At 64.6% G+C, this 53,149-nt stretch carries 62 protein-coding genes and 1 pseudogene; 41 read left to right on the top strand and 22 right to left on the bottom strand.

Going from position 1 to position 53,149, the window contains the following annotated elements; genetic code table 11:
• Nucleotides 1–218: 218 nt before the first annotated feature.
• Entirely contained in the window at nt 219–1,049 is an 831-nt protein-coding gene (locus tag HPO_RS16515; RefSeq protein WP_035601278.1) for an alpha/beta fold hydrolase, read from the top strand.
• A 70-nt stretch (nt 1,050–1,119) separates the two neighbouring features.
• Here HPO_RS16515 and HPO_RS16510 read toward each other — a convergent pair whose 3' ends face one another.
• Nucleotides 1,120–1,317, bottom strand: a complete 198-nt coding sequence (locus tag HPO_RS16510) for a DUF1674 domain-containing protein (protein WP_035601241.1) — start codon at nt 1,315–1,317, stop codon at nt 1,120–1,122.
• Between the two features lie 103 nt (nt 1,318–1,420).
• On the opposite strand from HPO_RS16510, the gene htpX reads away from it, so the two are divergent.
• The 6 genes from htpX to purH all read left to right on the top strand — a co-directional run bounded on the left by htpX (nt 1,421) and on the right by purH (nt 8,531).
• On the top strand, nt 1,421–2,314 hold the full coding sequence (gene htpX / locus HPO_RS16505; protein WP_035601238.1) for a zinc metalloprotease HtpX: 894 nt from the start codon (nt 1,421–1,423) through the stop codon (nt 2,312–2,314).
• An 80-nt stretch (nt 2,315–2,394) separates the two neighbouring features.
• Nucleotides 2,395–3,666, top strand: a complete 1,272-nt coding sequence (locus HPO_RS16500; RefSeq protein WP_051612709.1) for an RsmB/NOP family class I SAM-dependent RNA methyltransferase — start codon at nt 2,395–2,397, stop codon at nt 3,664–3,666.
• A 170-nt stretch (nt 3,667–3,836) separates the two neighbouring features.
• The gene (locus HPO_RS16495) at nt 3,837–4,286 is read left to right on the top strand and encodes an outer membrane lipoprotein (RefSeq protein ID WP_233349211.1); all 450 of its coding nucleotides are present in this window, start codon (nt 3,837–3,839) and stop codon (nt 4,284–4,286) included.
• 148 nt (nt 4,287–4,434) lie between these two features.
• On the top strand, nt 4,435–5,103 hold the full coding sequence (rpe, locus tag HPO_RS16490) for a ribulose-phosphate 3-epimerase (protein ID WP_035601232.1): 669 nt from the start codon (nt 4,435–4,437) through the stop codon (nt 5,101–5,103).
• Nucleotides 5,104–5,132: 29 nt separating this feature from the next.
• The gene (locus tag HPO_RS16485; protein ID WP_035601230.1) at nt 5,133–6,881 is read left to right on the top strand and encodes a heparinase II/III family protein; all 1,749 of its coding nucleotides are present in this window, start codon (nt 5,133–5,135) and stop codon (nt 6,879–6,881) included.
• Between the two features lie 63 nt (nt 6,882–6,944).
• The gene (purH, locus tag HPO_RS16480) at nt 6,945–8,531 is read left to right on the top strand and encodes a bifunctional phosphoribosylaminoimidazolecarboxamide formyltransferase/IMP cyclohydrolase (protein ID WP_035601229.1); all 1,587 of its coding nucleotides are present in this window, start codon (nt 6,945–6,947) and stop codon (nt 8,529–8,531) included.
• Between the two features lie 186 nt (nt 8,532–8,717).
• Here the strand turns inward: purH and HPO_RS16475 are convergent, their stop codons facing one another.
• From HPO_RS16475 to HPO_RS16465, 3 genes are read right to left on the bottom strand one after another with little or no spacing between them, the layout of a single operon-like run.
• A complete protein-coding gene (locus tag HPO_RS16475) occupies nt 8,718–9,251 on the bottom strand; it encodes a phosphoribosyltransferase (protein WP_035601227.1) in 534 nt (177 codons plus the stop codon).
• Nucleotides 9,251–9,706, bottom strand: coding sequence for an FxLYD domain-containing protein (locus HPO_RS16470; protein WP_035601225.1), 456 nt, complete (start codon nt 9,704–9,706; stop codon nt 9,251–9,253). Before HPO_RS16470 ends, HPO_RS16475 begins: the two co-directional genes overlap by 1 nt.
• Before the next feature lies 1 nt (nt 9,707).
• Nucleotides 9,708–9,995, bottom strand: a complete 288-nt coding sequence (locus tag HPO_RS16465) for an MJ0042-type zinc finger domain-containing protein (protein ID WP_035601222.1) — start codon at nt 9,993–9,995, stop codon at nt 9,708–9,710.
• A 66-nt stretch (nt 9,996–10,061) separates the two neighbouring features.
• On the opposite strand from HPO_RS16465, the gene ftsE reads away from it, so the two are divergent.
• From ftsE to HPO_RS16440, 5 genes are all read left to right on the top strand, one after another.
• Nucleotides 10,062–10,823, top strand: coding sequence for a cell division ATP-binding protein FtsE (gene ftsE, locus HPO_RS16460; protein ID WP_051612707.1), 762 nt, complete (start codon nt 10,062–10,064; stop codon nt 10,821–10,823).
• Nucleotides 10,820–11,692, top strand: a complete 873-nt coding sequence (locus HPO_RS16455) for a cell division protein FtsX (protein WP_035601220.1) — start codon at nt 10,820–10,822, stop codon at nt 11,690–11,692. The genes ftsE and HPO_RS16455 overlap by 4 nt, the downstream gene beginning before the upstream one ends.
• A 45-nt stretch (nt 11,693–11,737) precedes the next feature.
• On the top strand, nt 11,738–12,478 hold the full coding sequence (locus tag HPO_RS16450) for a lysophospholipid acyltransferase family protein (RefSeq protein ID WP_035601217.1): 741 nt from the start codon (nt 11,738–11,740) through the stop codon (nt 12,476–12,478).
• Nucleotides 12,475–13,116, top strand: a complete 642-nt coding sequence (locus HPO_RS16445; protein ID WP_035601215.1) for a DNA-3-methyladenine glycosylase family protein — start codon at nt 12,475–12,477, stop codon at nt 13,114–13,116. The genes HPO_RS16450 and HPO_RS16445 overlap by 4 nt, the downstream gene beginning before the upstream one ends.
• Nucleotides 13,117–13,271: 155 nt before the next feature.
• A complete protein-coding gene (locus HPO_RS16440) occupies nt 13,272–13,835 on the top strand; it encodes an HNH endonuclease (RefSeq protein ID WP_035601212.1) in 564 nt (187 codons plus the stop codon).
• Here HPO_RS16440 and HPO_RS16435 read toward each other — a convergent pair.
• On the bottom strand, nt 13,808–15,658 hold the full coding sequence (locus HPO_RS16435) for an ArnT family glycosyltransferase (RefSeq protein ID WP_035601209.1): 1,851 nt from the start codon (nt 15,656–15,658) through the stop codon (nt 13,808–13,810). The genes HPO_RS16440 and HPO_RS16435 overlap by 28 nt on opposite strands.
• A 161-nt stretch (nt 15,659–15,819) precedes the next feature.
• Here HPO_RS16435 and HPO_RS16430 point away from each other — a divergent pair, with 161 nt between their 5' ends.
• Nucleotides 15,820–16,566 (top strand): glycosyltransferase family 2 protein, encoded by a 747-nt coding sequence (locus HPO_RS16430; RefSeq protein ID WP_035601206.1) that lies wholly within the window; start codon nt 15,820–15,822, stop codon nt 16,564–16,566.
• A 7-nt stretch (nt 16,567–16,573) separates the two neighbouring features.
• On the opposite strand, the gene HPO_RS16425 is transcribed toward HPO_RS16430, so the two are convergent.
• The gene (locus HPO_RS16425; protein ID WP_241767947.1) at nt 16,574–17,197 is read right to left on the bottom strand and encodes an SCO family protein; all 624 of its coding nucleotides are present in this window, start codon (nt 17,195–17,197) and stop codon (nt 16,574–16,576) included.
• A gap of 61 nt (nt 17,198–17,258) precedes the next feature.
• Here HPO_RS16425 and HPO_RS16420 point away from each other — a divergent pair, with 61 nt between their 5' ends.
• Nucleotides 17,259–18,626 carry an ActS/PrrB/RegB family redox-sensitive histidine kinase gene (locus HPO_RS16420; RefSeq protein ID WP_035601201.1) on the top strand — a complete coding sequence of 456 codons (1,368 nt, stop codon included), beginning with the start codon at nt 17,259–17,261 and terminating at the stop codon, nt 18,624–18,626.
• Nucleotides 18,627–18,685: 59 nt separating this feature from the next.
• Complete coding sequence (locus HPO_RS16415) at nt 18,686–19,258, top strand: ActR/PrrA/RegA family redox response regulator transcription factor (RefSeq protein ID WP_051612705.1); 573 nt, start codon at nt 18,686–18,688, stop codon at nt 19,256–19,258.
• Between the two features lie 4 nt (nt 19,259–19,262).
• Here HPO_RS16415 and HPO_RS16410 read toward each other — a convergent pair whose 3' ends face one another.
• Nucleotides 19,263–20,204 carry a prephenate/arogenate dehydrogenase family protein gene (locus HPO_RS16410; RefSeq protein ID WP_035601198.1) on the bottom strand — a complete coding sequence of 314 codons (942 nt, stop codon included), beginning with the start codon at nt 20,202–20,204 and terminating at the stop codon, nt 19,263–19,265.
• A 123-nt stretch (nt 20,205–20,327) separates the two neighbouring features.
• Between HPO_RS16410 and HPO_RS16405 the strand changes: the two genes are divergently transcribed.
• Nucleotides 20,328–20,711: a DUF983 domain-containing protein gene (locus HPO_RS16405; protein ID WP_035601195.1), complete on the top strand. Its 384-nt coding sequence runs from the start codon at nt 20,328–20,330 to the stop codon at nt 20,709–20,711.
• 219 nt (nt 20,712–20,930) lie between these two features.
• Entirely contained in the window at nt 20,931–21,401 is a 471-nt protein-coding gene (locus tag HPO_RS16400) for a hypothetical protein (protein ID WP_035601268.1), read from the top strand.
• A gap of 22 nt (nt 21,402–21,423) precedes the next feature.
• On the opposite strand, the gene phaR is transcribed toward HPO_RS16400, so the two are convergent.
• The gene (gene phaR, locus HPO_RS16395; protein WP_035601193.1) at nt 21,424–22,023 is read right to left on the bottom strand and encodes a polyhydroxyalkanoate synthesis repressor PhaR; all 600 of its coding nucleotides are present in this window, start codon (nt 22,021–22,023) and stop codon (nt 21,424–21,426) included.
• A 157-nt stretch (nt 22,024–22,180) separates the two neighbouring features.
• On the opposite strand from phaR, the gene phbB reads away from it, so the two are divergent.
• Entirely contained in the window at nt 22,181–22,906 is a 726-nt protein-coding gene (gene phbB / locus HPO_RS16390) for an acetoacetyl-CoA reductase (RefSeq protein WP_035601191.1), read from the top strand.
• A 112-nt stretch (nt 22,907–23,018) separates the two neighbouring features.
• On the opposite strand, the gene HPO_RS16385 is transcribed toward phbB, so the two are convergent.
• Entirely contained in the window at nt 23,019–23,468 is a 450-nt protein-coding gene (locus tag HPO_RS16385) for a cupin domain-containing protein (RefSeq protein WP_035601188.1), read from the bottom strand.
• Nucleotides 23,468–24,238, bottom strand: a complete 771-nt coding sequence (gloB, locus tag HPO_RS16380) for a hydroxyacylglutathione hydrolase (RefSeq protein WP_035601185.1) — start codon at nt 24,236–24,238, stop codon at nt 23,468–23,470. The genes HPO_RS16385 and gloB overlap by 1 nt, the downstream gene beginning before the upstream one ends.
• Before the next feature lie 56 nt (nt 24,239–24,294).
• Here gloB and HPO_RS16375 point away from each other — a divergent pair, with 56 nt between their 5' ends.
• Together HPO_RS16375 and HPO_RS16370 are read left to right on the top strand one after the other, a co-directional pair.
• Nucleotides 24,295–25,038: a class I SAM-dependent methyltransferase gene (locus HPO_RS16375; RefSeq protein WP_035601183.1), complete on the top strand. Its 744-nt coding sequence runs from the start codon at nt 24,295–24,297 to the stop codon at nt 25,036–25,038.
• A gap of 63 nt (nt 25,039–25,101) precedes the next feature.
• On the top strand, nt 25,102–25,446 hold the full coding sequence (locus tag HPO_RS16370; RefSeq protein ID WP_035601180.1) for a P-II family nitrogen regulator: 345 nt from the start codon (nt 25,102–25,104) through the stop codon (nt 25,444–25,446).
• Nucleotides 25,447–25,508: 62 nt separating this feature from the next.
• Here the strand turns inward: HPO_RS16370 and HPO_RS20890 are convergent, their stop codons facing one another.
• The 5 genes from HPO_RS20890 to HPO_RS16345 form a co-directional block, all read right to left on the bottom strand.
• Entirely contained in the window at nt 25,509–26,687 is a 1,179-nt protein-coding gene (locus HPO_RS20890) for a M23 family metallopeptidase (protein WP_206742177.1), read from the bottom strand.
• Nucleotides 26,687–27,352: a hypothetical protein gene (locus HPO_RS19955; protein WP_051612703.1), complete on the bottom strand. Its 666-nt coding sequence runs from the start codon at nt 27,350–27,352 to the stop codon at nt 26,687–26,689. Before HPO_RS19955 ends, HPO_RS20890 begins: the two co-directional genes overlap by 1 nt.
• The gene (locus HPO_RS16355; RefSeq protein ID WP_035601178.1) at nt 27,349–28,014 is read right to left on the bottom strand and encodes a hypothetical protein; all 666 of its coding nucleotides are present in this window, start codon (nt 28,012–28,014) and stop codon (nt 27,349–27,351) included. Before HPO_RS16355 ends, HPO_RS19955 begins: the two co-directional genes overlap by 4 nt.
• On the bottom strand, nt 28,015–30,318 hold the full coding sequence (locus tag HPO_RS19950; protein WP_162174059.1) for a S8 family serine peptidase: 2,304 nt from the start codon (nt 30,316–30,318) through the stop codon (nt 28,015–28,017).
• A gap of 113 nt (nt 30,319–30,431) precedes the next feature.
• Nucleotides 30,432–30,887 (bottom strand): SAM-dependent methyltransferase, encoded by a 456-nt coding sequence (locus tag HPO_RS16345; RefSeq protein WP_035601175.1) that lies wholly within the window; start codon nt 30,885–30,887, stop codon nt 30,432–30,434.
• An 89-nt stretch (nt 30,888–30,976) separates the two neighbouring features.
• On the opposite strand from HPO_RS16345, the gene HPO_RS16340 reads away from it, so the two are divergent.
• From HPO_RS16340 to HPO_RS16305, 8 genes are all read left to right on the top strand, one after another.
• Nucleotides 30,977–31,492, top strand: coding sequence for a pentapeptide repeat-containing protein (locus HPO_RS16340; protein ID WP_084324386.1), 516 nt, complete (start codon nt 30,977–30,979; stop codon nt 31,490–31,492).
• Nucleotides 31,493–31,528: 36 nt separating this feature from the next.
• Complete coding sequence (locus HPO_RS16335) at nt 31,529–34,345, top strand: helicase-related protein (RefSeq protein ID WP_035601172.1); 2,817 nt, start codon at nt 31,529–31,531, stop codon at nt 34,343–34,345.
• Between the two features lie 12 nt (nt 34,346–34,357).
• Nucleotides 34,358–34,645, top strand: coding sequence for an RNA-binding S4 domain-containing protein (locus tag HPO_RS16330; RefSeq protein ID WP_035601170.1), 288 nt, complete (start codon nt 34,358–34,360; stop codon nt 34,643–34,645).
• Nucleotides 34,642–35,088 (top strand): tellurite resistance TerB family protein, encoded by a 447-nt coding sequence (locus tag HPO_RS16325; RefSeq protein ID WP_035601168.1) that lies wholly within the window; start codon nt 34,642–34,644, stop codon nt 35,086–35,088. The genes HPO_RS16330 and HPO_RS16325 overlap by 4 nt, the downstream gene beginning before the upstream one ends.
• A 98-nt stretch (nt 35,089–35,186) precedes the next feature.
• On the top strand, nt 35,187–35,528 hold the full coding sequence (gene fdxA, locus HPO_RS16320; protein WP_035601166.1) for a ferredoxin FdxA: 342 nt from the start codon (nt 35,187–35,189) through the stop codon (nt 35,526–35,528).
• 283 nt (nt 35,529–35,811) lie between these two features.
• Nucleotides 35,812–36,336 (top strand): CarD family transcriptional regulator, encoded by a 525-nt coding sequence (locus HPO_RS16315; RefSeq protein WP_011648387.1) that lies wholly within the window; start codon nt 35,812–35,814, stop codon nt 36,334–36,336.
• A gap of 130 nt (nt 36,337–36,466) precedes the next feature.
• Nucleotides 36,467–36,871, top strand: a complete 405-nt coding sequence (locus tag HPO_RS16310; RefSeq protein WP_035601164.1) for a GFA family protein — start codon at nt 36,467–36,469, stop codon at nt 36,869–36,871.
• A 220-nt stretch (nt 36,872–37,091) separates the two neighbouring features.
• Nucleotides 37,092–37,361 carry an SEL1-like repeat protein gene (locus HPO_RS16305; RefSeq protein WP_035601161.1) on the top strand — a complete coding sequence of 90 codons (270 nt, stop codon included), beginning with the start codon at nt 37,092–37,094 and terminating at the stop codon, nt 37,359–37,361.
• Nucleotides 37,362–37,367: 6 nt separating this feature from the next.
• On the opposite strand, the gene HPO_RS16300 is transcribed toward HPO_RS16305, so the two are convergent.
• Entirely contained in the window at nt 37,368–38,534 is a 1,167-nt protein-coding gene (locus tag HPO_RS16300) for an alpha/beta fold hydrolase (protein ID WP_051612700.1), read from the bottom strand.
• A gap of 95 nt (nt 38,535–38,629) precedes the next feature.
• A complete protein-coding gene (locus tag HPO_RS16295; RefSeq protein WP_035601159.1) occupies nt 38,630–39,046 on the bottom strand; it encodes a VOC family protein in 417 nt (138 codons plus the stop codon).
• Nucleotides 39,047–39,128: 82 nt separating this feature from the next.
• Here HPO_RS16295 and soxR point away from each other — a divergent pair, with 82 nt between their 5' ends.
• Nucleotides 39,129–39,581, top strand: coding sequence for a redox-sensitive transcriptional activator SoxR (soxR, locus tag HPO_RS16290; RefSeq protein ID WP_035601156.1), 453 nt, complete (start codon nt 39,129–39,131; stop codon nt 39,579–39,581).
• Between the two features lie 10 nt (nt 39,582–39,591).
• Here soxR and HPO_RS16285 read toward each other — a convergent pair whose 3' ends face one another.
• Nucleotides 39,592–40,053 (bottom strand): GNAT family N-acetyltransferase, encoded by a 462-nt coding sequence (locus tag HPO_RS16285; RefSeq protein WP_035601153.1) that lies wholly within the window; start codon nt 40,051–40,053, stop codon nt 39,592–39,594.
• An 11-nt stretch (nt 40,054–40,064) separates the two neighbouring features.
• The gene (locus tag HPO_RS16280) at nt 40,065–41,633 is read right to left on the bottom strand and encodes a long-chain-fatty-acid--CoA ligase (RefSeq protein ID WP_035601151.1); all 1,569 of its coding nucleotides are present in this window, start codon (nt 41,631–41,633) and stop codon (nt 40,065–40,067) included.
• 114 nt (nt 41,634–41,747) lie between these two features.
• Here HPO_RS16280 and HPO_RS16275 point away from each other — a divergent pair, with 114 nt between their 5' ends.
• From HPO_RS16275 to HPO_RS16255, 5 genes are all read left to right on the top strand, one after another.
• On the top strand, nt 41,748–42,674 hold the full coding sequence (locus HPO_RS16275; RefSeq protein ID WP_051612699.1) for a DUF2785 domain-containing protein: 927 nt from the start codon (nt 41,748–41,750) through the stop codon (nt 42,672–42,674).
• A 44-nt stretch (nt 42,675–42,718) separates the two neighbouring features.
• On the top strand, nt 42,719–44,005 hold the full coding sequence (locus HPO_RS16270; RefSeq protein ID WP_035601149.1) for a glutamate-5-semialdehyde dehydrogenase: 1,287 nt from the start codon (nt 42,719–42,721) through the stop codon (nt 44,003–44,005).
• A complete protein-coding gene (locus HPO_RS16265) occupies nt 44,002–44,589 on the top strand; it encodes a nicotinate-nucleotide adenylyltransferase (protein ID WP_084324385.1) in 588 nt (195 codons plus the stop codon). Before HPO_RS16270 ends, HPO_RS16265 begins: the two co-directional genes overlap by 4 nt.
• Nucleotides 44,586–45,326, top strand: a complete 741-nt coding sequence (locus HPO_RS16260) for a HesA/MoeB/ThiF family protein (RefSeq protein WP_035601147.1) — start codon at nt 44,586–44,588, stop codon at nt 45,324–45,326. The genes HPO_RS16265 and HPO_RS16260 overlap by 4 nt, the downstream gene beginning before the upstream one ends.
• Before the next feature lie 75 nt (nt 45,327–45,401).
• Entirely contained in the window at nt 45,402–46,400 is a 999-nt protein-coding gene (locus tag HPO_RS16255) for an alpha/beta fold hydrolase (RefSeq protein ID WP_035601144.1), read from the top strand.
• Between the two features lie 12 nt (nt 46,401–46,412).
• Here HPO_RS16255 and HPO_RS16250 read toward each other — a convergent pair whose 3' ends face one another.
• On the bottom strand, nt 46,413–47,399 hold the full coding sequence (locus HPO_RS16250) for a 2-hydroxyacid dehydrogenase (protein ID WP_035601142.1): 987 nt from the start codon (nt 47,397–47,399) through the stop codon (nt 46,413–46,415).
• 137 nt (nt 47,400–47,536) lie between these two features.
• On the opposite strand from HPO_RS16250, the gene HPO_RS16245 reads away from it, so the two are divergent.
• The 7 genes from HPO_RS16245 to HPO_RS16215 all read left to right on the top strand — a co-directional run bounded on the left by HPO_RS16245 (nt 47,537) and on the right by HPO_RS16215 (nt 52,051).
• Nucleotides 47,537–48,055 carry an SH3 domain-containing protein gene (locus tag HPO_RS16245; protein WP_035601139.1) on the top strand — a complete coding sequence of 173 codons (519 nt, stop codon included), beginning with the start codon at nt 47,537–47,539 and terminating at the stop codon, nt 48,053–48,055.
• Nucleotides 48,056–48,111: 56 nt separating this feature from the next.
• The gene (fabA, locus tag HPO_RS16240) at nt 48,112–48,648 is read left to right on the top strand and encodes a bifunctional 3-hydroxydecanoyl-ACP dehydratase/trans-2-decenoyl-ACP isomerase (RefSeq protein ID WP_035601136.1); all 537 of its coding nucleotides are present in this window, start codon (nt 48,112–48,114) and stop codon (nt 48,646–48,648) included.
• 132 nt (nt 48,649–48,780) lie between these two features.
• Complete coding sequence (locus HPO_RS16235; protein WP_084324383.1) at nt 48,781–49,599, top strand: enoyl-ACP reductase FabI; 819 nt, start codon at nt 48,781–48,783, stop codon at nt 49,597–49,599.
• 249 nt (nt 49,600–49,848) lie between these two features.
• Nucleotides 49,849–50,106, top strand: coding sequence for a YjhX family toxin (locus HPO_RS16230; RefSeq protein WP_035601130.1), 258 nt, complete (start codon nt 49,849–49,851; stop codon nt 50,104–50,106).
• 54 nt (nt 50,107–50,160) lie between these two features.
• Complete coding sequence (locus HPO_RS16225; RefSeq protein ID WP_035601128.1) at nt 50,161–50,610, top strand: GFA family protein; 450 nt, start codon at nt 50,161–50,163, stop codon at nt 50,608–50,610.
• Between the two features lie 65 nt (nt 50,611–50,675).
• Nucleotides 50,676–51,461, top strand: a complete 786-nt coding sequence (locus HPO_RS20750) for a hypothetical protein (protein WP_035601125.1) — start codon at nt 50,676–50,678, stop codon at nt 51,459–51,461.
• On the top strand, nt 51,458–52,051 hold the full coding sequence (locus HPO_RS16215) for an NAD(P)H-dependent oxidoreductase (protein ID WP_035601123.1): 594 nt from the start codon (nt 51,458–51,460) through the stop codon (nt 52,049–52,051). The genes HPO_RS20750 and HPO_RS16215 overlap by 4 nt, the downstream gene beginning before the upstream one ends.
• Here the strand turns inward: HPO_RS16215 and HPO_RS19945 are convergent.
• Together HPO_RS19945 and HPO_RS20745 are read right to left on the bottom strand one after the other, a co-directional pair.
• Nucleotides 52,048–52,875, bottom strand: coding sequence for a CAP domain-containing protein (locus tag HPO_RS19945; protein WP_051612698.1), 828 nt, complete (start codon nt 52,873–52,875; stop codon nt 52,048–52,050). The genes HPO_RS16215 and HPO_RS19945 overlap by 4 nt on opposite strands.
• A 55-nt stretch (nt 52,876–52,930) precedes the next feature.
• Nucleotides 52,931–53,149: pseudogene (locus HPO_RS20745) on the bottom strand (uridine kinase); the annotation flags it as partial.

Here is a 53,149-nt window from a genome sequence, read left to right as displayed (position 1 = left end):
CTTATCGCGAAATTACCTATCGCGATAAAAATAATGCTTGACGCCGAAATGGCAATCTCCTACCTGATGTTTATCGCGATAAGGGTTATCGCAAAAACCAATCGGAGCTCCCCATGATCAAGTCCCTGCTGTCTGCCGTTGCCCTTTCTGCCCTGGCCGCTGGCCAGGTTTCTGCCGCCGACCCTGCCCCCAAACCCCCTGCCCAAGGAGAAATTCAGATGTCCATGATCACCGCCAAAGATGGTACCCAGCTGTTCTACAAAGACTGGGGCCCGAAAGACGCCCAACCCATCGTGTTCCACCATGGCTGGCCGCTGACCGCCGATGACTGGGACGCCCAGATGCTGTTCTTCCTGTCGGAAGGCTACCGCGTTGTGGCGTTTGACCGCCGCGGCCAGGGCCGCTCCACCCAGACCGACATTGGCCATGACATGGACACGTTCGCGTCTGACACGGCCGATCTGGTTGCCGCGCTCGACCTGAAAAACGCCGTGCATATCGGCCACTCCACCGGCGGGGGCGTTGTTGCCCGCTATGTGGCGCAGGCTGAGCCGGGGCGCGTGTCCAAGGCCGTCCTGATCGGCGCGATCACGCCGGTTCTTGGCCAGATCGAGAGCAACCCGGCCGGCGTGCCGCTGGAAGTGTTTGAAGGCTTCAAGGTCGCCCTCACCAAGAACCGTGCCGAGTTCTACCGTGAGATTCCCTCGGGGCCGTTCTACGGCTTCAACCGGGAAGGCGCTGAGGTCAGTGAAGGCCTGATCCAGAACTGGTGGCGCCAGGGCATGATCGGCAGCGCCAAGGCCCAGCTCGATACGATCACCGCCTTTGCCGAGACCGACTTCACGCAAGACCTGAAGGCAATCACCCTGCCGGTCCTGGTGATGCATGGCGGGGACGACCAGATCGTTCCGGTGGACGAAACTGCCCGCCGCGCTGCCGCCCTGCTGCCGAACGGCACGCTGAAGGTCTATGACGGCCTCTCGCACGGCCTGTTTGCGACGCACCCTGACGTTATCAACGCCGACCTGCTGGCCTTCATCAAAGGCTAAGGCGCGCGCCCGAAATAAGGCCCAGGCCGCCCGTCAAAGGTGGCCTGGGCTTTTTTCGCCGCATTAAACTTCAGAAATCGTAGGCGATGCCCTTGCGTTCCCAGTCTCCGAAGCGGGTGGGCTCGATGTTTTTCGGGCCGCCGATTTCGTCGCTGGGCAGCGCTGCCTCGGCCCGTTTGCGGGCGTCGGCCTCTTCCAGCGCGCGGCGGGCCGGCTCTGGCAAGGCGGCGCGGCGGGCGATCTCTTCGTCTGACAGTTTACCGGTCATTAAAATCTTTCCGTGTCATTCACCCTTTCCCATATAGTGCTGCAGACACGAATTGCGCAAAGGCGCGCAGGCTTCGTTCTTGTTGATGAGGAGACCCCCACCGATGGGCACGGCCAAGACCTTTATCCTTCTCGCCGCCATGACGGCCATTTTCATGGCGATTGGCTTTCTCGTGGGCGGCACGGGCGGCATGATTGTCGCGTTCGTGGTGGCCGCTGCGATGAACGTGTTTGCCTGGTGGAACTCCGACAAGATGGTGCTGCGGATGCAGGGCGCCCAGGAAGTGCTGCCCGATACACGCAACCCCATGCTGCGCGCCTTTGGCGAGGATGTGGCGCGCCTCGCGGAGAATGCCGGCCTGCCCGCCCCGCGCATCTACATCATCGATACACCCCAGCCCAACGCCTTTGCCACGGGCCGCAACCCGAAAAACGCCGCCGTGGCAGCCACGACCGGCCTCCTCAACATGCTCAACCGCGAGGAAGTGGCCGGCGTGATGGCGCATGAGCTGGCTCACGTTCAAAACCGCGACACGCTGACAATGACGGTGACGGCAACGCTGGCCGGTGCCATCGGCATGCTGGCAAACTTTGCCCTCTTCTTCGGGCGGGAACGCACCGGGCTGATCGGCGCCATTGCCATCATGATCTTTGCACCGATGGCCGCCGCGCTCGTGCAGATGGCGATCAGCCGGTCTCGCGAATATGAGGCCGACGCGCGCGGCGCAGAAATCTGCGGCAACCCGCTCTGGCTTGCTTCAGCGCTGGAGAAAATCGAGCGCGGCGCGCGCGCCCAGGTCAATCCCTATGCGGAACGTAACCCCGCCATGGCGCACATGTATATCTCCAACCCCCTGAACGGGCGCGGGGCAGACAACCTCTTCTCCACCCACCCGGCGACCGCCAACCGCGTGGAAGCCCTCCGCCGCATGGCGGGCGACATGGGCCTCTCCGCCGCCCCCGCCCCGGCAGCGCGTTCGAGCGGGCCCTGGGGGTAAGTGAAAGCAGGCAATGGCTGGCGCTGCCCGCCTCCCCCGGTTACGGGGGAGGATGACAACCTCTATCGGAGAGCCCTGATTTGAGCGGCGCGCATATCCGGCTGGCGGCGGGCCGGCTTCTCAATCTTGTGCTCGACAAGCGGCGCACGCTGGATGACGCGATGGCGGCGGACGATGCGTTCAATGCGCTCGACGGGTCAGACAGGGCCTTCGCGCGCGCCATTGCCTCCAGCGCGCTGCGGCATCTCGGCTGGATCGACCGGGGCGTCTCCCCATTCCTCTCCCGGCCCCTGAGCGCAACCGGCGCCGAGGTCCGCGCGCTCATCCGCGCGGGCGCGGCGCAGATCTGGTTCATGGATGTGCCGCCCCATGCGGCGGTGTCCGAGACGGTTGAGGCCGCCCGGCTCTGGTCTCCGGCGCGCTCGGGCGGAGGGTTTGTCAACGCCGCCCTGCGCCGGGTCAGCGAAAGCGAAAGCCCTGCCCGCAGCCTCAGCCCCCTCGCCCTCTGGCCGGACTGGCTGGCGAGCCGGCTTGGCTCTGCCTATGGCCGCCAGACGGCGGAAGCGCTCGCCCTCGCCCAGCTGGAAGAACCCGGCCTCCATCTCTCCCCCAAAGCGGACGGCGCCCGCGTGGCGGCGGCGACCGGCGGCACGCTGCGGCCCGATGGCGCCATCGACATCACCAGCGGCACGGTGGAAACCTTGCCGGGCTATGCCGCAGGCGAATGGTGGGTGCAGGACGCCGCCGCGCGCATTCCGGCAAGGCTGCTCTCCCCCCAGCCGGGCGAGCGTATCCTCGACCTTTGCGCTGCGCCGGGCGGCAAGACGCTGCAGCTCGCCGCAGCCGGGGCGGAGGTCACCGCGCTCGACCGCTCCCGTCCCCGGCTTGAGCGGCTGAAGGAAAACCTCGCCCGGACGGGCCTTCACGCGGAAGTGATCGTCGGCGATGGGGAGGCCTGGAAGGCGCCCACCCCCTTCCCGAAAATCCTGCTGGACGCGCCCTGCTCGGCGCTGGGCACGCTGCGCCGCCACCCCGAAGGCGCCTGGATCAAGACCGAAGCCGATGTGACCCGTTTTCCCGCCGTCCAGGCCCGTCTGCTGGCCGCAGCCACCGATATGCTCGCCCCTGGCGGCACGCTGGTTTACTGCGTCTGCACGCCAGTTCCGGCCGAAGGGGTGGAGATTGTTGAAGCCGCGATTGCCACCGGGCCGCTGAAACGCGCGCCCGTACTGGCCAGCGAGATTCCAGGCTTTGAGCCCTCCCTCACGCCCGCCGGGGACGTGCTGACGTTGCCGGCGGCGGGGCGCCAGCATGACGCCTTCTACATTGCCCGGTTGACGCGGCCCGCCTGAGGCAGCCCGGAACCTTTCCTATCTGTAATCGTTTCCTGAACGGAAATCTGAAACACAGTTCATATCTCATTCAGCAGCAACTGCGGTATAACCAGCCCATCGCAGGTATGCAGTGCGAAAGGATTAAACACATGACTATGGCGATTACCCAACGGGCGAAGCCCATCAAAATGGCTGCAGGCGCTCTTGCGGCTCTGACCATGGCGCTTGCCGGTTGCGCCAGCTCCTACAATTCTAGCGCCGTGACCCCCGGCTCGGTCGGCCAGGCCTCGACGGTCTACACCGGCTATGTCCAGTCGGTCCGCGAAGTGACCATCCGGTCCGAGCGTTCGCTGATCGGTACCGCCACCGGCGCCGTTCTCGGCGGCCTGGCAGGCTCTGAGCTCGGCGGCGGCGACAAGGCCCAGACGGCTGGCGCCATCGGCGGCGCAGTTGTCGGCGGCATCGCCGGTAACGAAGCCGGCAAGGCCATGGGCACGAAGCGCGGCTATGCCTACACCGTCCGCTTCGACAATGGCGAAGTGCGCGAAATCACCCAGGGCGCGGATATCTATATCCAGCCCGGCACGCCGGTGAACGCGATTGCCGGCGCTGATGGCTGGCGGATCGTTCCGCGCTAAGCCCGCGCGGGTCCTGATTGCCCCTCCCCTGACAACCGGCTGCCTCGCGCAGCCGGTTGTTTTCATTTTGAGGCACAGGGCGCGACAAAACAGGGACTTTGCGCGAAAGGCCGTTTCACAAAGCCGTAATTCGCTCTAGGGAGGGGGTATGAAACCCGTCCTGATTTCCCCTTCGATCCTTTCTGCGGACTTTGCCAAGCTGGGCGAGGAGATCCGCGCCATTGATGCGGCCGGCGCCGACATGATCCATGTCGATGTCATGGATGGCCATTTCGTGCCCAATCTCACCTTCGGCCCGCCGATCATCGAGAAGCTGCGCCCGCATACGAAGAAGCTGTTCGATGTGCACCTGATGATCGCGCCGGTAGACCCGTTCATCGAAGACTTTGCCAAGGCGGGCGCCGACATTCTCACCGTCCATCCCGAGGCCGGACCGCACCTGCACCGCACGCTCCAGTCGATCCGCGCCGCTGGCATGCGCCCCGGGTTGGCGCTGAACCCCGGCACCCCGGCCAGCGTGATCGAACCGGTGATCGGCGATATTGATCTGGTCCTGGTCATGTCGGTGAACCCCGGCTTTGGCGGGCAGAGCTTCATTGAAAGCCAATTGAAGAAGGTCGAACAGCTGCGCCGCATGATCGATGCGTCGGGCCGGGACATCATTCTGGAGATCGACGGCGGCCTCAACGCCGAAACCGCACCGCGCGCCATTGCTGCGGGTGTCACAGCCATTGTCGCCGGATCCGCCGTATTCAAGGGCGGGCCGGAGGCATATGCTGCAAACATCCGGGCACTGAGGCCGCAGGTAAACGCCTGATCGCATAGTCCGGGGACGGGTCTGAAGTCTTGGCCGAGAGCGATTCTGATTTTCACGCCGACCGCACGCGCACCAGCAGCGATGACGCCGCGCTCTGGCGCCGTTTCCGCGGCGTGGTCGGCGATGATGCCAAGGTTTCCACGCTGCAGAAGCTGAAGCTGACGGGGCACGGGCCGGACGCTTTCTCGATGCACATCTCAAACCTTCTGCCCCCGGACGACCGGCGGGGCGAAGCGCTCATGGCAGGAATCTGGCGCATCGGCCAGCAGCGCATGGTGATGACCGGCGGCGAGGCCCCCTGGAGCCTTGAGATGCCCTCGCGCCATTTCGCAGACCGGGTGCACCGGTTCGGCTGGTTGCCTGATCTCTTCGCGCGCGGGGAGGAGGGCGCCGCCCTCGCCCGCCGCCTGACCGATGACTGGATCGAGCGGTTCGGCAAGTTCAACGGCTTTGCCTGGCGCATCGAGCCGACGGCCAGCCGCGTATGGAACTGGATGCGCTGCGGGCCAGAGCTGTTCGAAATGGGCAGCGCCGAGGACCGCAGCCAGCGGATCGACGCCCTCTCCCGCCAGCTGCGCTATCTGGCCGAAGTGATCGAAACGGCGCATGATCCCAAATCCCGCTGGATGGCGGCCGTCAGCCTCGTGGCCCATTCCCTCTGCCTACGGAAGGGCGCAGGCCTCAGCGAAGCGCTCGCGCGGCTGGAAGGCGAAGTTACCGCGCAGATCCTGCCTGATGGCGGTCATGTGACCCGCAGCCCGGCCCACACCCTCTCTTCCCTCCTACACCTCCAGACCATCGAGGAAGCGCTGATCCGCGCTCAGCGCCCGGTGCCGGACTGGATCACCAAATGGACGCCGCGCATGGGCGCCATGCTCGGCTTCTTCCGCGCAGGCGATGGCGCGCTCGACACCTTCAATGATGGCGACGAGAGCCGCGCCGAAGTGGTGGAAGCTGCCCTTTCCCGTTTCGAGACGCCGCCGCGCCGGTTCCTCTTTGCGCCCAAATCCGGCTTCCAGAAGATCGAGCGCGGCACGCTGCGCTTCGTTCTGGATTGCGGCGAAGCCCCGCCCCGTCCGTTTGCGGAACATGCCCGCGCCGGCGCGCTCGGCTTTGAATTCTCCGACGGCCCGGCCCGTATCGTCACCTCCTGCGGCTATTCCTCCGAAGTGAACGTCGACTGGCAGGCCGCCGTGCGCCGCACCAGCGCCCACTCCACCCTGATCCTCGCCGGGCGCGACAGCTCCGCCTTCGTGCTCAACGAGGAAACGCGGATGCGCGCGGTCACCGGCCCGGAAGGCATCGCCGCCAAACGCCTGGAGGAAGCCAGCGAAATCTGGCTCGACGCCCAGCATGCCGGCTACAAGGCCTCTCACGGCCTGCTCCACCGCCGCCGCATCTTCGTCTCCGGCGCGGGCGACCGGCTGACCGGGGAAGACTCGCTCGTGCGCCCCGTGGCCCAGCCGCCGACCGATGACAAGAAGGGCGTGCCCTTCGAAATCCGCTTCCACCTCCACCCCACCATCACGGCCCATATGGGCCGCGATGCCATCCGCCTCGTCAGCGAGACGGGCGCCGTCTGGCGCTTCAAGACCAGCCATGAGGGCGCGCGCCTGGAACGCACCGCCTATCTCGCCCGCGGCGTGGTGGAAACGCCCGAACAGATCGTCCTCTCCGGCTTTGCAGACCCCAATGGCGATGGCAGCCAGCCGCCCAACTGCATCCGCTGGGCGTTCATCCGGGAAACAGCCGCGCCGGCGCGGCCAGACTCGGCTTGACGGCTCCGCAGGGGGTGCTAGGCCGCGGGCAGCTTTCCCAACGCCTCTGAAGGAGCAGCCCTTATGTCTGGCGCCCCCGTCACCCTCCGCCGCGCGCTCATCTCCGTTTCCGACAAGACCGGCCTGATCGAGCAGGCAAAGCGTCTCGCCGCGCTCGGTGTCGAACTGGTCTCTACTGGGGGCACCTCCAAGGCGCTGAAAGAAGCCGGCCTGGCCGTCAAAGACGTCTCCGACCTCACCGGCTTTCCCGAAATGATGGACGGCCGCGTCAAGACGCTGCATCCGGCCGTGCATGGCGGCCTGCTCTACCTGCGCGACAACCCCTCCCATGTGAAGGACGCGGCAGACCACGGCATCGGCGCCATCGACCTCATCTATGTGAACCTCTACCCCTTCGAGGCGACCGTCGCCTCGGGCGCAGACTTTGAAACCTGCATCGAGAATATCGACATTGGCGGACCCGCCATGCTGCGCGCCGCCGCCAAGAACGGCGCCTTCGTGGCCGTCTGCACCGATGGCGGCGATGTGGATGCCGTGCTGGCCCAGGCCGAGGCAACCGGCGCCGTCCAGCCCGCCCTCCTCCGCAAGCTCGCCGCGAAAACCTATGCCCGCACCGCCACCTATGACGCGGCCATCTCCGGCTGGTATGCCAAACAGATCGGCGAGGACGCGCCGGACTGGGCCGCCATTGGTGGAAAGCTGCAGCAATCCCTGCGCTATGGCGAAAACCCCCACCAGAAAGCCGCCTTCTACGTCACCGGCGAAAAGCGCCCCGGCGTTGCCACCGCGCGCCAGCTTCAGGGCAAGGAGCTTTCCTACAACAACATCAACGACACCGACGCGGCCTATGAGCTGATCGGGGAACTCGGCGCGGAAAAACCCGCCGTCGCCATCATCAAGCATGCCAATCCCTGCGGCGTGGCGCTGGGCGCGAACATCATCGAAGCCTACAAGGCGGCGCTGGCCTGCGACCCGACCTCAGCCTTCGGCGGCATCGTGGCGCTCAACCGCCCGCTGGACGAGGAAACCGCGAAAGTCATCACCGAGATCTTCACCGAAGTCGTCATCGCGCCGGGCGCGGACGCGGCGGCCGAAGCAATCTTCGCCAGGAAGAAAAACCTCCGCCTCCTGATCACCGATGGCCTGCCGGACCCCTCTGCGCAGGGCACCTTCGTCAAGACGGTCGCCGGCGGATTCCTGTTGCAGGACCGGGACGCAGGCCGTATCCATAAAGAGGACCTGCAGGTCGTCACCAAACGCGCGCCGACCGCGCAGGAACTGGAAGACATGATCTTCGCCTGGCGCGTTGCCAAGCATGTCAAATCCAACACCATCGTCTATGCCAAAGACGGCGTCACCGCCGGCATCGGCGCTGGCCAGATGAGCCGCATCGACTCAGCCCGCATCGCCGCCCGCAAAGCCGTCGACGCCCAGGAAACCGCCGGCTGGACAGAGCCGCGCACCAAGGGCTGCGTTGCCGCCTCGGACGCATTCTTTCCGTTTGCGGACGGTCTCCTCCAGGCCGCCAGCGCCGGCGCTACCGCCGTCATCCAACCCGGCGGCTCAATCCGCGACGACGAAGTGATCGCGGCAGCGGATGAGGCCGGGCTCGCGATGGTGTTTACCGGGATGCGGCACTTTAGGCATTAGGACCTGATCAAGGCCCTAATCGCCCTGCAACCTTGAGTCCCCGGAACATCGGCTTAACCAAATACTTGGAGCTAGAGCTGATGCCCCACGAGCAAATCGAAGGCGGTGAGCGGGATCAGAAATCGCGCTGCGATTCAACGTGAACGGGCTGAGCCCGGACGGCTCAGCAACACCGCCGAGCAAAAATCAATCAAGTGCCCCAATGTATGGGAGCCCGCGATAGCGCCCCTTGTCGTCCATGCCATAGCCGACAAGGAAGCGGCCCGGCGCGTCGAAGGCACAATAGTCCACGCCCATCTCACCGCGCGGGGCCCAGGGCTTCTGCGTCAGCGCCACGGTGATCACCTCGCGGGCGCCCTTGGCGATCAGATGCTGCTTGGCGAAATCCAGTGTACGGCCGGTATCGAACACATCGTCGATCAGCAGGATGCCGCGCCCCTCCACATTGCGGGCAATATCGGCGCGCACCACCACGCGGCCCGAGCTTTCGCGGGCATCGCGGTAGCTCTCCAGCCACATCACATCCAGCACGGGGTGAATGTCGCGGCGGGCCAGCGCCTTCATCAGATCGCTGGTGAAGGGCGTTGCCCCGATGAGGATGGACACGGCGGTCCACTCCCCGCTCGCAAGGCGCGGGGCCAGGCGCTCGGCCAGTTCATCCACCCGGGCCATCAGCTCGGCCTCGGGAAGGACAACATCAATCCTGGGCAACTCGGTCATCAGCCCGGCGCTCCTTCCTCGATCAGTTCATCCGTGGGCGGCAGAGGGGGCGCCGCCTCATCGATCCTCTCTTCGGGCGGGGTCTCCGCCGGTGGCTCAGTGGGCACGGCAGAGCGATCCACAAAGCTCAGCTCGATCTCATAACTCTCGATGGGGGTGGGCTCGACCACCACGCCGAACTGGCCGGTCGCGCCCGGCTCCAGCTCCACCGGGGTGACATAGCTGTAGCGCGTGGCGACGATCGCTCCGCCCTCGTCCTTCAGGTCCACCCGCACGCCGGGCGTCTCGATCACCGTCTTGGCCACGTTCACCGCCCGGCCGGTCACGGTGACGATGGGGATGGTGTCGTTGAAGGTGCGGGTGTGGACGATGCCGTCAAACTCAAGGCCAAAGCGGTTCACTTCCAGGCCGAACAGGCGGTAGGCGGCGGCCGATTGGGGCCAGGCTTTGACCACCTCATTGCGGAAGAAGGAAGAAGGCAGCCGTCAGCGCAATGAAGATCATCCCGATGATCAGCCAGGACATCAGCGCGGCCAAGCGGCTCTTCTCGCGGCGCGATTCGCGCATCTTCTCGCGGTAAAGCTCATGCGGGGCGGGGGTTGCCGGGCGGTCTTCAGCCAGGTGGGCGGGCTGCACAAACCAGGAATGACCGCAGCTGGCGCACTTAACAGTGCGCCCACTTTCACCGATTGTTGAGTCATCGGCGAAATAATGGGTTCCGCAGGAAGGACAGGTAAGGATCATGGCCCGAAGTCTTCCCCGCAATTCGCCCCGTTCGTTGAACCCGCAAACACCGGACGCGCCCCAGATATGACCCAGCTACGCCCGGACATTTTCGACGAAGCGGCCGTCCGCCTCGACGCGGTGACGCTTCGCTATGATGCGTCAGGTGAAATCCTTAGCGGGATTGATCTCGCACTGAAACCCGGCTCGTTCAGCTTCCTCACAGGTGCTTCGGGGGCGGGCAAGTCCAGCCTGCTGAAGCTGCTTTATCTGGCACGGCCCCCCAGCACGGGCGAAGTCTCGCTGTTCGGGCGGCCGACCAGCCGGCTGACACGGGACCAGCTCTCGGCCATGCGCCGCCGGATTGGCGTGGTGTTCCAGGAATTCCGCCTCCTTGGCCACCTCACCGCCTATGAAAACGCCGCCCTGCCCCTGCGCGTGATGGGCCGGAAAGAGGCGCAATACCGCACCGATGTGGAGGAATTGCTCGCCTGGGTGGGCCTGGGCGAGCGGATGCACAAACGGCCCGAAACCCTCTCGGGCGGGGAGCAGCAGCGCGTCGCCATCGCCCGCGCCGTGGTTACCCAGCCCGACCTGCTGATCGCCGACGAGCCGACGGGAAACGTTGATCCCGAAATGGGCGCCCGCCTGATGCGCCTCTTCATCGAGCTCAACAAGCGCCTGGGCACCACGGTGATCATCGCCAGCCATGATCTGGGGCTGATCCGGCAGGTGGAGGCGCCGGTCTATCATCTGGCCAATGGCCTCTTGGCCCGAACCACGCCCGAGCCCGGCAAGACTGCCCGGCGCCGGGGGGACGGCATCGAAATCAAGGCGGAAGAAGAATGAAGCGCGGCGAAACCTCTCTCCTGCCGCTGGAAGACGCCCGCGAAGCGGCGCTGTTCTTCGTCGTCGGCGCGCTGTGCTTCCTCGCCGCGCTGGCGGCGCTGACGGCGAAATCCACCTATGGCGCAGCCCGCGCCTGGACCGCCGAAGTGGAGGGCGAATACACGGTCTCCCTGTCGGACGCCGCCCCGCAGGACGCGCAGGCCGCCACCTTGCTGGTGCAGTCGATTGAGGGCGTGAGTGGCGCGCGCCTTCTCTCCGAAGCGGAGATCTCCGCCCTGCTGGAGCCGACCTTCGGCAGCCGAGGCCTGCCGGCAGACCTGCCGGTGCCCCGCCTGATCGCCGTCACCGCTGCGCCGGAGGCAGGCGATATCGGCCGCGCCCTGACCGCCGCGCTGGAGACTGCGGGCTATACGGCCGCCGTCGATTCCCATTCGGCCTGGGCGGGCGATGTGCGCCGGATGCTGGGCACGGCCCGGATGGTGGCCTTCGCGATCGTCGCGCTGCTGGCCTCCACTGCCATTGCCGTCATCGCCTTTGCCACGCATGCCGCCCTGCTCGCCCGGCGCGATATTGTCGATGTGCTGCATATTGCCGGAGCGCGGGACCGGTTCATTGCGCGCCTGTTCGAGCGGCGCTTCTGGCTGCTGGGCCTGCGGGCGGGCACGGTGGGCGCGCTTGTGGCGTTGGCCTCTGTGGCCCTGCTGATCGCGATTGCCCGGTCGAGCGGAAACCGGTCTGGCCTGTTGCCCGAACTGACGCTCGACTTTCCCGATCTCGCCATTCTGGTGATCACGCCGATCCTTGCAGGGCTCGCTTCCCGCATCGCGGCGGGGGTTACGGTGATGCGCGCCCTGAAATCGGTGATGTAGCGCCTGGCTAGTGACGGGCAGGCGGAACGCCGCTACAGCGCGGATATGATGGCACTTCGATCCTACCTGTTCGTGGCCTGGCTCTATGGCTGGATGGCCATCTGCGGCATCCTCTATCTGCCGGCCATTCTGCTGCCGCGGATCGTGACGCAGCGCGCCATCCGCCTCTACGCCCAGATCATCCGGGTGGGCCTCAAGCTGATCTGCAATATCGACACCGAGATCCGCGGCCGTGAGCACATCCCGCAAGGGCCCTTCATCTATGCCGGCAAGCATCACTGCATGCTGGACATCTTCATCCCGTTCATCGTCACCTCAGACCCGGCCATCGTGCTGAAGCGGGAGCTGCTGTTCTACCCCTTCCTCGGCTGGTACGCCCTGAAAACAAAGATGATCCCGATCGACCGGGCTGGCACCTCCAAGACGCTGAAGGCCATTGTCGCCGCGGCCAGAGAGCGCGTCGAAAAGAGGCGCGCCGTGGTGATCTTCCCGGAAGGCACCCGCACCGCCCCCTATTCCGAACCTGCCTATCAGCCAGCAGGCATTTCCGCCCTCAACAAGGCGCTGGACCTGCCCATCGTGCCGGTGGCGACCAATGCGGGCCTCTGCTGGCCGGCGCGCGGCACACGGCGCAAACCGGGAAAGATCATCTACGAAATCCTGCCCCCCATCGCGGCGGGTCTTGACCGCAAGGCCCTGATGCCGCGTCTTGAGGGCGATCTGGAGACAGCCTCCAATCGTCTGCTTGAGGAAGGCGCGGCTGTGCAGAAGGAAAAGCTGGGATGACCGCGCCGAGCCGCCGCCGGCTGAAAACAGCCTGCGAGCGCCTCGCCGGGGCAGATCCCGCCCTTGCCCGCGCCTATGAGAGCCTGGGCGTTCCCGCCTGGCGCACCAGCGAGCCCGGATACGGCATGCTGGGCCGGATGATCGCCCACCAGCAGCTATCCACCAAGGCCGCCGCCACCATCTGGGGCCGGGTCGAGGCCTTCCTCGGCGAGGTGACACCCGAAGCCCTGCTCGCCGCAGACCCGGACGCGCTGCGCGCCTGCGGCCTCTCGCGCCCGAAAGTCGCCCACCTCACCTCAATTGCGCAGGCGATGGTGACCGGAGAGCTGAACCTCGCCCGTGTCTGCGCCGCTGACCTTGATTCGGCCCGCGCCGAGCTGGTTTCGGTGCGCGGCATCGGCCCGTGGACGGCAGAATTGTTCCTGCTCTACGCCGTCGGCGCAATGGACGCTTTCCCGATTGCGGATGTTGGCCTGATGGAAGCGCACAAACAGCTGGGCGGATATGAAACCCGCATGGAATCAAAGATTTTCACCCAACATGCGGAAATCTGGCGGCCCCATCGCGGGGTGGCCGCGCACCTGCTTTGGGGGTGGCTGAATGCCGAGCGGGCGCGCGACGCGGCTCCTTCCGCCTGAACCGGCGCAGTTCACAAGGCCTTGCGTTCGGCCTCTGCTGTCATAATCTTATTATGGGAATCGCCTAAACGGATGGCGAACAAAGCCGCAAGGAGCACGCGTCTTCAGTAGGATCAGACAGGATCATGCCCATCAGGGCCACACCGGAGGGAACCATGGCTGAAATCATCACCACCCCGCCGACTGGCCGTCCCGCTCTCGTCCTGAACGCTGATTTCAGGCCGCTTTCCTATTATCCGCTGTCGCTCTGGCCGTGGCAGGAAGTGATCAAGGCGGTGTTCCTCGACCGCGTCGATATCATTGCCGAGTATGACTATGTGGTGCGCAGCCCCAGCCGGGAAATGCGCCTGCCCTCGGTCATCGCCCTGCGCGATTTTGTACGCCAGGACCGCGCGCCCGCCTTCACGCGGTTCAACGTGTTCCTGCGCGATGGCTTCAAATGCGCCTATTGCGGCGCGCATGACAATCTGACCTTCGATCACGTCATCCCCCGATCCAGAGGCGGACGCACGACCTGGGACAATATCGTCACCGCCTGCAGCCCCTGCAATCTTGCCAAGGGCGGCAAGCTGCTGCGCGATAGCGGGCTGGACCTTCAGCACCGCCCGTTCCGGCCGAACAACTTCCAGCTTCAGGACATCGGCCGGAAATTCCCGCCGAACTATCTGCACGACACCTGGATGGACTATCTCTACTGGGACGTGGAACTGGAAGGCTGATCGGCCACCGGACACCCACCCCAGTCAAACCGCCAGGCGCGGAAATGCACCGGATCGCCATTTGAATAGTTGAGCGCGTAGCGGGGTGGCCCTTCGGTGAGGCAGAGGCCCAGCGTTTCGGCCTGCGCGCGCAGATGGGCGGCTTCTTCCAGGATCGGAGGCTCTGCCTTCCGGTCCTCGAAATTCAGAAGATAGACCACCGGATAGGCCGCCTCGTCCGTTGGCAGATCAAGCGGCGTCTGCGGCGGGTGGAGGTTCTGCGTGCCCAGCGAGAGCACATAGGAAGGCTCGGCATAGCCAAGCGCCAGAATGCGCGCCGGCGTCTTCACGGCGCAGCCAGCATCCTCGCCCGGAACCCCGCACACATCCTCCAGCGCCAGCCGGGCCGTCTCGCTCGGCTGCACCCAGATCTGGCTCGGCAGCATGAAGATGCGCACATGCCAGCCGATGGCGACGCTTGAGAGGACGGCCATGGTGATCGCCGCGCCCATGCGCAGACGCGCCGATTCCACCAGGGCCAGCCCCGCCAGCGCAAAGCCAGCAGCCCAGAGCCAGAGCGGGAAGTCGCGATAATCCGTCCAGGAAGCGAGCACCTCTTCTTTCGAGACAGTGGTGAAGTCCCCTGCCGTCTCAGCCATGAAATAGCTCGTCGCGCCGGGATAGGAGACCGCCAGCAGGAGGATCGCCCCCAGCGCAAAGGTTACCATGCCCAGCCCGCGCGCCAGTGGCATCTTCATCCCGTCCATCATCTGCACGGCGGCGTAACCACACAGCAGACCAAAGGCCGGATAGGCGGGCAGAATGTAGTGGCTGAGCTTGGTTGGCAGCAGCTCGAAGAAGATCCAGGTCGGCACGCCCCAGGCGAGCAGGAATTTGAGGCCCGCCGTGCCATGGCCGAGCGCCGTCAGAGTTTCGCCTCGCAATGCGCGCCGGGTGGCGACAATCGCCGGGATCAGCAACAGGCTTGCCGGATAGAACCAGGCCGGGATGTGCGCCAGGTGATAGCCGGGCAGGCCGCCATGGCCTTCAGAGGCGCCGACGAACTTGTCTTTCAGATCCTTGCCGACTGCGCCCTGCACATAGAGACCGTCGGTGGCCATCTGTATCCAGATCAGCCAGGGCAGAACCAGCGCGACGAAGACCACCGGCCCCGGCCACCAGAGCAGCACGCGCCACCAGTCCCCGCCCCGCCCGGTCTTCAGCCGGTCCCACAGCCAGACGCCAACACCGGCATAGGCCGCCACCATCGGCGTGACCGGCCCCTTGATCAGGAAGCCGGCCCCCATCGTGACCCAGAAGAGGAGCGCCATGGCCTTCGATTGGGACTTCTCGACATAGAGGCGCACCAGCGCGCCGATGCCCAGCGTGGTGAGGAAGACGAGCATGCCGTCCGTCTTCGAAATATGCGCTTCAGACGTCAGCAGCAGGGTGGCCCCGAAAAGGGCCGAGCCGAGAAAGCTTGCCCGCCGCCCGATGAGGGGGATACCCGCCCAGAAACAGGCGATGGTGCCAAAGGCTGCGCCCAGCCAGCTCGGCACCCGGTAGGTCCAGATCTCGTTGGCTTCCGGCCCGGTGAAGATCGCGGTGGAGGCCGCCTGCAGCCAGTGGATGCCGGCCGGCTTCTTGTTGCGCAGCTCGTCCTGATACTGGATGAGGATGTAATTGTCCTCCTCCAGCATCTCCTTGGAGGCCTGCGCAAAGCGGCTTTCGTCCCGGTCGAGCGCGGGCAGCAGGAAAACGCCCGGCGCAGCGGCGCCAAAGGTGATCACGAAGAGAAGAACCCAGGCTTTCCAGCCTGTCGAGAGACGGTCAAGCAGTGTCATGGGCAGGGTAATAGCGCTGGATTTCCCGTTCGTCTTGCAGAATTGGCGGCAGGCATTTTGGACACACCCGCCCGGAAATGCGGGCCAGCGGCGGCCCCCATGCCATCCAGGTCTCGATTTTGGCCCCTGCCGGGGTTATGTGCGCAAATTAGCTGAATTGAATGAATGGACTGACCGTGGCCGACTCGCTTGAATTTTCCGTTGTCGTGCCCGTCCACAATGAAGCCGGCAATGTCGAGCAGCTTGCCACCGAAATCGCCCGGGCGCTGGATGGCCGCGCCTTCGAGATGATCTTCGTGGATGACGCCTCCACCGACGAAACCCGCGCGGAGCTCGCCGCGCTCAAGAGCCGTTTCCCCATGCTGCGCGTGCTCGGACACCGGAAGAATGCCGGGCAGAGCCGGGCGATCCGCTCCGGGATTCTGGCTGCGCGCGGACCCGTGGTCGGCACGCTGGACGGCGACGGCCAGAACGACCCGGCCGACCTGCCTGACCTCTACCGCCAGCTGACCCGCGCCGACGCTCCCCATGGCCTGAAAATGGTGATGGGCCGCCGGGGCAGCCGGAAAGACACCGCCTGGAAACGCTTCGGCAGCCGGTTTGCCAACAATATCCGCAAGCGGATGCTGAAGGATGACTGCGACGACAGCGGCTGCGGCATCAAGGTGATGGAGCGGGCGACGTTCCTGCAGCTCCCCTATTTCGATCACATGCACCGCTACATGCCCGCGCTGATGCGTTCAGATGGCCATCTGGTGGAATTCCGGGAAGTGAACCACCGCCCGCGCGGCACGGGCCGGTCGAACTACACCAATTTCGGCCGCCTGAAGGATGCCCTGTCAGACCTGCGCGGCGTGATGTGGCTGATCCGCCGCCGCCGCAATCCCGGCGGCGCGGACGAAATCTGATCCGGCCCTAGAAAAGCTCCGCCAGGCAGGCCGAGATCGTCTCGGGCGTGTCCTCATGCGTGAAGAAAGTCTTCAGCTTCCAGTCCTCATCCATCACATAGATGAGGTTGGTGTGGTCCATCGTGTATTCGGCGAGGCTCTCGGGCTGCTCGATCCGGGCATAGTCCGCCTTGAAATGATCGGCCGCTCCGCGGATTTCCTCAGCAGAGCCTGTCAGCCCCACAAGCCCCGGCGGAAAGGCCGGCGTGGTCACATAGGTGGCGAGGGCCTCCGGCGTATCGCGGTCCGGATCGACCGTGATCAGCAGGGTCTGCGGCACGGTTTCCCCTTCCGGCAGCCGGCGATAGGCCGCGCCCAGCGTGGAAAGCGCGGCCGGGCAGACATCCGGGCAATAGGTGAAGCCGAAATACACAACGGTCGGCTTGCCCTTGTAATTATCCTCTGTCACGCGCGCGCCGGTCTGGTCGATCAGCGAGATCGGCCCGCCGATTTCGCTATAGGCGCGGCTGGCGCAGCCCGATTTCATACCGCCGGAGCTGGCAATACCGCCCCCGGACGCAGGCGCATCCGAAGCGCCGCAGGCGGCAAGCAGAAACAGGGCCGGAAGGGCAAAGGCAAATGAGTTTCGCATTCGGCGATAGGCCCCCATTCCGGCGCTTGGCGCAAGAGACAGGCTGCCGCATAAGATCGGCATGGATGATTTCTCCCGAGATTCGAGACTGGGCTTTGAAGACGCGATCTTCACGCTAGCACCTGAAGGGCTCGGCTCGGCGCAGTCAGCCCTCGGACGGACGCGGCTGCGCACCTTCATCACGCTGCGCTGGCTGGCGGTGGCGGGGCAGACCGCTGCTGTTCTGTTCGTGGCCTTCATCCTCGGCTTCGATGTTCCGCTGGCGCTGTGCCTGGCCATCATTGCGGCGTCTGCCTGGCTCAACGTGTTCCTCTCCTTCGCCTTCCAGTCCCAGCGCCTGACTCATAGCTGGGAAGCGGTGCTGCAGCTGGGCTTCGACACGGTGCAGCTGGCGGCGCTGATCGCGGCGACCGGCGGGCTCTCCAACCCCTTCCTGCTGCTGATGCTGGCACCGGTTACTGTTGCCGCGCTCAGCCTCGGGCGCTTCCGGGCAAGTGCCATTGCCGTCCTGGCGCTGGGTCTCGCGGCGCTGATGCCCTTCCTCAGTCTGCCCCTTCCTTGGGAAGTCAGCGGCGGCACGCATCTGCCGATCCTCTTCCAGTGGGGTCAGTTCACGGCGCTTGCCGTGGGCGTGGTATTCTTCACCCTGTCGGCCGCGCGCGTCAGTCAGGATGAGGCCCGCCTTGTACGCGCGCTTGACGCGGCCAGCGTTGTGATGGCGCGGGAGCAGAAACTCTCGGCGCTGGGCGCAATGTCGGCGATGACGGCGCATGAACTGGGCACGCCGCTCGCCACCATCCACCTGGTCGCCAAGGAACTGGTGCAGCAGGCGAGCCCGGATGATCCGCACGCCGAAGATTTCCGCCTGATCGCCGAACAGGCCGACCGCTGCCGCTCGATCCTCTCGGCCATCCGCGAGGCACGCGACGCGACCGACATTGTTCACGCCCGGATGCCGCTGGACGCGCTGGTGGAAGAAGCCGCCGCGCCGATGAAGGGCCTCGGCGTGGCGCTTGTGGTGCGCGCGGTGCCGGGCGAAGGCGGCGCGGAAAAACCGCCAATCCTCGCCCGCAGCCCGGAAATTCTCCATGCGCTGGGCGCCTTCATCGAGAACGCGGTGAGCTTTGCTGCCACCCGCGTGGACGCCACGGCGAGCTGGACGGCAGATCAGGTGGTGATCACCATCACCGATGACGGCCCCGGATTCTCGCCCGAAGTGCTGCCGAAACTGGGGGAGCCGTATATTTCCGAACGGTCCGAAGCCCGCCTCGGCGGCGGGGACATGGGCCTTGGCTTTTTCATCGCAAAAACGCTGATCGAGCGCACGGGCGGGCGAATTGCGTCCCGAAACAGGACACCGCCGGCCACAGGCGCCATCGTTCAGGCCGTCTGGCCGCTCAGTGCGCTGCTGCCGCGTGGATTGGAATAGTTGACTTTTCCGCCATATATTCGCTTACCCGCGGCAAGACCGCCTGAAGGAGAGAGCGCATGGAACGCCCCGCTGTCGTGAACCTGCATCCGAGCCTGGAAGGCGTGGAGGATAAATCCTGCCTTGTGATGGACGATGACGGCCCGTTTGTGCAGCGCCTTGCCCGCGCGCTGGCCCAGCGCGGCTTTGTCGTTTCCGCCGTCACCAACGTGTCGGAAGGCAAGGACATTGCCCGCCTGAACCCGCCTGCCTTCGCGGTTCTGGACCTGCGCCTGGAAGATGGCAGCGGCCTGGAAGTGGTGGAAGTGCTGCAGAAACACCGCCCGGAAGCGCGCGCCGTGATCCTCACCGGCTATGGCGCCATCGCTACCGCCGTGGCCGCCGTGAAGGCCGGCGCGGTCGATTACCTCTCCAAACCTGCCGATGTGGAAGACATTATCCGCTCGCTGACCGCCACGCAGGACGAGCGCCCGGCGCCGCCCGAGAACCCGATGTCGGCTGACCGGGTGCGCTGGGAGCATATCCAGCGCGTCTATGAGCTGTGTAACCACAACGTTTCGGAAACCGCGCGCCGCCTCAACATGCACCGCCGCACGCTGCAGCGCATCCTGGCCAAGCGCGCGCCGAAATAGGCGCCTAAGCCTGTTCTTCGGGCTCCGGCGTATTCCGCCCGAAGTTCACCGCGCTGGAATCCTGGCCTGCATCGATGATCGCCTTGCGGATGGAGCGCGCGCGCGTGAATTCGCGGATCAGCGTATCCCCATCGTCCCAGCGGATCGCCCGCTGCAGAGCGGCGAGATCCTCGGAAAAGCGCCCGAGGCATTCGAGCACGGCTTCCTTGTTGTTGAGGAATACGTCCCGCCACATCACCGGATCTGACGCGGCGATCCGGGTAAAGTCCCGGAAGCCGCCGGCCGAATATTTCACCACCTCGCCCTGCTCGACCGATTCAAGGTCAAAGGCGGTGGTGACGATGTTGAAGGCGATCAGGTGAGGCAGGTGGGAGGTGATTGCCAGAACGCGGTCATGCCGGCCGGCGTCCATCGCCTCCACCTTTGCGCCGAGCCGTGTCCAGAAGGCGGCCAGCTGATCGGTGGCGGTCTGGTAGGCTTCATCCTGCCCGGAAAGCGGCGTCAGGATATGCCAGGCCCCGCGAAACAGTGTCGGGAAGCCGGCTTCCGGTCCCGACTGCTCGGTGCCGGCAATCGGGTGTCCGGGAATGACATGGATGCGGCCATCGCCAGCCCCGTGCAGCGCGCGGGCCGCCTCACTCTTGACCGAGCCGACATCGGTAAGAATGGCGCCATACTTCATGCAGGGCACGGCCCCGGCGGCCACAGCGCCAATTGCGCCCACCGGAACGCAGACGATGACGCAGTCCGCGTCCGAGACGGCCGCCTCCAGCGTCGGCGCTACGGTGCCGAGGCCGAGCGCGCCGGCACGGGCGCGGACATCGGGGCTTGCATCATAGAGGACCACCTCCCCTGCCGCGCGATATTCAGCCGCGGCCCGCGCAATCGAGGAGCCGATGAGGCCCACACCGATGATGGCGATGCGGCTGAAGACAGGGTCGGACATGAAGGAAGCTCCCGGAGGGCGTTGAAACCGGCGCACTCGTGGGCAATGCGCCTGCCCGCGTCAAGAGGAGGCGCGGGCGTTTGTCACGGGGCTTTCGCAAGATCGCATGCCTAAATACCGGGCATGGAACACAAACAGACACCCATCCTCTCCGGAATTCGCCAACGCTGCGGCGCCTGCGGCGAGGGCAAGCTGTTCAAGGGGTATCTTAAGCTCAATGACGCCTGCCCGCATTGCGGAAGGGACATGACGGCTGCCGACACGGCGGACGGGCCGGCCTTCTTCGTCGGCTTCGGGGTGCTGATCCTGATGGCCCCGTTCCTGTTCCTGGTGCCGATGAGCCCGCTGCCGGTGGGCCTCAAGATCCTGGCGATGATCGGTGTGGGCGTTGCGGTGACCCTGCTCTGCCTCTGGCTGCTTCCGGTAGCAAAAGGCGTGCTGCTCAATCTGCAGCTGCACCACAAGGCCCAGGAAGCGAGCTTCGACAAGCCACCCAGAAATCCCTGAAGCTGCCGCTTTAAGAGCGGCCTCTCAAAGCCCCTCGCCACCCCCGCTGCGATACGGTAGACAGGGTTGGTAAACGCAATCGTCATTGCGAGGGTGGACGTGGCAGGCAAGGCCTCTAAGGACACGAGAATCGCATTAGCGGGGGCGGCCGTTGCCAAGATGGAGCGCGACCAGAAACGTCGCGCAGGCAATGGCGAAACTCAAAAACAGGGGTCATTCATGCGACTAATCTTCGGCATCTTTCCGCTGCTGGTCATTCCCGTCGTGCTCTACAATCTCATGGCGATGGCTTTCGGGGGCCCGGTTCAGGCGATCGATGCCAGCGGCCAGCTGCTTCAGGCGCAGGCCGCGCCGATGGCCAACCTGCTGAACGAGCGCTTCCTGGGCCTGCCGATGATTTCCGGCGTGGAATGGGTGCTGACCAAGGGGGACGCGATTGTCCTCCTCGCCGTGATCTTCCTGTTCCTGGAAATCCTGAAATCCACCAGCACCGGCACTGCCACGATCGTCAATCATGGCATCTCGCTGCTGATCTTCATCCTCTGCCTGGTGCAGTTCCTGCTGATGCCGAACTTCGCCACCTCAACCTTCTTCATCCTGACGGCGATGACGTTGCTGGATGTTCTGGCAGGCGTGATCGTCACCATCGTCTCGGCACGCCGGGACTTCGGCGTGGCAGGCGACGTCTGAGGCGAGCTTTGGCAGGCCGGCCTTATTCCTTGCGGGACAGGTCGGCCAGCTGCTTCTGGATGGCTTCCATCTGCTCCTGCATCGCAGCAAGGGCTTCGGCCTGATATTCCATGAACGGGTTGGCGGGCGGCTGCGCGGCAGACGGGCGCGGATCTGCGGCGCCGGTTGCTGCGCTGCCGGGCGCAACGCCGGGCATGAACATTTTCATCGCCTGCTCAAACATCGCCATGTTGCGGCGCGTCTGAGCCTCGAAAAGGCTCATCGGGTTGGCCGCCTTGCGCCATTCTTTCTGGGCCTGGGCAAAGCTGTTCATCGACATTTCCAGGAAAGACGGCAGATAGGCCTGCGCGCCGCCGCCGTAAAAGCCGATCAGCTGGCGCAGGAAATTCAGCGGCAGGGCACCCTGCCCCTTGGTTTCATGCTCGAAAATGATCTGCGTCAGCACCTGGCGGGTCAGGTCTTCGCCGGTCTTGGCATCGCGTACTTCGAATTCCTGACCTTCCCGGACAAGATCAGACAGGTGTTCCAAAGTGACATAGGAAGACGTCGACGTGTCATAGAGACGCCGGTTGGCATACTTCTTTATGATGATCGGCCCGCCTGAGCCTGATTGTCTGGCCATGTCCTCACCTCGCGCGATGCCCTGCAATGGAGCAAGCAATTATTGTGCTAGTGCAAAATATTTGCACAGAACCCTCGCAAGACCAATGCGCTATTGATGTGAGACCCGCTTCTAGGCGAGTGTAATCTGAACGAGACAATCGGGAGGAGACAAGACCATGGCGAAAACGGCTCTGGTGACCGGCGGGACGCGCGGCATCGGCAAGGCAATCAGCGAAATGCTGAAGGCCAAGGGATATACGGTGGCCGCAAATTATGGCGGCAATGACGCGGCGGCGGCCGAATTTTCCCGCGAAGCGGGCATCAAGGTCTACAAGTTCGACGTGGCCGACTATGAGGCCGTAGGCGCCGGGCTGAAGGCGATTGAAGCCGATCTCGGGCCGGTTGACGTGCTGGTCAACAATGCCGGGATCACGCGGGACGCGCCGTTCCACAAGATGACGCTGGCCCAGTGGCAGGAAGTGATCAATGTAGACCTGACCTCCGCCTTCAACGTAACCCGGCAGGTGTGGGACGGGATGCGCGACCGCAATTGGGGCCGGGTGATCAACATCTCCTCGATCAACGGCCAGAAAGGGCAGTTCACGCAGGCCAACTATTCTGCCGCCAAGGCCGGCCTGATCGGCTTTACCAAGGCGCTGGCCTATGAAGGCGCCAAAAAAGGCATTACGGCCAACGTAGTAGCGCCCGGCTATATCGATACCGAGATGCTGCAGGCAGTGAAGCCCGAAGTGCTGCAGGGGATCATCGCAACCATCCCCGTGGGCCGTCTCGGCAAGGCCGAAGAGATCGCCTCGATGTGCGCCTACCTTGCCTCCGACGAGGCCGCCTTCATCAACGGGGCGACCATGACGGTCAATGGCGCGCAATATATCGCCGGCTGACAGGGCAGGGCTTATCCCGTGGATAAGCCCTCCGAAAACTCCAACCATTCCTCCAACAAGAGGGCAGAAAACTCCAACGCCGTTGGAGTTTTTTGCGTCTGAAGGCCCGCCTTCAGACGTCTGGCCGCCAGCCCGGCGGGGCCATCGTGAAGCCGGAAAATTCAAACCCCGGCGCGACGAGGCAGGACACCAGCGTCCAGGCGCCAAGCGTCTCGGCGGTCTGCCAGTGCCCAGCCGGAACAATGGCCTGAGGGCGCTGACCCGCGCGCAGGTCCGGCCCGAGGGTGACGCTGGCGGCGCCCTTCCCGTCTGGCGGAGAGAGGGTGAGGGCGAGCGGGCCACCGGCATGCCAGAGCCAGGCCTCATCTGCGTCCACCCGGTGCCAGGCCGAAATCTCGTCAGCCTGGAGAAGATAGTAGATGGCTGTCAAATTAGTTCGGGCGCCCGCTTCCGCCACAGCGCGATAGGTTTCGCCGTAATGGCCCCCTTCCGGATGAGGCCGAAGGCCGAGCATCCGGATGATTTCGTTCGGACCAAGATCGCCGGAGATGGCGGGCCGCATCAGAAGCGATCCTTGCGCCCGCGGATCTCACCGAAAGTGGCCGCCGCATTGCCGGCATGGCCCATGGCAAGCTGCATTTCGGGAAGATCGGCCCGCAGGAAGGGATTTGTCTCCAGCTCCCGCTCCAGCAGCGCGGGCACAGTCGGCTTGCCTTCGGCCCGGCGCTTCTCGATCCAGGCGACATATTCTTTCAGCGCCTTGTTTTCCGGCTCGATCGTGACCGCGAATTTCGCGTTCGAAGCCGTGTATTCATGGGCGCAGTAGAGCCGGGTCTTTTTCGGCAGTTTCTTGATGCGCTTCAGGCTTTCCCACATCATCTCCATCGTGCCCTCAAACACCCGGCCGCAGCCGAGGGCGAAGACAGCATCGCCCACGAAGGCCACGTCCTGATCGGGGAAATGGAAGGCGATATGGCCCAGCGTGTGGCCCGGCACATCGATGACGGTAGCCGTTGCAGCCCCCAGTTCCACGCGGTCGCCGCCCTTCAGGCGCTTGTCGATGCCCGGTATCTTGTCAGCTTCGCCCGCCGGACCGATGATGCGGCAGCCGGTGACTTCCTTGATCTTGAGGTTGCCGCCGGCATGATCGGGATGCCAATGGGTGTTCCAGATCTCGCTGATCTGCCAGCCCATCTTTTCGGCTTCGGCGAGGTACACGTCCGCATCGGGTGTATCAATCGCGATGGTGGCGCCTGAGCCGGGTTCGTGCACCAGATAACCGTAATTATCGTTCAGGCAGGGAAACTGGTGTATTTCGATCAGAACACTCATGGGTCTACCTCCGCAAACAGGCCCGCGATTACAGGAACGCGCTGCAAGCCATAACGATGCGACAGGACGCCGTCACCCTTGAACGCTTTTACGCCTCCGACCTGGGCAAGGCGGCCGCGCGCATTCTGACGGGCAAGCTGACCGATCTGTGGGGCGACGCCAAGGGCCTGTCTGTTCTGGGGCTTGGCTATGCGCTGCCGGTGCTGGATGCCTTCACCCACGGGCCGCGCCGGATGATTGCCGCCGTGCCGCTGGAACATGGGCCTGTCAGCTGGGACTGTTCGGGCCGGGGGAACGCCACCGTGGCGGTGGGCGATCCGCGCCTGCCCTTCCCCGACGGGCTGTTTGACCGCGTGATCATCCTGCATGGCCTGGAAGAAACCGGCGATCCGCGCGCCTATCTGCGCGAGATATGGCGCGTGACGGCGCCGGAAGGCCGCATCGTGCTGACGGCGGCCAACCGCTCCGGCCTCTGGTCGCGCGCCACGCGCACGCCCTTTGGCCATGGCCGCCCCTGGACACGCAGCCAGCTGTCCAATCTGCTGTCCACCGGCCTGTTTCAGGTGACGGCCTCTTCCGGGGCGCTCTACATGCCGCCGACCGATCTTGGCCTTGTGACCTCCGCCGCTGAGGGTTGGGAAGCGATGGGCCGGCTGATCGCGCCGGGCATGGGCGGGGTGGTTCTGATCGAAGCGGTCAAGCGCCTCTATGCCCCGCCGCGCAGCGGTACCGCCGCGCCGGTGACCGATCAGGTGAGAATTGCGCGCCCTGCCCGTGCGGCAAGGCGTGAAGAACATTGACGAGACCGTCATGTTGATTACCTTCGCATGTGCAGCATCCGCCCGTCAGACAGGAATACCGCCATGAAACAGATCACTGCAGTCTTCAAACCGAGCCGTCTGGACGCGGTTATCGAGGCGATTTCCGAAGCCGGCGCCACCGGCCTGACCGTGACCGAAGTGCGCGGCTATGGCCGCCAGCAGGGCAAGACGGAAGTTTATCGCGGCGCCGAATATGAAGTGCGCCTGCTGCCCAAGGTGAAAGTGGAACTGGCCTGCGCCGACGCCGATGTGGAGCGCTTCATCGAAGCGATCACGCAGGCGGCCAATACCGGCACGATCGGCGACGGAAAAATCTTCGTCCATGACCTGGAAGCGATCCTGCGCATCCGCACCGGCGAACGCGACGAGCAGGCGATTTCGGGCTGAGGCCCACCTCCAACAGATGGCAGATTTGAAAAGGGCGGCCTCATCAGCCGCCCTTCTTCGTTCTATTCGATGATTTCGTAGCCCTCGGGGATGATCCAGTCGGGGGCAGAGGCAACGCCGATTTCTGGCTCAAGCTGCTCACCGGGGCCACTCTCGCGGCGTTCATACGCCTTCACCAGCGAGAGATAGGGCGGTACATGCACCCAGCCATTGCCGGCGGTGTTCTGGGTGATCTCGAAATGCAGGTGGATGGTGGTGGGCGTGCCGCCGAAATCATTCGAGACATAACCGATCAGATCGCCCGCCTTGACGAACTGCCCGGCCGTGACGGAGAGGCGGCTCATATTGAGGTGCATGTAGTTGTAGATGCTGCCCTCGCTGCGGAGTTTGACCGTGTACGTACCGATGGAGGAAATGACGCCATCCTCGACAGCGACCACTTCGTGAATGCCGCGCGCCGCTGCGCTCTGGCGGCGCAGGGTGTTGCAATCTGCCGCCGTGCCGACGCGAATGTCCTGTCCCTGATGGATCTTGTTCACCGGGCAGAAGGGCGAGCCGCGATTGGCCGAGCGGGTTTCGCAGAAATTGTCCCGCCAGGGATAGGCGTAGTTGCGCGCGTCGCACTGGTCTCCGCCCGCAACGCCGCCGCCATACATGAAGACCTGTGACTGGAGATAGGCCGGGGCCGACTTGATCGGGAAGACCATGTTCGGCGCATGCACGATCTGTTCAGGGAAGCCGCCACCCGTGCCCGCCAGCAGCGCGCCGGGGGGATGGAAGCTGAACACCGGCTGGACCACGGGTTGAGGCTCAGGTTCGGGCTCTGGCTCCGGCTGGGGCTGGGGCTGGGGCTGGGGCTGAGGTTCAGGTTCCGGATCGGGCGTTGCGGGATCTGCGGGGCCGGGCGTCTGTTGATCATCCGGCGGCGTTTCACCGGAGGGGATTTCCTCGCCAGGTGTTCCGTCTACGGGCATTTCCGGATTGGGCTCTGCCTCCTCCGGCGCCGTGCCATCAACGGGCTCAGGCTCCGGTGTGGTGTCTTCCTCCAGCGGGGGAAGCGCCCAGGGGTCTTCGCCAGGCTCGGGCGGCGGGGGGCCCGGCGCGCCCGGCGGAATGGCCGGGCCAGGCTCAGGCGTTTGCGGCGGCGGGCCGCCATCCCCGGGGAAGCGCACAAAATCGCACGCCCCCAGCAGCAACAAGAGCGCCGATAATCCGGCGGCAGATAAACGTGCTTTCAGCATCAGCGGGTCCCCGAAATCACCAGATCCGTTGCAAAGGCCAGCGCCTCATCCTGCGTGATGCAGGTGGGCAGGCCATTCGTCAGCTCCTTGCATTCAAACTCTACCAGATAGTCTGCGCCATACCTCGAGAAGGACACCTGCGCGCCGGTGGTGGTGGGCTGGAAATTCAGCGCGTCCCCGCGCGGGGCAACCTCTTCACCCGGAGCGGCGACCACCTTGTTGGTGCCATTGACGATGGTGTCGTACTTGTCGCCGGGGAAGAAGGCGTAATAGCCATCGCTCATCGGCTGGAAGCGGACATCGGCTTCCCCGCTCTGTACCGAGACCGGCGCCGATGGCAGGAAAACCGGCACGGGCGGGGCAGCCTCCCCGGAAGCAACCTGGAAGGCCCCTTCCCGCGTTTCGATCGGGCGGGCGGCGAGATCCCGGCGGGCCGCTTCCCAGTCAATGGCACTGTCGGCCGCGGTTGATTCCGGGCGGACCGGCAATTCGACCTCGCCGGGCGTCTGGTCTTCTTCCGTTCCCGGAGGAAGAATTTCTTCACCGGCCTTGGGCTCTGCGCCGGTATTGCCGCTGGCGCCCGGAAGACGGATCTGGTCGCAGCCGGCAAGCACAGCGCTGGCAGCCAGCATGAGGGAAACGATCTGGAGACGGATGAGGCTCATGGTTTGTCCTTCTGGCCGGGGTGGGCGACATAATCTGGATCGGCATAGGCCACGCCCTCAATGGCGAGGAGGCGTTCCTGCACCTGCTTGATGGCCTCGGGCGTCGCCTCGGCCAGGCGCCGCGAGAGGCGGAGTTCGCCGGAATAGCTGGCGCCGGAAAGCTCGAACTCCGCCAGCACCGGGATGCGGGTGGTCAGTTCCAGCCAGGCGGCCTGGGCGGCGGCGGGATCCCGCTTGAAATTGCGGGTGATGGTGTCGACCTCCGGCACGCCCTTGAGGCGGACGATGAAGACGACTTCCGCCGTGCCGGCGCGGGCGGGGAGAACGCCGCTGCCACTGCCTTGCTGCTGGATGGTGACCTGCGGAACGAGCGGGACGGCCTCTTCCTCAGGTTCGTCCGGCGGCAGGGGCGCTGGTTCCGGATCTATGATCAGGGCGGGGCGCCCCGGCGGCGGATCCAGAGACGGGGGCAGCGGGCTGGGCGGGTCATCCTCTGACAGGGCCTGCCCGTCAACGGCAGCAGGCCCGGCGGCGACTGCCCCATTGCCGGTTTCCTCTCCCGTGCGCACGCCGACAATGGCAAGGCCGGCAGCACCGGCCAGAAGGCCGATGCCGAGCACGCCGAGCGGACCGCGCACATCCAGAGGAAGTGACCACGCCATCTAGCGGCCACCCCCACCTGTCGCCTTGACCGGTACATTGGCCATGTTCAGCAGCCCCTGCCCGCAGGGGCGCGCGCACATGTCCGGACTGCCTTCAATCGGCGCGGCGCCGGGATACTGGCTGCAGAGGCCCGCACATTGCAGGCTTTCTCGCGGCTCCAGCGCCGCTCTCAGCGTGCTGATGATATCCTCCCGGCTGGCGCCAGGATCCCGCGCCTTGAGAAGCGCCAGAGCGGCCGAGACATGCGGCGCCGCCATGCTGGTGCCCTGCTCATAGGCGTAGAAGCAGTTTTCAACGCCTGCGCCGGTGACCGGATCGTAGCAGTTGGTGGCCGCCTTGGTGGAGAGCACGCCGTCAGGCTTGCCGTCGCCATTATCGTCCCGCGTCAGGTCACCGCCCGGGGCGAGCACCATCACTTCAGGCCCGAAATTCGAATAGGGCGCGATCTGGCCCCGTGCATCGCTGGCTGCAACCGTCACGACATTCCGGCAGCCGGCCGGCGCATAAAGGCTGGTGGCCATCCGCGCATTGCCGGCCGCAGAAACAACGATCACACCGGCCTCGGTGACGGAGTCGATCGCATCCTGCAGCGAGGCCGGGCAGGTGCCCAGAAGGCCGATCGACAGGTTGATGATGTCTGCCGGGTTTTCGTTCCAGACTTCGGTCCAGACATTGTTTTCGTCAGAAACTTCGGCCGGAACCAGGCCAGCGGCCCAGCGGATGGCGTCGTTGATATCCGACAGGCGGCCGCCGCATTTACCCAGCGCGCGCACCGGTACGATGCGCACGTCCCACGCGCCGCCCGCGACGCCGGCTCCGTTATTGGTCGCGGCCGCGCCGATGGTGCCGGCGACGTGCGTGCCATGGAAGCTGTCAGCGGCGCCGGGTTTGGTGGGGTCGCAAAGGTCGCCCGGATCATTGGGGTCTGTGTCGCGTCCATCCCCGTCATTGCCCATGCGCGGATCGGAGACCATGTCATAACCCGGCATGATGTTGGGCGAACCGGCAATGTCGGGATGGTTCATCTGCAGGCCGGTATCCACGACCGCGACAACAATGCCGTCCGAGCCGGTGATGCCCTGACTTTTCCAGAAGCTCTCGAAGCCGGCGCCACCGGCGGTGCGGCCCTCTGCCGTTCCCTTGTCGCGGAAATGCCATTGCAGGGCCCAGAGCGGATCATTCGGATCGGAGACCGCCGGTTTTGCCGGCGTTGCGGTGGAGCCGTTTGAGCCCGTCTTGGTTTCCCCTGGCGTTCCGACCGGCATGTCCTTCGGTTTGCGGGCAAACTGGTTCTGGAAGATGAAGTCAGGCTCGACATATTCGAACTGGCCCGAGGCGCGCAGATCCCGCACCACGCAGGCGGTGGCCACGGCGAGGTCTTCGCGGATAACCGCCGCATCCGGATTGTCCGGACACTCAGCGGCTTCGGCGCGGGCCAGGAAATCGGCGGGGCCATTGCGGCCGCGGAACTGGGTCGGATTGGCGCCATCCGCCCCGATCTGGATGACCATCTGCCCCTGCCGCGACAGCGCCACCTCGCCGCCGACGCCATATCTGGTCATCGTGTCGAGCATGACCGCGTTGGCGTCGAGCTGTTTCTGGACAACTTCACGGGCGACCGGCGCGCGGCGGGCAATCTTGCGCACTTCCACACGCTCCTCCGGCGCCATGGCCTTGAGATCGTCCTGCGACAGGCGGCGCATCTGCAGGCGCTGGGTGTCGTCCTTGAGGGCAAACTGCTCGATGTTGCGGCCCGCTTCGGCGATTTCCTGACGGCTTTCCTGGGCCGCGCGCGGATCCAGCTTGATCCTGGGCATCACCTGGGCAGGTTCGGCGAGAATCTCGCGAGTGACAGGCGCTTCGGCGGCGGGCGGAGCGGGCGCGGCGGCAGGGGGCTCTCCTGCTTCCAGCATCGCCTCCCCTTCCGGGCTGTCGAAATATTCGAGTTCTTCTTCGATCATAGCGGCGTCGTCGGGAATTTCGACGGGCCCGGAAGCCGGAATATCGAGCGGCTTGGCAATGATCGAGCCGATGGCGAACATCGGGCGCTCTTCATCGTCTACGGCAAATTGCGCAATCACGGTGCCTGCAAGGGCCCGGTCTGCCGGGGCTGCGCGCTCAAGATTGCGATAGGTGGGGTCGATGACGGTTTCGCCATTGATCTGGTCCACCGAAGCGTCCGCAATCTCCCGTGCCCGCTCAATGCGGGTATCGATCTGGTCACACGCCGCCAGCAGCGCCGCGCCACCGAGAGCCATCGCGATTGCAGCGCGCGCAGTCCTCGCTGTGTAGTGTTTCAACATACCGGATATCCCCATGCGGTTGCCAATGAACGCCCCAGCTCCATAGGTTAACGCTGTGTTGAGATTATGACGCCCGAGGCGGGCTGTCCAATCCGCAATTCCCGAAGGTCGCCCTACCAGTAACCCTGCATCAGTTCTGTTGCCCATTCCGGCTGGGAAACCGGGCCACGGGGCAAGAATTCGCGCATGACCGGTTTAATATCGAGCACGGGTGTGGCGTCGATCGCGTCCAGCCCCTGAACGCGGAGAGAGCGCCCGGCCAGGCTGATGATCCGGCATGTGCAGAGCCCCAAGCGGTTTGGCCGGTTCTTGCCGCGCTGGGCAAAGATGCCGACCTGGGGCCACGCTGTATTGCCGCGCGGATGACGCGCGCCGGTTTCGATCTTCGATTCAGGTACGCGGTTGAAGAAAAAGATGATTTCGGCGTGGCTGAAGGTTTCAAGCCCTGCCAGGGCGCCTTCGGGGAAGGCAGGCGCCAGTTCGATCACCGCCTGTTCGCTGTCCCAGTTGTCGTCCACGGGATCGGATCGCCCTCCCCGCACCCAGCCGACCGGTTCGAGCGTGATCATGGCGTCTCTCCCTGCCAAAACGTGATTGTCCGCCCGGAACGAAACGCATGTCAATCGCGGGTCTTTCAATGCCCCGCGAATAACCTCAAATGGACAGACTGGGACAAAACGGGTCACTGATGGACATTCTGGCGACAGGACGAGACGTGCGGGCAGCCGTGGCTGGAGCCGGCCTTCTGATCGAAGGGCGTGACTTTCATGGCGCCGATCTGCGCGGGCAGGATTTTGCCGGGACGCGGTTTCACAATTGCGAGCTGCGCGGCGCCCGGCTCGACTGGGCCAACCTGGCCGGAGCCTGCCTCAACCATGCAAGGCTGCTGAACGCCTCGATGACCCATGCGCATCTGCGGGGCGCCCTGCTGAAAGGCGCCAACCTGCGATCAGCCCGTCTGGCCCACGCCAATCTGGTGGACGCGGACATGACCGGGGCCAATCTCTGGCAGGCCGACCTTTCCGGCGCCAATCTGTGCGGCGCTATCTGCCTCTGGGGCGATATCAGCAAGGCCCGCTTTGCCGGCGCGCTCTATGATGAGGCCACTCGCCTGCCACCCGGCTTCCGCCCCGAGGCGGAAGGCATGATCCGCTTTGACATGCCGCGCGCTTGACACGGGCGCGCCCCCGCCCCCATCCCTTCCCCGCACATGACAACACTCAAGGCCATTCTGGGCCCCACCAATACCGGCAAGACACATTACGCCATTGAGCGGATGCTGGGCTATGGGACCGGCATGATCGGCCTGCCCCTGCGCCTGCTGGCGCGAGAGGTGTATGACCGGGTGGTGGCCGCCAAGGGATACCCCCATGCCGCGCTGATCACCGGGGAGGAGCGGATCTGCCCTCCCACGGCGCGCTATTTCATCTGCACCGTGGAATCGATGCCGGTGGATATCCGCCCGGATTTTCTGGCCATCGACGAAATCCAGCTGGCCGAGGATGAAGACCGGGGACATGTGTTCACCGACCGCATCCTCAACATGCGCGGCAATCACGAGACCCTGCTGCTGGGCGCCGACACGATGCGCGGCCTGCTGCGCGAACTGAAGCTGGGCGTGGAGACCGAGCCGCGCGAGCGTTTCTCGGAGCTGCGCTATACCGGCCATACCAAGATCACCAAGCTGCCCAAGCGCACCGCCATTGTCGGCTTCAGCGCCGAGGAAGTGTACGCGATTGCCGAACTGCTGCGCCGGCAGAAGGGCGGCGCGGCGGTGGTGATGGGCGCGCTCAGCCCCCGCACCCGCAATGCGCAGGTGGCGCTCTACCAGTCCGGCGAGGTGGACTATATCGTTGCCACAGACGCCATCGGCATGGGGCTGAACCTGAATGTCGACAGGGTGGTGTTTGCCTCACGTTCCAAATTCGACGGGCGGCGCCACCGGGCGCTGACACTGGCCGAGTGCGGCCAGATTGCCGGGCGCGCCGGGCGTTTCCGCACCGATGGCGAATTTGGCGAGACCGGCAGCTGCCCGCCCTTCACCGAGGAAGAATGGAAAGCGATAGAGGCCCACCGGTTTGACCCGGTGGACGCCATCCAGTGGCGCAACTCGGCCCTCGATTTTTCAAGTCTCAGGAACCTCATCCGCAGCCTGGAGAAGCCTTCGGGCAATCCGCGCCTCATCCACAATCCCCACGCCCTGGACGAATGGGTGCTGCGGCGGATGAGCGAAGATGGCGGCATCGGGCCGAATGTGACGGGCGACCGCAAGGTGCGCCGGCTGTGGGATCTGGCGCGCCTGCCGGACTTCCGCAAAGCAGGCCCGGAGGGGCATGGGCGCCTCGTTCTGGGCCTGGCCGATACGCTGGCTGACCCGGACGCACGCCTCTCAGATGCGGGGCTCGAGCGCCGGATGGAGGATCTGGCCTCCACCAACGGCGATATTGCCAAGCTGCAACAGCGCCTTGCCGCCATCCGCACCTGGACTTATGCCGCCCACCGCCCTGACTGGCTGGAAAATCCAGGCTATTGGCAGCAGAAAACGCGGGAGATTGAAGACTCCCTCTCCGACGCGCTACACGAAGCGCTGACAGCCCGCTTTGTCGACCGGCGCACCACCGCGCTGCTCGCAAGCCTCAAGAAGGAAGATGCCCTCGTGACCAATCTGACGCCCGACGGCGACGTGACCGTTGAAGGCCATCTGGTCGGCCGCCTGAAGGGCCTGACCTTCGAGCCAGTTCTGGATGCCCGGACGCTGGAAGGAAAGGCGGTGCGCGGCGCTGCCCTGGCCGCCATCCGCCCGATGCTGAGCCAGCGCCTTGCCGAGATCACCGGTGCGCCTTCGGACGCTTTCAAGCTGACCGAAGGGGCGGAGATCGAATTCAAGGGCGCCGCCATTGCCCGTCTTGCCAGGGGCGCCAGCTGGATTGCCCCGCGCGCCGAACTGATCGGCGCGGTTGAGGTGGAGGCCAGCGAACGCGCCCCGGCGCTGGCCCGTGTTGAAGAATGGCTGAAGAGCGAGATTGCCCGCCTGCTGCCCACCCATGCGAAACTGGCAAGCGGGGAAGCCGGCGCCGGCCTGGAAGGCATGGCGCGCGGCCTGGCCTTCCGTATCCTGGAAAGCGGCGCAGCGGTTGATCTGCGGACGGATGATCCGCCAGCGCGCATCACGCCGGAGCAGCGCGAAGCCCTGAAGGCTGCCGGCATCCGCGCAGGGCGCGTGGCCGTGCATGCACCCGACGCGCAGAAGCCGGCCGCCCAGCGCGTGATTGCCATCCTGAAAGCTGTTGCTTCGGGCACGGAATATCCGCTGGCCCCGGAAGGCGCAGGATCGTTCGCGCTGGACGGCACCTGGCCGGAAGAAGCGCTCGCCGCAAACGGTTATCTGCGCTTTGGCCGCCGCGCCGTGCGCGCTGACCTTGCCGAACGCCTTGGCTGGGAGATTGCCAAGCGGCGCAAGGAAGCCGGCAAGAACGCTTTCGCCATCGCCATCGACATGGCCTCAATGGTTTCCTGCCCAGCCGATGACTGGCCGGGCGTGCTGAAGGGCTTTGGCCTGGCGCCCGCCGAAAAGGACAAGGAAACCGGCGCGGTAACGCTGTGGCGCTATGGCGCCCGCACGCGCCCGGAAGAAGGCCAGACTGCCCGCCCGCCCCGCGCTGAACGCCCGCAGGGGGGCCGCCCGAAGCGCGACGGCGCGCCGGGAGATCGTCCGCAATCGGATCGCCCGCAGGGCAAAGGCCCGCGCGGCGAAGGCCGCAGCCGCGGCCGGGATGACCGCCGCCCGCCGCGTGGGGGTGACACCCGCAACGACCGGCGCCAGGACAACCGCCCTGCCCCGCCCCAGCGCAAGGTGGCCGATCCAGACAGCCCGTTTGCCGCGCTCGCTGCGCTGCTGCCGCCGCCGAAGCCGCCAAAGCCTCCCCGGCCGCAGAAGCAGAAGCCACCGCGCCAGCCGGGCACCGATGGCGGCAAGCCTGCCGAAGCAGCGGGCGAAGGCAGCTTTGTCTACAAACCTTTCCAGTAGCGCGAGCGCCGCATGAACGAAGACGTCTCGCTGCGCCTCGATATCTGGCTGTGGCGGGCCCGCTTCTTCAAGACACGCGCCCTTTCCACCGCGCACATCAAGGGTCATGGGGTGCGCCTGTCGCACAGGGGCCAGACCCGGAAAACCGACAAGCCCGGCGCCGCCCTCACCGTTGGCGATGTGGTGACATTCGGGAAAGCCGGGCGTATCTACAGCATTGAAGTGCTGGACCTCGGGGATCGCCGCGGCCCCGCCGAGGAAGCACGGGCGCTCTACCGCCCTCTGGAGGCCGAGCCATGATGGACCGCATCAAGCGCCTGCTGACGCCGAAAACGCCCGCAGAACAGTCGATGCCGCCCTATGTGGCGGTGACTGCCCTGCTGGTCGAGGCGGCGCTGGTGGACGGGGTATATGTGAATATCGAAAGCGACATGATCGCCGAGATCCTGGTCGAGGCGTTCGAGTTCGAGGCTGACAAGGCTGACGCCCTGCTCTCGGAAGCCGAAGCGCTGGCCGAGGAGGCCGTCGGCAGCCATCAGTTTACCAAACATGCGAAGAAATTGCCGGCGGCGGAACGGGTGAAGGTGGTGGAGGCAATCTACCGGGTGATCCTGGCCGATGGCGAGCGGTCTGACCTCGAAGATGCCTATGTGCGGCATGTGGCCGGGCTGCTGCATGTCGATGATGTGCAGCGCGCCGAGGCCCGCCGCCGCGCAGAGGCGCGCACTTCCGGCGCAGTTTGAGCCTTTCTGCCTGCGCTGTGTAGTACGCCTCATTGACAGGGGCGCTTTGCCTCGCCAATTGCGAGGCTCAATTCCCGCCAGAAGACCCCGGACCTCCCATGACCTATATTGTCGTCGACGCCTGCATCCGCTGCAAATACATGGATTGCGTCGAGGTTTGCCCTGTCGACTGTTTCTATGAAGGCGAGAATATGCTCGTCATTCACCCCGATGAATGCATCGATTGCGGCGTCTGCGAGCCTGAATGCCCCGCTGAGGCGATCAAGCCGGACACCGAGGACGATCCCGATGGCAAATGGCTGAAGCTGAACTCCGAATATGCCAAGGTCTGGCCCAATATCACCCGGATGAAGGAACCTCCGGCTGACCGGGACGAATGGGCCAGCGTGACCGGCAAGCTGGAAAAATACTTCAGCCCCAATCCAGGCACCGGGGACTAGCCGCACCCTTAAGGAGAAATATTTTCTCCTTGTTTGTGTGCCCCGCTGTAATTGCGGGGAAATTAAAGGATCAGGACGCGTTAACGATTTGTCCGATTTCGCGTCTTTCCCATTCTGGCGCCGCCTGCGCCAGACTGTTGTATTTCCTGTAAGAATGTGCTACACGGAATATCTGAACAACAATCAAGAAGAGCGGGAATTCCTAACTCAGAGCCTTAATCAGGAACTGGGCCGGGTAAACTCGACTCTCTTAATGTGTGTGTAGAAAAGGGTCTTACCGAACATGGCGAAGAAGGCAGAAGCTCGGACTCATGCGTTCGAGGTCGGTCAGAGTGTTGTCTATCCGGCGCACGGCGTAGGCAAAATCACCGGTATCGAAAGTCAGACAGTCGCGGGCATGCAGCTGGAAGTCTATGTCGTGGCATTTGATCAGGACAAGATGATCCTGCGTGTACCGACAAATCGTGCCGAAGCGTCTGGTATGCGTGCCCTTGCAGGCTCCAAGCTGGTTGATGACGCGCTGAAGACGCTTGGCGGCAAAGCCCGCATCAAGCGGACGATGTGGTCGCGCCGCGCCCAGGAATACGAAGCCAAGATCAATTCCGGCGACCTGATCTCGATCGCGGAGGTCGTTCGCGACCTGCACCGCGGCGACGACCAGCCCGAGCAGTCCTATTCCGAGCGCCAGCTCTATGAGAGCGCGCTGGACCGGATGGCCCGCGAACTGGCCGCTGTCGAGAACATCGACAAAGGCAAGGCGATGGAAAAACTCGCCAAGTCGCTGGCCAAGAAAAAAGTGGCCGCCTGATTTCAGGCCGAGCCTTTGCGCCAAAGAAAGCCCCGCAGTTTCTGCGGGGCTTTTTTTGCCTCCCGCATCCCGTTTGACCCGGCAGGCGTATCATGCAAAAGAACGTTTCGGGAACAGTGTGGAGGCGGCCATGGCCATTGCAGGCGGATGTCAGTGCGGGAAGGTGCGTTTTGAACTTGGCAGTGCGCCCGAGCGGATCTCGATCTGCCATTGCCGGGATTGCCAGAAGAGCGCCGGCGCGCCGTTAGTGGCCTGGGCCATGGTTCCCAGGGAAGATTTCCGTGTGACGGTCGGAGAGGCGCGCGCGGTCAATTCCTCCGGCGACAGTTTCCGGTATTTCTGCAGCGAGTGCGGCACCGGTCTCTACTACATCAACGAGACCTATCTGCCGGGCATTGTGGACGTGCAGCTGATGACCCTGGACGCGCCCGATGCCTTCACGCCGGGGGCGCAGGTGCAGACCACCGAACAGGCCCCCTGGATGGCGCACCTTGCCGATATTCCGGCCTTCAAACGTTATCCGGGAATGGCGTGATCGGAGAACTCCGGCGCGAAAATACGCCCGCAAAAGCCGCTTTCCTAACACGGCCGGCCGATACGTTTACGAAGCCGTGTCATGGCAAATGCAATTTTAACCATGTTCCAACGCTCTCAAGGCACCCTTCATCCGTCGCCGGATAATCCGGTGCGTGATGGATTACCGGTTGCAGCACGGGAAAACCCGGCGGCCGGTTCAGGAGTGAAAGAGAAGCAACATGGCCTATTCAGATACACATGTGGAACCCGCCGGCCTGCTCGGCGCCCATTCCCATGCCGAAGACCTTTACCGCGCAGGCCTAGCCTATGCGACCGGCACCGGCACCGAAATCAACCTGATCGAGGCGCACAAATGGTTCAACCTCGCCGCTGTGCGCGGTCATGAGGATGCCAAGGTGCAGCGCCAGGAAATGGCGGAAATGCTGTCCTCAGCCGAAGTGAAGATGGCGCTGCAGGCGGCGCGCGACTGGATGCGTCTGGCTCACTGACGGCGCCTAGCGCTCCTGAACGCAGGCCGCAGCGCTTTGGCGCGCGGCGGCGATGTCCGGCTCCGTTGCATAGGGCCGGATGCAGGTAACCAGCGTCATCAGAACCTTGCCCGGCTCCTCCATGAAGGCGAGGTGGGCAGAATGGTCAAACCAGTATTCCGCCTTCACCGGCGCCTCGAGCGTTTCGATCCAGCCCCTTACGGCAGATGGCGGGGTCGTCAGGTCGCGCCGCCCATGCAGCAGAAAAACCGGCACCGGGCTTTGGGTGACCGTGTCCAGATCCGCCGCGCGCAGCTCCGGCATCAGGGCGGTGATGCTGGCCAGGCTGCCGGCGTCGTAGGCTTTCAGAACGTCCTCATCATACTCGGCCGACAGCCGCATGGCTCGGAACCAGGCCGAGGCATTCTCGCGATAGGCGGCAAGGCCCCCATAATGGATTGACCAGGTTCGCTGATCCCCGATCCGCGCCACCGTCAGATCCCCCGGATAGGGCGCCAGCGCCTCCAGCGCCGCCACGGCTTCTGCGTTTCCGTCTGCCTGCGCCGCGGCCAGAGTCAGCCGGAAGCCTTCTTCCTCGTTGCGCTGCATGTTGATCACCTGGCCATGCCCCACATAGGCCGCCACCAGGTCAGGGCGCGCCATCGCCGCCTTGAGGCCGATGATCGTGCCCCAGGAATGGCCCAGCACAATCACCTTCTCCTTGCCGAGTTTCTGGCAGACATGTTCGATCATCTCGATCACATCGCCGGTCATCTGATCCATGGTGAGCGTCGGAATGACTGTCTCCGGATCATTCAGCGACCAGGTCTTCCCTGCCCCGCGCTGGTCCCACTGCACCACGGTGAAATAATCCTCCCAGCCGCGCTGGAAGGTCCAACCGATGGCAAGCTCTGCCGAGCCGGGGCCGCCATGCACCAGCAGGATCACCGGATTGTTCCGGTCCTTGCCACGCACGCTGATCCATTGATCGATGCCGCCGATGCGCGCGGCATAGGATTCCTCAATGCCATTGGGCGTGTTGATGGCGCCAATATCCGCAACAATCGCGCGCCCATCGACGGGGGCTGGAGCAGCGGTTTCAGCAGGCGTTTCAGGCGCAGGAGCCGTCGCAGGCGAGCAGGCCGCCATCAGGAAAGCGGCAAGGATGGTGGCAGGCGCGGCGCAGAAATTCATGATGTATCTCCCTTTTCCAATACGCGATGCGGCGGGAAGCGCATTTGGATGCACCTCCCGCCGGGCCGGCTGTCACGGGGAGAGAGCGCATCCGCTCAGCCAGCATACTCCAACACAGGCGCGTAGGAGACTACCTCAAACTCGATATTGCTCTCGTCGAAGAAGTAGAAACGGCGCCCCGGCTCGTAATCATCATGCCCGAAAGGCGTATAGCCTGCCCGGCGCACCAGCGTTTCTATGGCGACGATATCGTCCACCTCAATGCCGATATGATTGAGCGGCAGGCCCTTCTCGAACCGCTCCGGGCACGGTTTCCCCGCTGGCGGAGAATGGAGGGCCAGGTAATGGTTTTCCGAACCGACATGCACGGTATGCCCGCCGCTCATCGCCTTTCCGCGCCAGCGGACATGCCAGCCGAAGATCTGCTCGAAGATACGCGCGGCATGTTCCGAATCCGGAACAGTGATGTTGACGTGTTCTATGCGGGCGGGGCGATGAATTGACTGTGTCATGGCGGGTCCCTTTCCGGGGCTGGTTGATGCCTGACCTTTCTGATACAATCTCAAGTGCACTTTAGATCAAGCGAAGAATTGCATGACCCTGAAACATTCTGACATCCTGACCATTGGCGAGCTTGCCGCGCGCACGGGCGTCGCTGTTTCTGCGCTGCGCTATTATGAGGAACGCGGGCTTGTGCGCTCTCTGCGCTCGGCCGGGCGCCACCGGCGGTTTCTGCGGTCAGACATCCGCCGGGTATCTTTCATCCGGATTGCCCAATCCCTTGGCCTGACGATCGAGGATGTGGCGCGCGCCTTTGCCTCCCTGCCGGAAGGGCGCACCCCCACCGCAGCAGACTGGCGCCAGATCAGCCATGAAATCCGCAGCGTGCTCGACCGCAAGATCGCGCAGCTGGAACAGATGCGCGAGACGCTGGACGGCTGCATCGGTTGCGGCTGCCTATCGCTGAAACGCTGCGCGCTCTACAATCCGGGCGATCAGGCGGGCAAGACGGGCACCGGCCCGCGCTTTGCGCTGCCCGATGGCTGAAGCCGGATGTTCAGCGGGCCAGGGACGGGGTACCTTGCCGCGGCATACGGATGAAATAGTCATCGAACTCCCCGGCATGGGTGAACACAAAACCATGGCGTTCATAAAAACGCCTGGCCGGGCTTTGCTTCAGCACGCCAAGATGAACCCTCTGGCCGGCCTGGTCTGTCTCCTCCAGAAGGCACGCAAGGATTCTGCTGCCGGTTCCCTGCCCATGAAATTCGGGTCGCAAATAGAAATGTTCCAGCTCGATGCCCTCTCCGCCGGGCCGCAGCGTGACGCATCCGGCAAACGCGCCATCCAGATGGACAAGCCTGGTGAAAGCGGGCGCAAAGCCTGCCGAGAATCGGGCCCGCGCCCGATCCGAATCAAACCGGCCGAGACGTTCCAGATGTTCACGCATTACTGACAGGCGCAGCGCGAGCAGCCGCTTGAAGTCTTCCGGCGTAGCCGCAGAAAACACAATGTGCATCGCGCGATGCCTTACCCCACGCGGCGCGTCATGCCTTTCCAGTAAGGCTCGCGCAGATCCTTGCGCAGGATCTTGCCGGAAGGATTGCGGGGCAACGCCTCTATGAAGTCCACCGATTTGGGTGCCTTGTACGACGCAATGCGATCCTTCGCCCAGGCGATGATACTTTCCGGGGACGGATCTTCTCCAGGCTTCTTCACCACGATGGCCTTCACCGCCTCGCCCCACTTTTCATCGGGCACGCCAATGACGGCAACATCGGCCACGCCCGGCGCGCCGAAGATCGCATTCTCCACTTCGGCGGGGTAAACATTCTCCCCGCCCGAGACGATCATGTCCTTCACCCGGTCATGGATGTAGAGAAAGCCGTCCTCGTCGAAATAGCCCGCGTCGCCAGTATGGAAGAAGCCATCGCGCACCGCGTCCTGCGTCGCGTCCGGGCGGTTCCAGTAGCCCTTCATCACGAAACCTGACTTGATGACGATCTCGCCGACGTCCCCGGTCGGAACGGGCTTGCCCTCCCCATCCACCACGCGCACCACAGCGCCCGGCCAGGGCACGCCGCAGGAGCGCAGCTTGCCCCAGCTTGGATCATGCGCTTCGGGCGGCAGGAATGTCCCGGCACCGACGGTCTCGGTCAGGCCATAAAGCTGGGTGAAGCGCGCGCCCATGATCTCCACCGCCGTGCGCAGCAGGGCTTCGGAGATCGGCGAGGCGCCGTAGAAAACCTGTTTCAGGCTGGAGAAATCCGTCTCCCGGATATTCGGCTGCTGGGTCAATATCAGGATCACGGCGGGTACCCAGAAGGCATGGGCGATCCTGTGTTCGGGAATGAGGCGCAGGATCAGCTGCGGATCGATCTCGCGCAGGATCACCGTCTTGGCGCCCTGAAGGCTTGCCAGTACGCCGACATTCACGCCCGCCACATGGAATTGCGGCATGGCATTCATGATTGCCTCACCCGCATCATAGCTGGACCATTCCAGCATGCCGGCCTGGGTGAAGAAAGCGCGGTAATTGTCGTTCGTGAGCTGAACACCCTTGGGCAGGCCGGTCGTGCCGGAGGTGTAGAGCTGGATTACATCGTCATCCCCCTCCACGGTCAGCCCCGGCGCCGTGGCCGGTTTGGAATCGCGCCAGGAGGGGAAATAGTCCCAGTCTTCCCGGTCGCCATCCAGCGTGATGATGCGCGTCAGGTCCGGCAGTTCATCCTTGATCTGGTCGATCATGGAATAGAAATCCTTGCCGACGAACAGCACCTTCGCCTTGGCGTCTGACAGGATGAACTTCACCTCCGGCGGGGCGAGGCGCGTGTTCACGCCGGTCATCACCGCGCGCGCCTTGGCGCAGCCGAAGAGGATCTCGTAATAGACGTCGGTATTCTTCGCCAGATAACCCACCCGGTCGCCCGGCTGGATGCCGAGACGGATGAGACCATTGGCGATCTGGCTGGAACGGGTATCAAGCTCGGCAAAGCTGGTGGCGCGCCCCTCGAACCAGATTGCAGTTTCCTGCGGGCGCAGGCGGGCCTGCACGGGCGGAATATCCGCAATATAGGGCATCGCTTCGATGTCGATCATGGGGTTCCTCCGGCCGGGATGGTTTCTTGGCGGGAACCTTAATGCCTTCCGCTGGCTTGTCAGCCCGGTTTGGAGCGCGCAACGGTGGCAAATGCGCGCCCGGAGGCCCCTGATATGCTGCGGACCCTGATTGCCCCTCTCCTGCTGGCAGCCTGCGCCGGCGCTTCCCAGCCCGCAGGGCTTGCATCGCCCGCCGGATCATACACCCCATGCGAGCCTGCCGCCGCCCTTGCCGCGTTGGGCGATGAACGCGCCCGCGCCGAAGCGGTGCTGGATATGGGCCCGGCAGAGCGCGAAGACCTGGCGCTGGCCCTGCTGCCCTGCCTGAGCGACCCCGATCCGGACCTGCGGGATGGCGCGGCCTATGCGGCCCTCTCTCAGATGATGCGCAGCCAGTTGATCGGGCGGGAGACGGTCATGGGCGTGATGCAGGAAACCCTGCGCATGGCCGGCGCCCCGGAAGACGCCGCGGGCTTTGCCCGCCCCTTTGCCATGCTCACCCTGGCAGAAGTGGCCCGCACCGACCGGATCACGCCCTGGATGGAGCCAGAAGCGCGTGACGGACTGATCGCAGCGGCCCATGCCTATCTGGCCGGCCTCACCGATTATCGCGGCTTCAGTGACGCCAAAGGCTGGCGCCATGGCGTGGCCCATACAGCCGACCTGCTGATGCAATTGTCGCTGAACCCGCAGCTGACCAAGCCGCAGGCCGAAGCGATCCTCGCCGCCGTGGCGCTGAAAGCCGGCCCCACCGATCATTCTTACATCTTCGGCGAAAACGAGCGGCTGGCCGCGCCGGTGATGTATCTCGCCCAGCGGGAGTTCTTCGGCGAGGAAGAATGGACGCTGTGGTTTGAAAGCCTCTGGCCGGGGGACGATCCCTTGCGGGAAAACGTCTATGGCTCCGAGGCGGCGCTTGCCAAGCTGCACAATCTGCGGGCCTTCGCCGAGGCCGTCTATGTCAGCGCCAAGGCCAGCAATGAGGCAACCTATGAGCCTGTAGCGCGCGGCGCCTTTGCCCTGCTGAACTCCCTGCCCTGAGCCAAACCTTGCAGCAGAGGCCCATTTGCGGCACTTGGGTGCGCATGACCGTTCAGACACCTCCGCCCAGCGCCGCGCTTGCCGAAACGATGCTCGATATGGGGCGCCGCGCCCGCGCCGCTTCGCGTGAACTTGGCCTGTTGACCGCGCAGGATCGCACCCGCGCGCTGAAGGCCATCGCCGCCGCCATCCGCGCGGCCGGCCCGGAAATCCTGCGCGCGAACGAGGAAGACATGGCGGCTGCGCGCGCCAAGGGGCTCGCCCCGTCGATGCTCGACCGGCTCGCCCTTGATGAGAAGCGCCTAGAAGGCATTGCCGTCGGCGTTGAAACCGTGGCCGACCTGCCCGATCCGCTGGGCCGCGAGCTTGCCCGCTGGACCCGGCCCAACGGGCTCGACATTGCGCGCATTTCCGTGCCCCTCGGCGTGATCGGCATCATCTATGAAAGCCGCCCGAATGTGACGGTCGATGCCGGCGTGCTCTGCCTGCGCTCGGGCAATGCTGCGATCCTGCGCGGCGGCTCGGAAAGCGCGAAGACATCTCATGCCCTGGCCGACGCGATGCGCGGCGCGCTGAAATCGGAAGAAATGCCGGTGGATGCGATCCAACTGGTTGCCACGACTGACCGCGAAGCCGTGGGCCATATGCTCGGCGGCCTCAACGGCGCGCTGGATGTGATCGTACCGCGCGGGGGGCGCAGCCTGGTGGAGCGCGTGCAGGCCGAGGCCCGCGTGCCGGTGATCGGCCATCTGGAAGGGCTCTGCCACACCTTTGTCCACGCCGCCGCCGATCCGAAAAAAGCCGTCGACATCGTGCTCAACGCCAAGATGCGCCGCACCGGCGTGTGCGGGTCTACCGAAACGCTGCTGATGGATGTGGCGGCCGCCCCCACCCTGCTGCCGCTTATTGCCAAAGCGCTGACCGAGGCAGGCTGCGAGCTGCGCGGCGATGGCCGCACCCGCGCCATCCTGGGCGACATCACCCCGGCCACCGAAGAAGACTGGGCCACCGAATATCTTGACGCGATCCTTTCCATCGCCGTGGTCGATGGCCTGCCCGGCGCGCTTGCCCATCTCGCCCGCTGGTCGTCGGGCCATACGGACGCGATCATCACCGAAGACGCCGCCGCCGCAGAAGCTTTCATTGCCAATGTCGATTCGGCTATCGTGGTGCATAACGCCTCCACCCAGTTTGCCGATGGCGGCGAGTTTGGCTTTGGCGCCGAAATCGGCATCGCCACGGGCCGCATCCATGCGCGCGGACCGGTGGGGGCCGAGCAGCTCACCACCTACAAATATGCCGTGCGCGGAACAGGACAGGTTCGCCCTTGATACGCCCCCGCCTGCCCGGTCCCGCCAAGGGTCTTGCCATCGGGCTCTTTGGCGGCAGCTTCAATCCCGCCCATGCGGGCCATCTTCTGGTTGCCGAAACCGCGCGCAAGCGGTTGAGCCTCGATCAGGTCTGGTGGATCGTGGCGCGCGGCAATCCATTGAAATCCGACCACGGAGCGTATGCCGCCCGCCTCACCTCTGCCCGCGCCATCGCTCGCAGCGCTGGCATGCGCGTCACCGATCTTGAGGCCCAGCTGGGCCTCACCTATTCCATCGACACGCTGCGCGCGCTGCAAAAGGCCGCGCCCGATGCGCGCTTTGTCTGGCTGATGGGGGCGGATAATCTGGCCGGCTTCCAGCGCTGGAAGGATTGGGAAGAAATCGCCCGCAGCGTGCCTATTGCCGTGATCGGCCGTCCGGGCGCACGCATTACCCGCGCCACGGCCTTTGCGCGCAAATTCGCGCGCCACCGCCTGCCCGAGACGAGCGCCGCTGCGCTCTCCCAGGCGATCCCGCCTGCCTGGGTTTACATCCGTGTACGGGAAAATCCGCTGTCCTCAACAGCGCTGAGGGCATGCCCATGAGCCTCTCACCCGAAGACCTTGACCGGCACCGCCGGCATATCCTGCTGAAGGAAATCGGCGGGCCCGGCGTGGCGAAACTGCGCGCCGCCTCGGTGTCGATCATTGGGGCGGGCGCCCTGGGCGGCCCTGCCGCGCTCTACCTGGCGGCGGCAGGCATTGGCCAGATCGAGCTTTGGGATGACGACCGGGTGGAACGCTCAAATCTGCAGCGGCAGATACAGTTCACGGAAAGTGATACCGGCGCGGAAAAGGCCGTCCAGCTTGCCCGCCGCATCACCGCGCTCGATCCGGCGATCCATGTCGACATAAAAAACGAGCGTTTCGCCGATGGCGCCGCCCCCTCCGGAAATATACTTATAGACGCCACTGACAACTTTCAGACCCGCTTCCTCCTCAACAAGTTCGCGCATGCAAACGGGCGCTACCTGGTCTCCGGCGCCGCCAGCGGTTGGAGTGGACAGGTCAGCGTGTTTGCCTCGGGCCTCGTGGCGGAGGCGCCCTGTTATGCCTGCTGGATTCCGGAAATGCCGCCTGCCGCCGAAGCCTGCGATGAGGTGGGCGTCGTTGGCGCGATCACCGGCATGACGGGTTCAACGATGGCGCTGGAAGCGGTGAAACTGATCACCGGTGCGGGCGAGCCGCTCATTGGGCGCATCCTTCTCATCGACGGGTTGCGCTGCCAGATGCGAACGGTCGGTCTGCGGAGAGATTCTCAGTGTCCGGTCTGTTCGATCTGAACAGAAGATTTGACATGCAGGCCGCTGCGCGCGTTACTCGCGAAGCAGTTTTCTTGATCGGATTCTTCGCGCCAGATGTTTTCCCGTTTTCTCGCAGTCGTCATAACGCTCGGCGTCATCCTGTTTGCAGGCTGGTGGTCTTTGAAGCGGGACGACATTCCGTATGACCAGCTGGAAACGATCTATGCGAGTTCTGACAGCCGCTATCTCGCTCTGGGTGAGGAAATGCGGATTCATTTCAGGGATGTCGGCCCGCGCGATGCGCCGGTGATCGTTCTGGTTCATGGCTTCTCGGCATCGCTGCACACCTGGAAGCCCTGGGTGGCCGACCTGAAACGCGACTACCGTGTGATCAGCCTCGACCTGCCCGGCCACGGCCTTTCCCGCTGCATCGACAATGATGCCATCGGCACAGACCAGTTCGTGGATGTGATCGACCGGGTGACGCAGGCGGTGAAAGCAGACCGCTTCACGCTGACCGGCAATTCGATGGGCGGCGGCGCGGCCTGGAATTATGCCCTCGCCCATCCGGAAAAGCTTGAAGGCCTTGTGCTGGTGGACGCCGCTGGCTGGCCGCGCAGCGAAGCGGAAAGCGATGACCGGCCCTTTATCTTCCGCCTGCTGGAAATCGGCCTGGTACGGAAACTGGTGAAGGATCTCGACATGTCGTCGCTGATCCGGCCGGGCCTTGAAGACAGTTTTGCCGATCCGTCTTTCGTGACGGACGCGATGGTGGACCGGTATGCCTCCCTCGCCCGCGCGCCCTGCCACCGCGAAGCGCTGCTCGCCCTGTCCGCCGGCCGCGGCACCCGCGCCGAGGCTACGCCCGAGCGTCTCTCGGCCATCACCGTGCCCACCCTGGTGATGCATGGCGAGAAGGATAACCTCATCCCGGCATCGCATGGCGAGCAGTTTGCCGCCGCCATTCCGGGCGCTGAGCTGAAGCTCTATCCCGATGTCGGCCACCTGCCGCAGGAGGAAATCGCCGCCCAGTCGATTGCGGATCTGCGCGCCTTCCTGACAACCCGCGTGCAGGGGCTGCCGGCAGAGAATACCAGCCTGCCGACTCATTGATCAGTTGGCAAATTAGAGAATGGCGGGGATCACACGGTCTGGCGGGCGGTGGCCGTCAGCGAAGGTCTTGATGTTGATGATCACCTTCTCGCCCATCTCGGTGCGCCCCTCGATGGTAGCCGAGCCCATATGCGGCAGCAGCAGCACATTGGGCAGGCCGATCAGTTCCGGGTTCACCGCCGGTTCGCGTTCGAACACATCCAGGCCCGCCCCGGCGATCTTTCCGGCGCGGATGGCGCGGGCGAGCGCGGCCTCATCGATGACTTCGCCGCGGGCGGTGTTGATGATGTAGGCTTCCGGCTTCATCAGATTGAGGCGCCGCGAATTGATCAGATGGAAAGTCGCCGGCGTATGCGGGCAGTTGATGGAAACGATATCCATCCGCGCCAGCATCTGGTCGAGCGAGTCCCAATAGGTCGCCTCCAGGCTTTCCTCGATGCGGGCGCTGACCGGTTTGCGGTTATGATAGTGGATCTGCATGCCGAAGGCGCGCGCGCGCCGGGCCACGGCCTGGCCGATGCGGCCCATGCCGATGATGCCGAGGCGCTTTCCCGACAGGCGACGGCCCATCATCCAGGTTGGCGTCCAGCCATCAAACTTGCCCGCTTCCATGATCTGCACGCCTTCGTGCAGGCGGCGCGGCACCGCCAGGATCAGCGCCATGGCCACGTCTGCCGTGTCATCGGTCAGCACGCCGGGCGTATTCGTCACCGTGATGCCGCGCTGAACAGCAGACGCCACATCGATATTGTCCACCCCTGCCCCGAACTGGGCAATCAGGCGCAGCTGCTCGCCGGCGCGGGCCAGAAGGCGGCCATCGATCCGGTCGGTCACCGTCGGCACCAGCACATCAGCGGTTTGCATCGCCTCAGCCAGTTCCTCGGCGGAAAACGGCCGGTCACTTTCGTTCAGCCGGGCGTCGAACAGCTCCTTCATCCGAAGCTCAACAGGCGCCGGAAGCTTGCGGGTGACGACGACTTTAAGTTTGCTGGCCGGCATGGGACTCCCATCGGTGCTTTTATTATTTATCGGGGGCTTAGCAGAGCCAATCCGTCCCGCCAATCTCTCTCAGCTTTACTGTGGATTCATGCGTAGGTGCGAGAATGCACCTTCCCCTCCTGATGGAAGCTTTGCACATGAAACGGGCACCCCTCGTTCTGGCCATCCTCCTTGCCCTCTCGGCGGGCGCTGGGGCCGATCCGGCCGCCGAGCCGCGCGTCAGCCGTTTCTCCGGCAAGCCTGTGCCCCGCTTCGAGACGCTGCGCTGGGCCGAAGTAAACGGCCGCACGGGCCCCAGCCTCTCCTCCCCCATCGCCTGGCAGTATAACCGCAAGGGCCTGCCGGTGATGGTCGTCAAGGAAAGCGGCGAATGGTACCGCGTGCGCGATCCGGCCGGCGATGAGGTCTGGGTGCATATGCGAATGCTGGCAGAAGGCTCCACCGCCATCGTCACCCGCACCACCGTTCTGGGGGCAAGCCCGGCGCAGGACGCAGAGGGCGTCGCCGAGATCGGCAAAGGCGTCCTGGTACAGGTCAGCGGCTGTGATGGGGCCGCCTGCGAGGTGGAAACGGCCGGCTACCGTGGCTGGATGCCCCGCGCCAACCTGTGGGGCGTGAGCAGCGTGGCTCCGGCTCTATCCGGCACTAAAGGTTGACAACGCGGAAGGCGTCGGCTGGAAGGCGTGATCCCAACTGATTGAGGAACCCAGACATGCAGGGTCCGCACGACTTTCACACCCCCAAATCGTCTTATACCAAAGAAGACCTGATCCAGTCCGGTCTCGGCAACTATTTCGGGCCCGGCAATGCCCAGCTGCCCGCCCCGCCGATGCTGATGATGGACCGGATCCCGGAAATCAGCATGGATGGCGGCGCCTTCGGCAAGGGCCATGTTGTCGGCGAACTCGACATCACCCCTGACCTCTGGTTCTTCCAGTGCCACTTCCCCGGCGACCCCGTGATGCCCGGCTGCCTTGGCCTGGATGCCATGTGGCAGGCCGTGGGCTACTGGCTCGGCTGGTCGGGCTCGCCCGGCAAGGGCCGCGCCCTCGGCGTTGGCGAGGTGAAGTTCACCGGCCAGATCACGCCCAAACGCAAGCTGGTCCGTTACGAAATCGACATCAAGCGCGTGAAACGCGGCAAGCTCGTCCTGGGCATCGCCAATGGCCGTGTCATCACCGATGGCAAGCTGGTCTATACCGCTGAAGACATGAAAGTCGGCCTGATGAACCCGTCAGACCTCGACTAGGCCCCAGACGGCCAATCAGCACACCAGGAAGGCCCGGTTCGCCCACAGCGTCCGGGCCTTTCCCGTCTTGACGGCAAACACAGCCCCGCCTAGCCCAATCCCCAAGCAAAACTGGATATGAGGGAGCCCCCGATGGCCGATGACTGGAACATGCCGAAAGGCGACCTGATGAAGGGCAAGCGCGGCGTCGTGATGGGCGTTGCCAACCAGAACTCCATCGCCTGGGGCATCGCCACACAGCTCGCCGCCCAGGGCGCTGAGATTGCCTTCACCTATCAGGGCGAAAGCCTGGAGCGCCGCGTGCGCCCCCTCGTCGAATCCATCGGCATGGACACGATGATCCCGGCAGATGTGACCGACGACGCCTCCATGGATGCCGCCTTTGCCGCCATCAAGGAAAAGTGGGGCAAGATCGATTTCCTCGTCCATTCCATCGCCTTTGCGGGGAAAGATGAGCTGCAGGGCTCGATGGTCGCCAACACCACCCGCGAAGGCTTCCGCCGCGCGATGGATATCTCCGTATACAGCTTTATCGACTGCGCCCGCCGCGCCTCGGAAATCATGCCGGATGGCGGCTCGATCATCTGCATGACGTATCTCGGCGCCGAGCGCACCGTGCCTTCCTACAATGTCATGGGCGTGGCCAAGGCGGCGCTGGAAGCCTCCACCCGCTATGCCGCGCGCGACCTTGGCCCCCAGGGTATCCGCGTCAACGCCATCTCAGCCGGCGCCATGCGCACGCTGTCGCTGGCCGGCATCCGCGGCGGCAAGAGCCTGATGGGCACGGGCCGCAACTGGTCGCTTCTGAAGGAAGACACCAGCATGGAAGGCGTCGCGGGCTGCGCGCTCTACCTCCTCTCCCCCCTCGGCCGTTCCATCGCGGGCGAAGTCATCCATGTCGATGCCGGCTTCCACGTTGTCGGCGTGCCGGATGCGGGCGAGGAAGAGTAGGCTTCTTTCTCTTCCAATATTGACTTCGGGGCGGGGCATTCCAAAATGGGTGTCTCGCCCTTTGAGGTTTTTATGGTCCGTACCCTGTCTGAGTCCCGCTGAAGGGCCTGCCGTTCCCGCGCTGAGATCAGTGCAAGGCAGGCCGGCGAAAGCGTAGAGCCCGGCGCCCTTCCACCTGGAAGCCGCGCTGGAGACGTTTTCATGCGCCCCTGATGTACTCCGGGGCGCGGGACCAGAGACCGACACACCATGGATATTTCCCGCGCTGAACAGCGCATCCTCCACCTGCTCGCCCAGGGCGGGCGGATAGACCTTGTCCGCAACGAGGCAGGCAAACCTGAAGAAGTCCATTGCTTCTCCCGCGATGGCTGGCGCTATGCCGGCCTAGACATGGACCTTTTCCGCAAGCTGAAGCGGCGACGAACCATCGCCTCCCATGGCGGCCAACCCTACCGCATCACGCGGCGCGGCCTGCAACTCGTCCGTTCACAGCCGGACAATTGCTAGCCGGGTCCGGCCCCTTCGGTTATCCTCATCAGGTAAAACCGAAGGGGCCACCCGATGCGTGAACGCACTGCCACCTGCCGCTGCGGCCAGCTTTCCGCCATCTGCCGGGGAGAGCCAGTCCGCGTTTCGGTCTGTCATTGCCATGCCTGCCAGAAACGCTCGGGCAGCGCCTTCGGGGCACAGGCCCGCTGGGCAGATGAGCATGTCACCGTCACCGGCACTTCAAAGATATGGACGCGCGTTGCCGACAGCGGCAACTGTATCACCTACCGCTTCTGCCCGGACTGCGGCTCGACCATTGCCTATACGATCGAAAACTGGCCGGGCGTCACCGCCGTTCCCTATGGCGCCTTTGCCGGAACGGATATGCCAGCCCCCGGATTTTCGGTCTATGATGATCGCCGCCATGGCTGGGTGGAGATCACGGGAGACAGCATACAACGGTCTACATCCGCCGCTGCCCAAAGGCGGCCGAGCCTCGATATCCTCCGCAAGGAGGACTGAACCGGCTTGCCAAGGGGAGCGGAATCCCGGAGCAATCTGGATGCAGACTACCAAGGGGGACAGACATGGCACGGCGAAATCTTCATCGGGTGGCGTCCCTGACATTTTGCAGCGCCCTGGCGCTGTCCGGCTGTGCCTCGCAGCCTGGCACCCCGGCGGCGACGCCCCTGCTGGTCGGCACGGAGGGTGGGGTATGCCCCGGCGCCGGACAATTCGATGTGGCAAAGATCAAGACGAAGAATGCCGCGGAGGCCGCTCAGCGGGAAGCCCAGATTCTGGAATACACGTCGATCACGCCGCTCCCTCCGGGCGCCGAAGAGGCCGAGACGCGCCTGCGCGTCCGCGTGCCCCCAACCGGCATGTGGCCACTGGACACCCGCATCACCCTCTGGAAGGCCGCCGATGGCGCCTGGCAGATCGCCACAGACAACATCAACTATGGCGTGCCCCCACCGCCGCCTCCCCCGCCGCCGCCGATCGATGCCGACGGCAACCTGCTGCCGGGCTTTGAAAACTGGCAGCCCGAGCCACCCCCTCCGCCCCGCCCGCCCTACACCAACTCGGCGCTCAACCCGGGCGACGCAGCCACCCTCGACGCGTTCCTGTCTGATCCGTGTTACCTGAACGGGCCGGACCGCCTGCCCTATTCTGTTCCGCTGAACGAAATCGACGAGTATGGCCGCGAAGAATGGCTCTGCCCACCGGACTCGGCCTATTATATGGCCGAGGTGAAACAGCCGGGCCTGCCCACACGCTACATTTCCCATTCCTGTTATATGGACTTCGCCGTCTCGAAGCTGCTCACGGCCGCCACCTATATGATCCCCACCCTCACTCCGGAGACAGAATGACAGCACGCATTTTTCTCTGGGTCGGCCATCCGCGCGAAACCTCGCTCAGCCATGGCATGGCAGATGCCTACGAACGGGGCGCCCGCGCGCACGGCGCCGAAATCCGGCGGATGCATCTTTCAGACATGAGCTTCGATCCAGACCTGCATGACGGCTACCATTCCCGAAAGGTTCTGGAACCCTGCCTGGAGGCATGGCGCGAGAATATTCTGTGGGCAAACCATCTCTGCTGGGCCTATCCCCAATGGTGGGGCGGCATGCCCGCAAAGATGAAAGGCGTGATCGACCGGGCCTATCTTCCCGGATTCGCCATGCGCTATCACGAGAATGATCCGTGGTGGGACAGACTTCTGGCAGGCCGCTCCGCCGATGCGCTGATGACGGCGGACGGCCCGGCCTGGTTTGACCAGCTTGCCTATGGCCGCCCGGCCAAGCTGCAGGTGGAGAATCTGGTTTTCAAGTTCGCAGGCATCAAACCGGTGCGTACCCTGCAGGTCGGCACCGTGAAAACGGCAAAGCCTGAAAAAATTCAGCATTGGCTGAAACAGGCAGAGGCGCGTGGCCGCGCTGCCGCGAAACGCCTTGCCTAAGGCGTGATCGTCACCGCCGGCCCGGGAAAACGCATCCAGTAATAGGAGAGCGGATCATCGCCTGGCTGGGTCGCATAGGCGGCCAGCCGAGCGTCCCGGCCCGGCCGCACGCCGCCGGCAGGCGGCTCTAGCGCCCCCGAAGGCGCCACCATATCATACCGCACGAAGCGCCAGCCTTCGAGGCCCACAGGCCGCCCCGTGAGGGCGCGCACGCTGCTCACCCTCAGCGGCGCCGCTTCCGGCAATGTGCCCGAAACCCGCATGAACAGCTGCGTCACCCAGACCCCATTTTCGGTGCGCGCCACACCGAAGGCCACATGCGTTGCCTTGGGATGGAGGATGTTCTCCCGGTGGCTAGGGCTGTCCATCAGGTTCCGGTGCAGGCGCTTGACCGCAAAATTTGCCCCGATGCGCGCGCCCGTCCGGGAAACGGTCGCCACATTCTCCGCAGAAAAATCAGCCAAGGCCGTGCGGTCCAGCGCCGCGATCCGCTCGCCCGGCCCCCGCCCATCCGGGCCGACATGGCCGAAAAATCCGTTCACCGCCATGTCCAGGCTGTGCAGGCGCGCCGCGTCCCGCAGGTCCGTGCGCAGCTTCAGCGCCGGCAGACCCGCTGTTTTCCGCTCCGCATTGATCAGTTCCAGGAAGCGGCCTTCCAGCGTCTCGTCAAAGGCATATCCGGCCGGCGGGTTGGCTAGGCAGGGCCGCGCCATCTCCACATAGGAGGCGACCGCCAGAGGCCGCCCCTCGATCCGCAGATCACAGGCCAGCGCCGGAAGCGGCAGCAGAAACAGGAAAGCCAGGCTGGCGATCACGCGGCGCATGAAGCCTTCCTATCACGGAAGGCCGCCGGCTTCACCCTGACAGTTCACACGGCGCTCAGATCACCCCGGCCGTCTGCAACCGCGAGAGCACCGGCGCCAGCATCCGCTCAATCGCCTCAGCCGAAGGCTTCACATGCCCATAGGCGGGCACACCCTCATCGGCGATCACCAGGTCGGCCTCGAACATCGCCGGATAGGTAAAGCGGTAATGGGCCGCCCGCACGGTGGACATGTATTGCTGCAGCACCGAGTCCACCGTCCGCCCGCGCTCGAT

The sequence above is a fragment of the Hyphomonas polymorpha PS728 genome (assembly GCF_000685315.1).
GTDB classification, from domain to species: domain Bacteria; phylum Pseudomonadota; class Alphaproteobacteria; order Caulobacterales; family Hyphomonadaceae; genus Hyphomonas; species Hyphomonas polymorpha.
Note: the sequence above shows the minus strand (reverse complement) of the source record. Positions and strands in the feature narration are given on the sequence as shown.

Excerpts from the sequence above, each read along its gene's own strand:
- HPO_RS16515 (WP_035601278.1), top strand. The coding sequence starts at position 219 with ATGTCCATGATCACCGCCAAAGATGGTACCCAGCTGTTCTACAAAGAC.
- HPO_RS16510 (WP_035601241.1), bottom strand. The coding sequence starts at position 1,317 with ATGACCGGTAAACTGTCAGACGAAGAGATCGCCCGCCGCGCCGCCTTG.
- htpX (WP_035601238.1), top strand. The coding sequence starts at position 1,421 with ATGGGCACGGCCAAGACCTTTATCCTTCTCGCCGCCATGACGGCCATT.
- HPO_RS16495 (WP_233349211.1), top strand. The coding sequence starts at position 3,837 with ATGGCTGCAGGCGCTCTTGCGGCTCTGACCATGGCGCTTGCCGGTTGC.
- rpe (WP_035601232.1), top strand. The coding sequence starts at position 4,435 with ATGAAACCCGTCCTGATTTCCCCTTCGATCCTTTCTGCGGACTTTGCC.
- purH (WP_035601229.1), top strand. The coding sequence starts at position 6,945 with ATGTCTGGCGCCCCCGTCACCCTCCGCCGCGCGCTCATCTCCGTTTCC.
- HPO_RS16475 (WP_035601227.1), bottom strand. The coding sequence starts at position 9,251 with ATGACCGAGTTGCCCAGGATTGATGTTGTCCTTCCCGAGGCCGAGCTG.
- HPO_RS16465 (WP_035601222.1), bottom strand. The coding sequence starts at position 9,995 with ATGATCCTTACCTGTCCTTCCTGCGGAACCCATTATTTCGCCGATGAC.
- ftsE (WP_051612707.1), top strand. The coding sequence starts at position 10,062 with ATGACCCAGCTACGCCCGGACATTTTCGACGAAGCGGCCGTCCGCCTC.
- HPO_RS16455 (WP_035601220.1), top strand. The coding sequence starts at position 10,820 with ATGAAGCGCGGCGAAACCTCTCTCCTGCCGCTGGAAGACGCCCGCGAA.
- HPO_RS16450 (WP_035601217.1), top strand. The coding sequence starts at position 11,738 with ATGATGGCACTTCGATCCTACCTGTTCGTGGCCTGGCTCTATGGCTGG.
- HPO_RS16445 (WP_035601215.1), top strand. The coding sequence starts at position 12,475 with ATGACCGCGCCGAGCCGCCGCCGGCTGAAAACAGCCTGCGAGCGCCTC.
- HPO_RS16440 (WP_035601212.1), top strand. The coding sequence starts at position 13,272 with ATGGCTGAAATCATCACCACCCCGCCGACTGGCCGTCCCGCTCTCGTC.
- HPO_RS16435 (WP_035601209.1), bottom strand. The coding sequence starts at position 15,658 with ATGACACTGCTTGACCGTCTCTCGACAGGCTGGAAAGCCTGGGTTCTT.
- HPO_RS16430 (WP_035601206.1), top strand. The coding sequence starts at position 15,820 with ATGAATGGACTGACCGTGGCCGACTCGCTTGAATTTTCCGTTGTCGTG.
- HPO_RS16425 (WP_241767947.1), bottom strand. The coding sequence starts at position 17,197 with ATGCGAAACTCATTTGCCTTTGCCCTTCCGGCCCTGTTTCTGCTTGCC.
- HPO_RS16420 (WP_035601201.1), top strand. The coding sequence starts at position 17,259 with ATGGATGATTTCTCCCGAGATTCGAGACTGGGCTTTGAAGACGCGATC.
- HPO_RS16415 (WP_051612705.1), top strand. The coding sequence starts at position 18,686 with ATGGAACGCCCCGCTGTCGTGAACCTGCATCCGAGCCTGGAAGGCGTG.
- HPO_RS16410 (WP_035601198.1), bottom strand. The coding sequence starts at position 20,204 with ATGTCCGACCCTGTCTTCAGCCGCATCGCCATCATCGGTGTGGGCCTC.
- HPO_RS16405 (WP_035601195.1), top strand. The coding sequence starts at position 20,328 with ATGGAACACAAACAGACACCCATCCTCTCCGGAATTCGCCAACGCTGC.
- HPO_RS16400 (WP_035601268.1), top strand. The coding sequence starts at position 20,931 with ATGCGACTAATCTTCGGCATCTTTCCGCTGCTGGTCATTCCCGTCGTG.
- phaR (WP_035601193.1), bottom strand. The coding sequence starts at position 22,023 with ATGGCCAGACAATCAGGCTCAGGCGGGCCGATCATCATAAAGAAGTAT.
- phbB (WP_035601191.1), top strand. The coding sequence starts at position 22,181 with ATGGCGAAAACGGCTCTGGTGACCGGCGGGACGCGCGGCATCGGCAAG.
- HPO_RS16385 (WP_035601188.1), bottom strand. The coding sequence starts at position 23,468 with ATGCGGCCCGCCATCTCCGGCGATCTTGGTCCGAACGAAATCATCCGG.
- gloB (WP_035601185.1), bottom strand. The coding sequence starts at position 24,238 with ATGAGTGTTCTGATCGAAATACACCAGTTTCCCTGCCTGAACGATAAT.
- HPO_RS16375 (WP_035601183.1), top strand. The coding sequence starts at position 24,295 with ATGCGACAGGACGCCGTCACCCTTGAACGCTTTTACGCCTCCGACCTG.
- HPO_RS16370 (WP_035601180.1), top strand. The coding sequence starts at position 25,102 with ATGAAACAGATCACTGCAGTCTTCAAACCGAGCCGTCTGGACGCGGTT.
- HPO_RS20890 (WP_206742177.1), bottom strand. The coding sequence starts at position 26,687 with ATGCTGAAAGCACGTTTATCTGCCGCCGGATTATCGGCGCTCTTGTTG.
- HPO_RS19955 (WP_051612703.1), bottom strand. The coding sequence starts at position 27,352 with ATGAGCCTCATCCGTCTCCAGATCGTTTCCCTCATGCTGGCTGCCAGC.
- HPO_RS16355 (WP_035601178.1), bottom strand. The coding sequence starts at position 28,014 with ATGGCGTGGTCACTTCCTCTGGATGTGCGCGGTCCGCTCGGCGTGCTC.
- HPO_RS19950 (WP_162174059.1), bottom strand. The coding sequence starts at position 30,318 with ATGTTGAAACACTACACAGCGAGGACTGCGCGCGCTGCAATCGCGATG.
- HPO_RS16345 (WP_035601175.1), bottom strand. The coding sequence starts at position 30,887 with ATGATCACGCTCGAACCGGTCGGCTGGGTGCGGGGAGGGCGATCCGAT.
- HPO_RS16340 (WP_084324386.1), top strand. The coding sequence starts at position 30,977 with ATGGACAGACTGGGACAAAACGGGTCACTGATGGACATTCTGGCGACA.
- HPO_RS16335 (WP_035601172.1), top strand. The coding sequence starts at position 31,529 with ATGACAACACTCAAGGCCATTCTGGGCCCCACCAATACCGGCAAGACA.
- HPO_RS16330 (WP_035601170.1), top strand. The coding sequence starts at position 34,358 with ATGAACGAAGACGTCTCGCTGCGCCTCGATATCTGGCTGTGGCGGGCC.
- HPO_RS16325 (WP_035601168.1), top strand. The coding sequence starts at position 34,642 with ATGATGGACCGCATCAAGCGCCTGCTGACGCCGAAAACGCCCGCAGAA.
- fdxA (WP_035601166.1), top strand. The coding sequence starts at position 35,187 with ATGACCTATATTGTCGTCGACGCCTGCATCCGCTGCAAATACATGGAT.
- HPO_RS16315 (WP_011648387.1), top strand. The coding sequence starts at position 35,812 with ATGGCGAAGAAGGCAGAAGCTCGGACTCATGCGTTCGAGGTCGGTCAG.
- HPO_RS16310 (WP_035601164.1), top strand. The coding sequence starts at position 36,467 with ATGGCCATTGCAGGCGGATGTCAGTGCGGGAAGGTGCGTTTTGAACTT.
- HPO_RS16305 (WP_035601161.1), top strand. The coding sequence starts at position 37,092 with ATGGCCTATTCAGATACACATGTGGAACCCGCCGGCCTGCTCGGCGCC.
- HPO_RS16300 (WP_051612700.1), bottom strand. The coding sequence starts at position 38,534 with ATGAATTTCTGCGCCGCGCCTGCCACCATCCTTGCCGCTTTCCTGATG.
- HPO_RS16295 (WP_035601159.1), bottom strand. The coding sequence starts at position 39,046 with ATGACACAGTCAATTCATCGCCCCGCCCGCATAGAACACGTCAACATC.
- soxR (WP_035601156.1), top strand. The coding sequence starts at position 39,129 with ATGACCCTGAAACATTCTGACATCCTGACCATTGGCGAGCTTGCCGCG.
- HPO_RS16285 (WP_035601153.1), bottom strand. The coding sequence starts at position 40,053 with ATGCACATTGTGTTTTCTGCGGCTACGCCGGAAGACTTCAAGCGGCTG.
- HPO_RS16280 (WP_035601151.1), bottom strand. The coding sequence starts at position 41,633 with ATGATCGACATCGAAGCGATGCCCTATATTGCGGATATTCCGCCCGTG.
- HPO_RS16275 (WP_051612699.1), top strand. The coding sequence starts at position 41,748 with ATGCTGCGGACCCTGATTGCCCCTCTCCTGCTGGCAGCCTGCGCCGGC.
- HPO_RS16270 (WP_035601149.1), top strand. The coding sequence starts at position 42,719 with ATGACCGTTCAGACACCTCCGCCCAGCGCCGCGCTTGCCGAAACGATG.
- HPO_RS16260 (WP_035601147.1), top strand. The coding sequence starts at position 44,586 with ATGAGCCTCTCACCCGAAGACCTTGACCGGCACCGCCGGCATATCCTG.
- HPO_RS16255 (WP_035601144.1), top strand. The coding sequence starts at position 45,402 with ATGTTTTCCCGTTTTCTCGCAGTCGTCATAACGCTCGGCGTCATCCTG.
- HPO_RS16250 (WP_035601142.1), bottom strand. The coding sequence starts at position 47,399 with ATGCCGGCCAGCAAACTTAAAGTCGTCGTCACCCGCAAGCTTCCGGCG.
- HPO_RS16245 (WP_035601139.1), top strand. The coding sequence starts at position 47,537 with ATGAAACGGGCACCCCTCGTTCTGGCCATCCTCCTTGCCCTCTCGGCG.
- fabA (WP_035601136.1), top strand. The coding sequence starts at position 48,112 with ATGCAGGGTCCGCACGACTTTCACACCCCCAAATCGTCTTATACCAAA.
- HPO_RS16235 (WP_084324383.1), top strand. The coding sequence starts at position 48,781 with ATGGCCGATGACTGGAACATGCCGAAAGGCGACCTGATGAAGGGCAAG.
- HPO_RS16230 (WP_035601130.1), top strand. The coding sequence starts at position 49,849 with ATGGATATTTCCCGCGCTGAACAGCGCATCCTCCACCTGCTCGCCCAG.
- HPO_RS16225 (WP_035601128.1), top strand. The coding sequence starts at position 50,161 with ATGCGTGAACGCACTGCCACCTGCCGCTGCGGCCAGCTTTCCGCCATC.
- HPO_RS20750 (WP_035601125.1), top strand. The coding sequence starts at position 50,676 with ATGGCACGGCGAAATCTTCATCGGGTGGCGTCCCTGACATTTTGCAGC.
- HPO_RS16215 (WP_035601123.1), top strand. The coding sequence starts at position 51,458 with ATGACAGCACGCATTTTTCTCTGGGTCGGCCATCCGCGCGAAACCTCG.
- HPO_RS19945 (WP_051612698.1), bottom strand. The coding sequence starts at position 52,875 with ATGCGCCGCGTGATCGCCAGCCTGGCTTTCCTGTTTCTGCTGCCGCTT.